Consider the following 54,913-nt stretch of genomic DNA (forward strand, 5'->3'; position numbering starts at 1 on the left):
CAACAAACGAAAGAGCAAAACTCTTCCTCGTCTTCAGGAAAACAGATTCGAATTTGAAGGAACACAACACCCGGAGGTGGAGAAGCGTCACCGGGCAGCTCTTCCGAGCTACCTGATGACCGACCCTGCATCCGAGGGAGGAACCGGCGGAGCGGAGCGTTTCAGCGTCCGGCCCGTCGGTGTGGGCGGCTTATATGGGCGCCGGCGAAGGCCGTCAAACCCCTTTTTTGACAAAACGGCGACTTTCCGTGCCCACCGCAAAACCGTTGCCCCGGGCGCCCTTCCGGCCGCCCGGGCTCGCCTCTCAGGTGTCCGCCCTGATGTTGGCGGACTGGATGACGGCCCCCCATTTGTCGATCTCGCGGGTCAGGAAGGTGCGCGCGGTCGCCGGGTCGGAACCGACCACGTCTGCCCCCTGCTCTTCGATCTTGGAGCGCACCTCCGGGTCCTGCATCACCTGCCGGATGGCGGCGGACATGCGCTCCTGGATCGCCTCCGGCGTGCCGGCGCGCCCCATCAGCATCCACCAGGTCGGCGCCTCGAAGTCGCCCACGCCCTGTTCCGCGAAGGACTTCGCCCCGGGAACGTGGCGCGACGCCGTGCGCGTGGTCACGCCCAGCGGGCGCAGGATGCCGTTCTTCATGTGCTGGCTGATGATGACCACGTTGGACATGAACAGCGGCACGTGCCCGGCCACGGCGTCGGACACGGCCGGCCCGCCGCCACGGTAGGGCACATGGGTCAGGCTGAAGCCGCCCTTCTGCTGCAGCAGGGTGGTCGCCACATGCGCGAGGCCGCCCACGCCGGAGGTCGCGTAGTTGATGCTGTCCGGCGCCTTCTTTGCCGCATCCACCACGTCCTGAAAGCTGCGATAGGGGGTGGACTGGTGCGCGACCAGCGCCAGGGGCCCCGTCGCGACCAGGGAGATCGGCACCAGCGCCTCGAGCGTCTTGTAGGGAAGGCGCATCACCGTCTGGTTCGTCGCCTCGGTGTCGTAGGCGAGCATCCAGGTGTAGCCGTCCGGCGCGGCGCGCGCCGCCTCGCCGCCGCCGATCGCGCCCGAGGCGCCGCCGCGGTTGTCGATGACGACGGGACGGCCCAGCACCTCGCCCAGCTTCGCCTGGAAGATGCGCGCCACCACATCGGTGGAGCCGCCGGGCGGCCAGGGAACGATCAGGCGGATCGGCCGCTCCGGCCAGGCGCCGGGCCCTGCCCCCTGGGCGCGCAGGAGGGAAGGCATGGCGAGGCCCGCGGCGGTGGCCGCGATCAGCCCGCGCCGGCCCATCTTCGGGCTCTGGGTCATGGTGTGCTCCTTGAACGTCCCTTGGGACAGCGTCTTCTCGCGCCGCCCTTGCTGGAACGGCTCCGTGCAGCTTCGACGCTGCCCCGGGCCGGCGCAACCCGTTCCGGGGCCGGGGGCACCCGGGGGAAGCTTCACACCGCCGCCATCACGCGTTGCGGTCAGGCCGCCCTGGCATTCACCCCGGGGCGGGAAAGGAAGCCGCGGCGGATGTGGTCGGCCAGCGCTTCGGCCGCGGCGCCGGGATGGCGGACCAGGGCGATCTCCAGCTCCGGCAGGTCGGGCATCCCCTCCTCCGGGCCGAGCAGGCGCAGCCCTGGGGGGAGCGCCATGGAAAGCCCGACCGTCACCCCCAGCCCGGCCAGCACCACCGCATGCGTCCCGGTCTGGGAGGCGGAGGAGTAGGCCATGCGCCAGGGCACCCCTGCCCGCTCCAGAGCGCGGGTGGCGGCGATCCGCCAGGTGCAGCCGGTGTGGCAAAGCACGAGCGGCAGGGGCCGCAGCAGGTGGGTCGGCCGCGCGGCCGGGCCCACCCAGCGCAGCGGCCCGCGCCAGAGGCTCTCCGCCGGCAATCCCGGCTCCTCGTTGCCACCGGAGAAGAGGGTGAGGTCGAGGTCCCCCTTGTCGAAGCAGCGAAGCAACTCGGTGGAGGGCAGGCAGACCACCTCCACCTCGGCGGCCGGGTGGGCCTCGGCGAAGCCGGCCAGGATCTCGGGCAGCCAGAGCAGCGCGTAGTCGTCCGGGGAACCCAGGCGGATTCGCCCGGTGATCTCCGGCATGCGGAAGTTGTTCACGATCTCATCGTGCATCGCGAGCAGCCGGCGTGCGCGGTCCAGCAGCCAGAGGCCGTGCGGGGTCGGACTCAGACCGCGCGGGCCGCGCAGCAGGAGCGGCTGGCCCAGCGCTTCCTCCAGCCGGCGCATCTGCATCGAGACGGCCGATTGCGTGCGCCCGACGCGAAGCGCCGCGCGGGTGACGCTGCCACCTTCGGCCACCAGCACGAAGGAGCGCAGCAGGTCGGGGTCGAGGCCAGGCGGGATGTTCATCATGGCGGCATCAGCATCGCTGATGCCGAACTTCAAAACAACTCGTTTCCCTTATGATACCCCCACGCCGATCTTTCTGCTCGCGACATTCATCAGGAGAGGATCCCACCATGTCCGGCCATGTCATCCACCGCGGCGCCTTTGCTGGGTCCGGCGCCAGGACAGGCGTCCCCGCCACCGGCGCTCCGGCTTCCCGCTGGCTGGCGATGTTGGCGCGCATGGCCCGCGCGATCGAGGAGCGCCGCATCCTCGGCTCCCTCGATGACCGGATGCTGTCCGATATCGGAATCAACCGGCTGGAGGCGGAGCGGGAGATGGCGCGGGCGCCCTGGGACATCGGATCGCGGGGCTGAGCGCGGCCCCGTACCCGAGGGTGCGGGGCCGGATCAGGTCCGGCCTTGCTCAGGCGAGGTTGAGGCGCCCCCGCTTCCTCCATCACCCCGCGGATGGCCTGCCGGCCGAGCGCGGCGGGGGCGAGCGGCCCGGTCTCGTCGCCGAGGACGGACAGATCCATGCCCGGGCTGCGCGCCAGCACCGCCGCGCGACGGGCGGGTGCGCCGTCGCCGCGGCAGGGCCAGACGAAGCCGGCATCCTGCGGCAGGGCATGGTGGTGCAGGCCACACGCTCCGGCGCCACCGCAACGGCGCAGCCGAGCAGCGCGCCTGCCTCCCCTCCCCCATCGTCATGCAGCGCCGCGAAACCCGTGCCGACCAGCGGCGCGGCCGGCGTACCGCTCGCCTCCATTCCCGGCAGGCCGGAACAGGCAGTGGCATAGGCGGATAAGGGAGGAAGGGCGACCAGTGCTGGTCACCGGATCATCGGGTCCATCCCTTCAGCGCCGGAATGTTCCGCAACGCAGGGGGCTGCATCCTCGGGATGCCGGCAGACGCACAATGATGCGCAAAGGAAGAGTGCGGCCCAAAAAGGAACATAGTATGAACGGCGATGCCCTCCGATTCGCCCCCCCGGCCACGGCTGATTCTTACCCCTGTCCCTTCCGCGGAGGGGGTTGATGGGCGAAATGAAGACCCCGTGCGAGGGGGCGATCCCAACAACGGAATGGGTGGCGGAACGGGCATGGACCGCCGTGCGGTCCTGGCCGCGCTCCGCGCCCGTGTCGCGCGGATCGAGCGCGCGGGCCTGGCGGAACGCGAGGAGCCGCCCGCCATTCCCCTTTGTCCGGAAATGGACCGGGAGATGCCCGGTGGCGGCCTGCCGCGCGCCGCGGTGCACGAAATCCTGTCCGACGGCGCTGGAGCGGCGGTGGGCTTCGCAGCCCTGCTGATGGCGCGTTCCGGAGGCACGGTGTTCTGGATCGCGCGTGACCCCGATCCCTGGCCGCCCGGGCTGATGCGCTTCGGCCTGCCGCCGTCGCGCCTGATCGTGGCGCAGCCCTCCAACCACGTGGACGCGCTCTGGGCCACGGAGGAGGCGCTGCGCTGCCGCGCCGTTTCGGCCGTGCTGCTGATGGAGGAGCGGCCCGACGCCACCGCCATGCGCCGGTTGCAACTTGCCGCCGAAACGGGTGGCGGCATCGGATTGCTGCTGCGCGAATCGGAGGCCGAGGAGGGTCCTGCCCTGGCCACCACCCGCTGGCGCGTCACGGGGCGCGCCGGCGGGGCGATGCACGACCTGGGCGACCCGCAATGGACGCTGGATCTGCTGCGCTGCCGCGCCGGCCGGCCCCGCACGTGGCACGTCACCTGGCGCGCCGGAATGGAAAGCCTGTCGGTGGACGAGGAAGCGCGCGAGGATGACGCGGCCCCGAGGCGCTCCCGCCGCCATTGAGCGCCCGTCTGCACCGGCCGACGGCATCGGAAGGATTCCCGCGGCGCCCCGGTCCACACCATGCCTTTCCAGGCGGGCGGGAACCGGAGGCGCCCGGACGATCAGGCGGCCCTGACCTCGCGCGTGAAGGTTTTCACCTCGGCGGTGAGGTGTTCGGACTGGGTCGAGAGGCTTGATGCGGCCGAAAGAACCTGCGCGGCGGCCGCGCCCGTGTCGCTCGCCGCCTGGCTCACCGAGGCGATGTTCTGGCCCACCAGATCGGTCGCCTGCGCCGTTTGCTGCACCGTCCGCGCGATCTCCTGGGTGGCGGCGCTCTGCTCCTCGACCGAGGCCGCGATCGCGACGGTGATCTCGCTGATCTCCTTCACGGTGCTCATGATCAGGTGGATCGCCTCCACCGCGCCGCGCGTGGCGCCCTGGATCTGGCCGACCTGCTGACCGATCTCCTCCGTCGCCTTGGCCGTTTCCGCAGCAAGCGACTTCACCTCGCTGGCCACCACGGCGAAGCCCTTGCCGGCCTCGCCGGCGCGCGCCGCCTCGATCGTGGCGTTCAGCGCGAGCAGGTTGGTCTGGCCGGCGATGTTGCTGATCAGGTTCACCACCTCGCCGATCCGGTTGGCGCCCTCGGACAGGTTCTGGACCGTGGCGTTCGTCTCGTTGGCGGTGTCCACCGCCCTGGTCGCGACCTGGCTGGCCTGGGCGACCTGCCGGCTGATCTCGATGATCGAGGAACTCAGCTCCTCGGCCGCGGCGGCGACGGTTTGACCCCCCCCGCTCGCCTGGGTCGCGGCCCCTGCCACTTCGGTCGCCTGCGACCGGGCGTGCTCCGCCGAGGTGCCCATGCTGCGGGCCGTGGCCTCGAGCTCGGTGGAAGCCGAGGAGAGCACGTTCACCATCTCGCCCACGCGCCCCTCAAAGCCTTTCACGAGTTCGGCGAGCTGGGTGGCACGCTTCTCCTTGACCGAGTGCTCAGCCTCCTGCGCGGCGGTGAGGTCGCGCGAGCGCTCAGCGTTAGCGCGGAACACCTCGAGGGCGCGGGCCATGTGGCCGATCTCGTCCACCCGGTCCTTGCCCTCGATGGCGACCGTGAGGTTGCCTTCCGCGATGTGGCGCATCAGCTCCGCCATGTGGAGGATGGGGCGGGACACGCTGCGAACCAGCCAGACGCCCATGACCAGGGCGCCAAGGACAGCCACCAGCGTCACCACGCCGCTTCCGATCATCGCCGCCGTGACCGCCTCCGAGGCCGCGGCCGCGTCGCTGCCGCTGCCATCCCGGTTGAAGGCCCTGAGCGCCTCGAAGGAGGAGGTGACGGCGCGGGCAAGTTCGTTGTTCTGACCGAAGCGGGTCCAGGCGGCGGCGGGCTGACCGGCGCGGGACAGCACCAGCACCGGATCCACCGCGGCGGAGAAGGCCCTCCAGTCCCGCTGCGCGGAATCGAGCAGGCGCTGCTCGGCGGGTCCCGTCACGAAGCCCGCGTAGTCGGCGAAGAACTTGTCCATCTCCCCGCGGAGATTGGTCAGGGTCTTGTCCACCTCCTGCTTGCCCGCTGCCTCGGAGACGAGGATGTGGCGCAGGACGAACTGACGGAAGACCTGCAACCGCTCCGACGACTGGCCGATCATGTCGACGCTGGGCAGCCAGTTCGCCGCGATGGCGGTCGAGTAATGGCCGATCACCGAGGCACGGTGGGCCGCGAAGCCCCCCATCCCCACGATGACGAGGGCACAGGCCGCCACAGCGCCTATGATTCGAGCTCTTAGGGTCATGCTTGCCACACTTTCTGTCTTGCAGGTTGCTCAATTCTGCACGACCAGCCTTGATGAAGAGTTGATGCCTCCCATTCCCTGTGAGCCGGCGGGGTTGTGCTCCGCCGGCCCGGGTTCCGCCCCTGGCTGCGGCTCAGGCCGCTTCCTGCGTTCCGATGACCTTATCAATGGTGATGGGCAATTCCCGGATGCGCTTGCCCGTCGCGTGGAACACGGCGTTGGCGATGGCCGCCGCCGTGCCGACGATGCCGATCTCGCCCAGGCCCTTCACGCCCAGCGGGCTGGTGAGCGTGTCGTGCTCCTCCACGAAGATCACCTCGATGTCGTGGATGTCGGCGTTCACGGGCACATGGTACTCGGTCAGATTGTGGTTCATGAAGCGGCCGAGCTTGTGGTCGGGCAGGGTTTCCTCGTGCAGGGCCATGCCGATGCCGAAGACCACGCCCCCTATGATCTGCGAGCGCGAGGTCTTGGGGTTGATGATCTTCCCCGCCGCCACCGCATCCACGATCCGGGTGATCCGCACCTGGCCCAGTTCCTCGTCCACCCGCACTTCCACGAACACGGCGGAGTGGGTGAAGGAGCCGTAGCGCATCTGGGTCAGCTTGCTCGGGCTGGCCGTTTCCTCCGCCTCGATCTTCTCCACGCCGGCCGCCCTGATGGCATCGGTGAGGGTGACGGAACGGGTCGGGTCGGAGGCGAGCGCGATCCGCTCGTCCTGGAATACCACCTGGCCGATATCGGCATTGGCCAGCGGCGAGCGGTCCATGCCGCGGGCGTGCTTGAACAGGGTTTCGCGCACCGTGTTGCAGGCCAGCTCCACCGCCGCGCCGGCCGAGGCCGCGGTCCAGGAGCCGCCTTCCACCGGGGACTTCGGAAGCGAGGAGTCGCCCAGCTTCGTCGTCACCTTCTCCATCGGCAGGCCGAAGGCATCGGCCGCGATCTGCGTCAGGATGGTGTAGGTGCCGGTGCCGATGTCGGCGGTGGCGCAGGCCACCTCCAGCCGCCCGTCGGGCGTCAGGGTCGCGCGGGCGGAGGTTTCGGTCATCTGCGCTTCCCAGGCGCCGGTGGCCATGCCCCAGCCGATCAGCTCGCGCCCTTCCTTCATGGAGCGGGGCTTCGGGTCGCGCTTCGACCATCCGAAGCGCTCGGCGCCGAGCTGGTAGGCGGCGCGCAGCTCCTTGCTGGTGTGCTGCTTGTTCGTGGATTCATCGATGTCGGCGTAGTTGCGCAGGCGAAGCTGCACGGGATCGATGCCCAGCTTGTGCGCCAGCTCGTCCATCGCCGATTCCATGGCGAAGAGCCCGGTCGGCGCTCCCGGCGCGCGCATGTCGGCGGGGGTGTAGAGGTCCGTCTTGGCCAGTTTGTGCGTCGTGGTGACGTTGTCGCAGTGGTACAGCATGGCCGACCAGTTGACCGTCGCCTCCTGGTAGTCCTCGAAGGTGGAGGTGTTGGCGATCAGGTCGTGGCGGATGGATTGCAGCGCGGCATCCTGGCTGGCCCCCAGCGCCACGCTCTGCAGCCCGTCTGGCCGGTAGCCCATGGTGAACATCTGGTCGCGCGTCAGCACCACGCGGACGGAGCGCTTCAGCTCCAGCGCCGCCATGACGGCCAGGAAAAGCTGGTACTGCGGGCGCAGGCCCGATCCGAAGGCACCGCCGATGAAGGGCGAGATCACGCGCACGTCGCTGGCGGGCAGGCCGAAGACGTTGGTGATATAGGACTGGCTGTTCTGCGCGCCCTGAATCTTGTCGTGGACGGTGATCTTCTCGTCACCGTCCCAGACCACGGTGGTCGCGTGCGGCTCCATCGGGTTGTGGTGCTCCACCGCGATCCGGTACTCGCCCTGCACCGTCACCGGGGAGGCGCCGAAGGCCGCCTCGGAATCGCCGCGCGGCTTGGGTGGGGGCGAGATGCCGTTGCGCTTCACCGGCGGCACATAGGCCTCGCCCTGCACGGCCGCGAGATCGGTCTCGTGCCGCTCCACCTCATAGGCCACGCGCACCAGGGATGCGGCATAGCGGGCGATCTCGAAGTCCTCGGCCACCACGAGCGCCACGGGCTGGCCGCTGTAGACGATGTGCTCGTCGTAGAGGGCGCGGAACGGCTTGCCGGGGGGTGCCACCTCGTCCTGGTAGGACTTGCTCCGGAACGCCGTGCGCGGGCGGTTCTCGTGGGTGAAGACCTGGATCACCCCGGGCACGGCGAGCGCGTCCTTCGTGTCGATGCTCTTGATGCGCCCCTTGGCGATGGCACCGGAAACAACATAGCCGTGCGCCAGGTCGGGCGCGGTGAACTCTGCGGCATAGGTCGCGCCGCCCGTTACCTTCAGGCGTCCGTCCACGCGGTTGCGGGGGGAACCGAAATGGGTCTCGTGCATGGTGCCGGGCCCTCCTACTGGATGCGCTTGTCGGTCTGGGACTGCGGCGTTCCCGCCGCGGCCTGGGAAAGGGCGCGGACGATGGCGCGGCGGGCGAGCTCGACCTTGAAGTCGTTCTCCCCGTGGCCCTTCGCGCCCTGGAGGATGCGCTCGGCCACCCTCTCGAAGGCGGCGCGGTCGGGCACCTTGCCCTTGAGCATCGCCTCCGCCTCCGGCACGCGCCAGGGCTTGTGGGCCACGCCGCCGAGCGCGATCCGCGCCTCGCCCACGGTGCCGCCGTCCATCTCCAGCGCCGCCGCCACTGACACCAGGGCAAAGGCGTAGGACAGGCGGTCGCGCAGCTTGAGGTAGGTGTAGTGGGTGGTGAAGCGTGGCTCCGGCAGATCGACGGCCGTGATCACCTCGTCGGCGCCGAGGTTGGTGTCGCGTTCCGGCGTGTCGCCGGGCAAGCGGTGGAACTCGGCGATGGGAATGCCGCGCTCGCCCCTGGGCCCGGAGACGCGCACCACCGCTTCCAGGGCCGCCATGGCCACCGCCATGTCGGAGGGGTGGGTGGCGATGCACTTGTCGGAGGTACCGAGAATCGCGTGGATGCGGTTCACGCCGTGCAGCGCGGGGCAGCCGCTGCCGGGCACGCGCTTGTTGCAGGGCGTGGAGGCGTCATAGAAATAATAGCAGCGCGTGCGCTGCATCAGGTTGCCGCCGGTTGTCGCGGCATTGCGGAGCTGCGCCGTGGCCCCGGCCAGGATGGTGGAGGAGAGCAGCGGATAGCGCTCCTGCACGCGGGGGTCGTAGGCGGCGGCGGTGTTGGTCACGAGCGCGCCGATGCGCAGCCCGCCGCCCTCCGTTTCCGTGATCTCCTTGAGGCCGGGCAGGCGGGAGACGTCCACCAGATGCGTGGGGCGCTCCACGTTGTACTTCATGAGATCGACGAGATTGGTGCCGCCGGCGAGGATTTTGGCGGCGGGGCTCGATCCCACCTCCCGGATGGCGTCGGCCACGCTGCCGGGGCGGGCATAGGAGAAGCGGTTCACTTCGCGGACTCCTTCGCCAGCACGTCGCCGATCGCGTCCACGATGTTGGTGTAGGCGCCGCAGCGACAGATATTCCCGCTCATCTGCTCCCGGATCTCCTCGGACGTGTGCGCGTGGCCTTCCTTCACCAAGCCAATCGCCGAGCAGATCTGGCCGGGGGTGCAGTAGCCGCACTGGAAGGCGTCGTGCTCGATGAAGGCCTCCTGCATCGGGTGCAGGGCGCCGTCCGGCCCGGCCAGGCCCTCGACCGTCGTGACCTCGCAGCCGTCGCGGCTCACCGCCAGCGCTAGGCAGGAGTTGATGCGCTGCCCGTCCACCAGCACGGTGCAGGAGCCGCACTGGCCGTGGTCACAGCCCTTCTTGGTGCCGTAGAGGTGCAGGTCCTCGCGCAGCAGGTCCAGCAGCGTGGTCCAGGGCCGAACATGAAGGTCTCGTCGCTCGCCGTTGATGGTCAGGGTGACCGGAACCTCGTCCGGCAGCCTGGTCGTGGAGCCGGCGTCCGGGGCGAAGCCCTGCCGGGTCGGAAGTTCGAGGTCGGCCATGTCGGTGTCCTGGAGAAAGGCTTGGGCACCAGAGGCGACCCGGTGGGTACCGGGCGAACGACGAAGAGCGTGGCGACCCGGTCCTGGCCGGTGCGCTGCGCGTCGGAGCCTCCGTTCCTTGGAGGGGGGAACGTGAGGACGGTTCGCGCAGTTGCGTCGGTCGCTCTTCACACAGGTGAAGCCCGCGGGCGGCGCGTCAGGCGGTGTGCCGCCCCAGATCGGCGCCGACGAAGGCCCCGGTGCGCTCGTAATGCTGGGCCAGCAGGGCGGAAGCGGCCGGGGCATCGCGGGCCAGGGTGGCGCGGGCGATGGCCGCGTGTTCGGCCGCCACGTCCCGGTCGGGATAGGCGACCGTGTTGGCCAACGCCCGGTAGCGCCCCGCCTCCTCCCGCAGCCGCTCGCAGAAGGCGACGAGAGGGGGCGCCCCGCAGGCGGCCAGCAGGGCCCGGTGGAACTGGCGGTGGGCAGCCTCCCATTCCGGGTTGGCGGTGAAGCGCCCGGGGTCCAGCGAGCGCGCCACGCGGTTCAGCCGGTGCTCGGCCAGCACCAGGGCGTCCTCCCATGCCGCGTCGCCCCGGCGGATGGCTTCCGAAAGCGCCGCGCATTCGGCCAGGACCCGGGCGCGGATCAGGCCGGCCAGCTGGCCCGGCGCGGCGGCGGCCACCCGGAAGCCGCGGTGTTCCAGCCGTTCCGCCAGGCCCTCGGCCGCCAGCTTCGACAGCGCCTCGCGCATCGGGGAGGCGCCGGCGCCATAGCTTTCCGCGAGGTCGCGCAGCTTCAGCTTCAGCCCGGGCGGCAGGCGGCCCGAGAGGATGTCCTCCCGCAGCCGCCGGTGGACGGCGGTGGCCAGGGTGGGGTCGCGGCCCGGGGGAAGCAGTTCGGCTTCGGACATGCCGCCCGCATATTCGTTAAACGGCAGCGCCCCGCAAGTCTGGCGACGATCCTGCTTGACGTGCGTGGAATTTCGACAAAATCTCCGCGCCATCCAAGGGAGGATACGCTGCGTGCGACTGATCGCGTTCGAGCATGAGGGCCGCCCGGCCCTGGCCGCCCGCCTGGGCGATGAGGTCGTGGCCCTGGCCGATGTTGTGCCCGGCCTGCCCGCCGATATCCTGCCCGCCTTCGCCGCGCTGAACCTGCCCGAGGGTGCCGCCGCCCTGGCCGCCAGGCTGGAGGGCGCGCCGCGCCGGCCTTTCAAGGGGCTGAAGCTGCTCCCCCCCATCCCGCGCCCGGGCAAGGTGATCTGCATCGGCCTGAACTACGCACTGCACGCGAAGGAGGGCGGCAACGCCATCCCCGATTACCCCGCGGTGTTCATGCGCGGCCCCACCTCGCTGGCGGCCCACGGACAGGCGCTGGTCCGCCCGAAGGTGTCGGACAAGTTCGACTTCGAGGCGGAGCTGGTGATCGTGATCGGCAAGACCGCCCGCCATCTGTCGGAGGCCGACGCCCTGTCCTGCGTGGCCGGCTACACCATCATGAACGAGGGCTCGGTGCGCGACTACCAGCGCAAGGGCGCCCAGTGGACCATGGGCAAGAACTTCGAGCAGACCGGCGGCATCGGGCCGGAAATCGTCACCCCCGACGAGATCCCCCAGGGCCCCAACGCGCTCCGCATCACCTCCCGCCTCAACGGCGAAACGATGCAGGACTCCAACACCTCCGACATGATCTTCTCCGTGCCCCGCATCCTCGCGATCCTGAGCGAGGCGATGACGCTGGAGCCCGGCGACGTGATCGCGACCGGCACGCCCAGCGGCGTCGGCTATGCCCGCAAGCCGCCGGTCTTCATGCGCCACGGCGACACCATGGAGGTCGAAATCGAGGGGATCGGCGTGCTCTCCAACCCCGTGCGGGACGAGGCCGCCTGATTTCATGGCAGGCCCGGCCGTCACCCTCACCTTCGACAACGGCCCGGAGCCGGAGGTGACGCCGGGCGTGCTGGACGTGCTGCGCCAGCGGGGGCTGCTGGCTACCTTCTTCGTGCTCGGCCACAAGCTGGCGGGCAACCGCGCGCTGGCCGAGCGCGCCCATGCCGAAGGCCACTGGATCGGCAACCACACCTGGAGCCACGCGCAGCCGCTGGGCCAATTGCCGGACGATCCCGCGACGGCGGAGGCCGAGATCGGCCGCACCCAGGCGCTGATCGGCGATCTCTCCCACCCCGACCGCCTGTTCCGCCCGGTGGGCGGCGGCGGCGTGCTGGGCCCGCACCTGCTGAGCGGCGCGGCGCTGGACCACCTGGCCCGCGAGCGCTTCACCTGCGTGACCTGGAGCGCCGTGCCCGGCGACTTCCGCGACCCCGGCGGCTGGCCGGAAACCGCGCTGGCCCAGTGCCGGGGGCCGGATCCGGTGCTGCTGGTGCTGCACGACCTGCCCAACGGCGCCATGCGCCAGCTCGACCGCTTCCTGGGCCGGCTGGCCGATGCCGAGGCGCGCTTCGTGCAGGACTTTCCGGAACGCTGCGTGCCGATGCGCCGCGGCGTGGCCCGGGCCACGATGGACGCCTACGTGACACGGGGAACCGCCTGATGACCATTTCCTCCCGCCGCGCCCTGCTGGGTGGCCTCGCGGCCCTCGGTGCCGCTCCCGCCCTCGCGCAGGCGCCCTGGCCGAACCGGCCGATCCGCCTGATCGTGCCCTTTGCCGCCGGCACCACCACCGACATCCTCGGGCGCATCCTGGCGGAGGCGCTGGGCAAGGAGGCCGGGCAGACCGTGGTGGTGGACAACCGCGCCGGCGCCGGGGGCAATGTGGGTGCCCAGGCCGTCGCGCGGGCGGCGGGGGATGGCTACACCCTGCTTCTGGGCACCAACGGCACGCATGGCATCAATGCCAGCCTTTTCGCCGACCAGGGCTTCGACCCCATCCGCGACTTCACGCCGATCGCGCCCTTTGTCACGACGCCGACGGTGCTGGGCGTCGCGCCCTCCCTCGGCGTGTCCTCGGTGACGGAGCTGGTCGCACTGGCCAAGCGCCGGCCGCTGACCTTCGCTTCGGCGGGGAACGGCACCACCGGGCATCTTTCCCAGGCGCTGCTGAACCTGCGCGCGGGGCTGGAAACCGAGCACGTTCCCTACCGGAACGCCGGCCAGGGGGTGACGGACCTCGTGGCGGGGCGGGTGGACGGGATGTTCTACCATCCCCTCGGCCTGAAGCCGCAGATCGACGCGGGGAACCTCCGCGCGCTCGCCGTCACCTCGGCCCGGCGGGTCACGATCCTGCCGGACGTGCCGACCATCCAGGAAGCGGGGCTGCGGGACTTCGTGGTGGAGGGCCGCTGGCACCTCTTCGGGCCTGCCGGCCTGCCGGCCGAGATCGTCGCGCGGCTGAACAAGGCCACCAATGCCCTGCTGGCGGATCCCGCGTCGCTCGCCAACCTCCGCACGCAGGGGGTGGAGCCGCTGGGCGGCACGCCGGAGGAGCTGGCGGCGATGACGCGGGACGAGATTGCGAAGTGGCGCCCGGTGGTTGCGGCTGCCAACATCAAGCCGGACTAGCCGGCGCCGCCGCGCGCCAGGGTTGAACACGCCGGGGAACCGCCGCCGAGACCGGCCCCGGGGAGGAGGATGACGAGATGGCCGACCTGGACCAGAACACCATCACCGACGCGGTGATCGAGCAGATGTCCACCACCGCCGACCCGCGGATGAAGACGGTGATGGAAAGCCTCGTCCGCCACCTGCACGACTTCGCCCGCGACGTGCGCCTGACGCCGGACGAGTGGCTGAAGGCCATCGGCTTCCTCACCCGCACCGGCCAGACCTGCACGCCCGCGCGGCAGGAGTTCATCCTGCTGTCGGACACGCTGGGGCTTTCGCGCCTGGTGAACCTGATGGACGACAAAGCCAACCGCATGGGCGACGCGACGGAGGCGAGCCTGCTCGGCCCCTTCTACCGCGAGGCCTCGCCGACCTTCGCCATGGGCGAGAGCATCGCCGTGCATGCCAAGGGCCCGGAGATGATCGTCTTCGGCCGGGTGCTGAACGAGAAGGGCGAGGGCGTGCCCGACGCGATCGTGGAGGTCTGGCAGACCGACGCCGACGGGTATTACGACCTGCAGGCCAGCGATCCCAGCCAGATGGACATGCGCGGCCAGTTCCGCACGGATGCCGAGGGGCGCTACGCCGTGCGCACCCTGTTCCCGCTCGGCTACTACATCCCGATGGACGGGCCGGTGGGCGCCATGGTCACGGCGCAGGCCCGCCACGGCTGCCGCCCCGCCCATATCCACATGCTGATCGGCGCCGAGGGCTACCGGGAACTGGTCACGGCACTCTATCTCGGCAACGATCAGTACATCGATTCGGATGTTGTCTTCGGCGTGTCGGAATCGCTGGTGGTGCGGCCGGAAACCGGGGTGGAGGGCTCGCCCGACCCCTCCGTGCCCAGCGTGCACTACGACTTCCACATCGCCCGCCGCGCCGCCCACGACAAGACCGGCCGCGTCGGCGCCGACCCGTCCAAGATCGCGGCGGAATAGCCGTTCAAACCGGCCACGGGCGCCAAGCCCGGGCCATGCAGGAGGTGAGGGTTCATGACGGGTATCAGCAGGCGGGACATGGGCCGCCTGGCTCTGGCGGCCGCCGCCGCCGTGCCGGCGACCGCGCGCGCGCAGACCGCGCCCTCGGGCCCGCCGATCCGCATCGGCTATTCCATGTCGCTCTCGGGCGGGCTGGCCCCGAACGGCCGCCCGGCCCTGACCGCGCACAAGATCTGGGCCGAGGACGTGAACGCGAAGGGCGGGCTGCTCGGCCGCCCCGTGGAGCTGGTGAACTACGACGACCAGAGCTCGGGCGCGCAGGTGCCGGGCATCTACACCAAGCTGATCGACGTCGATAAGGTCGATCTGGTCGTCTCCGGCTACGCCACCGCCATCATCGCCCCGGCCATGCCCGTGGTGATGCAGCGGAACATGTGCTTCGTGTCCCTGTTCGGCACGGGCGTGAACACCGACTTCAAGTACGACCGCTACTTCTCGGTGAACTGCACGGGCAGCCAGGTGAAGGAAACCTTCGCCAAGGGCTTCATGGACATCGCCATGTCGATGGACCCCAGGCCGCGCACCATCGCCCTGGTGAACCTCGACAGCGACTTCCACCAGCGCACCGCGGAGAGCGCGCGCTTTCTCGCGAAGGAGCGCGGCCTGCGCGTGGTGTATGACCGCGCCTACCCGCCGAGCACCGTGGATTTCGGGCCCATCATGCGGGCGGTGGCCGCGGCCCGGCCGGACATCGTCTTCGCCGGCTCCTACCCGCCCGACACCGCCGGCCTGCTGCGGGCCGCCAGCGAGCAGCGCGTGAACTTTCAGATGATGGGCGGCCCGATGATCGGTCCGCACGCCACCGCGCAGAAGCTCCAGCTCGGCCCCATCCTGAACAACCTGGTGGTGTGGGACGTCTACGCGCCCGAGCCCACGCTGCAGTTCCCGGGCACCAAGGAGCTGATCGACCGCTACCAGCCCATCGCCGCCCGCGAGAACACGGACGCGCTGGGCTATTACGTGCCGCCCATGGCCTATGCCCAGATGCAGGTGCTGGAACAGGCCGTGAGGCGCGTCGGCAAGATCGACCAGGCGGCGCTGGCGGCGGACATGCACGCGAACCAGTTCGACACGGTGATCGGCCCGCTGCGCTTCGACGCCATGGGCGAGTGGACGGAGGAGCGCAACCTCTACACCCAGTACCAGGGCGTGCAGGGCAACGGCATCGAGCAGTTCAAGCGCACGGGCACCCAGGTCGTGCTCTACCCGGCGCGCTACAAGTCGGGCGAGCTGCGCAAGCCCTTCACGGCGGGCGCCTGATGGACCCCGACCTCGTCCTGCTTCTCAACGGGATCGTCTCGGGCCTGCTGCTCGGCGGCCTCTACGCCGCGGCGGCGGCGGGCCTGTCCGTCTCCTTCGGGATGCTCGACGTGGTCAACATCGCCCATCCCGCCTTCATGGTGCTGGGCGCCATCCTCGTCGCCCTTCTCTGGGGGGCGACGGGGATCGACCCGCTGATCCTGTCCATCCTGCTGACCCCCGCCTTCTGGGCGCTGGGGGCGGCGCTCTACGTCGCCTACCACCACTTCTTCGAGCGGCGCGGCGACGAGGCGATCCAGGGCCTCGCGTTCTTCTTCGGCATCATGTTCATCATCGAGGTCGGGCTGGTGCTGACCGTCGGCCCCGACCAGCACTTCGCCGACGCCTCCTACGCCAACACCACCTGGCGCATGGGCGAGGTGGACCTGCCGCTGCGGATGCTGGTGCCGGCCCTGGTCGCGCTCTCGGCCATCGCCGGGCTCTCGGTGTTTCTCCGCCGCACCTTCATCGGCCGCGCCATCGCGGCGGTGGCGCAGGACCGGGAGGCGCTGCGGCTGCTGGCGATCAACCCCACCAGGATCAAGCGCCTGGCCTTCGGCATCTCCATCGCCTTCGCGGCGCTGGCGGGCGGGGCGCTGGTGGTGGTGCAGCCGGTGGATGCCTGGTCGGGCCACGTGTTCATCGGGCGGGTCTTCGCCATCGTGATCATGGGCGGGCTGTCGTCGCTGGGCGGCTGCGTGCTGGCGGCGCTCGCCTTCGGCGTGGTGGAAAACGTGACCGCCACCTTCTACGGCCCCTCCTGGTCGCCGGCCGTCGCCTTCGGCTGCCTGCTGCTGGTGCTGGCGATCCGTCCCCAGGGCCTGTTCGGGAGGGCGGCATGAGCGACACCACCCTTCCCGCCGTGAAGCTGGCGGCGCCGCGCCGCATGGGGCACGGCACCTTCTGGCTGGCCTCCGCCGCGGTGGCGCTGCTGGTGATCCTGGCGCTGCGCGGGATCGGCAGCGAGTACGCCTATTTCGCCGCGACCTTCGTGCTGCAATACGTGGTGCTGGCCACCGCCTGGAACATCCTGGGCGGCTACACCGGCTACGTGAACTTCGGCGCCGCCGCCTTCTTCGCCACCGGGGCCTATGCCACCGTCGCCTTCGGCAAGGCGCTCGGCCTCGGCCTGCTGCCCTGCATCGGCATGGCGGCGATCGTGGGCGGGGCGCTGGGCTTCGGCACGGGCGTGCTGACGCTGCGGCTGCGCGGCGCCTACTTCGCCATCGCCACCCTCTGCCTCTCGGTGGTGCTGGAAACCATCGTGGTGAACTGGTCCTATGTGGGCGGCTCGCGCGGGGCCTATGTGATGCGCCCGCGGGAGGTGCCCTGGCCCTTCGACACTTATTCCGGCTTCCTGTGCGCCGTGCTGGTGGTGCTGGCCGCCGCCTCCGTCGCCATCGCGCGCACCATCGAGAAGTCCCGCCTCGGCCTGGGGCTGGCCGCCCTGCGCGACGACGAGGCGGCGGCCGAGGCGGCGGGCGTGCCCACGCTGCGGCTGAAGCTGGTCGCGACCAGCATCAGCGGCGCGATGATGGCGGTGGCGGGCGCCCCCCTGCCCTATCTCGGCTCCTATATCGAACCCGCCTCCGCCTTTGGCCTGGCCTACGCGGTGAACGCCATCGCCATGCCGCTGATCGGCGGCACGTCGAGCTGGGCCGGGCCGCTGATCGGGGCGGTGCTGCTGTCCTCGCTCCAGCAGGCGGCCACCGTCACCATTTCCTCGGCCGGCAACCTGATGATCGTGGGCGTGGTGCTGGTGGTCTTCGTCTGCGCCGCGCCGCACGGGATCATCGGCCTGTTCCGGGGGCGCCGATGACGGAGATCGTCCTGCGGGCCGAGGGCGTGGGCAAGCGCTTCGGCGGCTTCACCGCCCTGTCGGGCATCGATCTGGAGGTGCGCGCGGGCGAGCGACTCGGGCTGATCGGCCCCAACGGCTCGGGCAAGAGCACCTTCACCAACTGCCTCGCGGGCGCCTTTCCCAGCCATGACGGCGGCTTCACCTTCAAGGGGCAGAAGCTGGCCGGGCTGAAGTCGCACGAGCGCGCGCGGCGCGGCCTGGCCCGCACCTTCCAGCTTCCCCGCCCCTTCCGCGGCCTCTCGGTCATCGACAACATCCGCGTGCCGCTCGCTTATGCCGGCCGCGATGCCGCGACGGACGAGCGGGCCATGGAGTGCCTCGAATCCGTGGAACTGGCCGCCAAAGCCAACCGGATGCCCAAGGAGCTGACCCAGGTGGAGCTGCGCCGGCTGGAGCTGGCCCGCGCCACGGCGCTCAAGCCCGAACTGCTGATCGCGGACGAGGCGATGGCCGGGCTTTCCAACACGGAGGTGGACCAGATCCTCGCTTTGCTGTTCCGCCTGAACGCGGGCGGCACCACCATCATCATGATCGAGCACGTCATGCGCGCCGTCACCGAATTCTCCCAGCGCCTCGCCGTGCTGGTGGCCGGCAGGAAGGTGGCGGATGGGGACCCGCGCGCCGTCCTCTCCATGCCCGAGGTCGAGGAGGCCTATCTTGGCCGCTAGCCTTCTGATCGAGGACGTGGACGCCAGCTACGGCGCCGTGCGCGCGCTCGACGGCGTGTCGCTGCGCGTGGACAGCGGGGAGACCGTGGCGCTTCTCGGCACCAACGGCAACGGCAAGACCACGCTGATGCGCTGCATCCTCGGGCTGCTGCGCCCCACGCGCGGGCGCATCAGCGCCACCATCGACGGCACCACGACCGATCTGGTCGGCCGCTCGCCCGAGGAGATCGTCGATCTCGGCATCGCCATCGTGCCGGAGGGGCGGCGCCTCTTCCCGCGTCTGTCGGTGGAGGAGAACCTCCTGCTCGGCGCCTATCGCCGCGCCGCCCGCCCTGCCATCCCGCGCCACCTGGAGTTCTGCTACGACGCCTTCCCCCGGCTGAAGGAGCGCCGCAGCCAGGCGGTCGGCAGCATGAGCGGCGGCGAGCAGCAGATGGTGGCGCTCGGCCGCGCGGTGATGTGCGCCCCCAAGATCCTGCTGGTCGATGAGCCCTCCGTGGGCCTCGCCCCCATCCTGGTCGCCCGCACCATCGAGAAGATCGCGGAGCTGAAGGAGAAGCTGGGCCTCACGGTGCTCATGGCCGAGCAGAACTTCCATCAGGCCATCCGCATCGCCGACCGCGGCTACGTGCTGGTGCACGGCCATGTGGAGTTCCAGGGGGACAGCCCCGCCGCGCTCGGCGACAGCGACCTCGTCCGCAAGTTCTATCTTGGTCTCTGAGAGGGGGCTCTGAGCATGGCTGCACTGGAGGGCTGGAAGCTCGGCTGGATTGGCGTCGGCCGCATGGGCACGCCGCTCTGCCAGCGGCTGATGGAGGCAGGGGCCGCGCTGTCGGTGACCGATACGGACCCCGCGCGGCTGGCGCCGATGGCGGCGGCCGGGGCGAAGCCCGCCGTGACTGCCGCGGCGCTGGCGGAGGAGGCGGACATCCTCCTCTCCATGGTGCCGAACGACCTTGCCCTGCTCTCGGTCGTCACCGGCCCGGGCGGCCTGGTGGAGACCATGCGGCCGGGGCAGGTGCTGATCGACCTCAGCACCGTCTCCCCCGCCGCCTCCGCCCGGGTGGCGGAATGCATGGCGGCGCGCGGGGCCGACTACCTGCGCTGCCCGGTTTCAGGCAGCACCAGCACGGCCGCCGCCGGCGCGCTGACCATCTTCGCCTCGGGCCCGGATGCCGCGCTCGACCGCTGCGCGCCGCTGCTCGGCGTGCTCGGCCGCGAGACGCTGCGCTGCGGCCCGGCCGAGGAGGCGCGCGCGGTGAAGCTGATGGTCAACATGGTCGTCGCCATGACGCCCGCCATCATCGGCGAGGCCCTGGCCTTCGGCGGGCGCCTCGGCCTCGACTGGCCGGCCATGGTGGACGCGCTGTCGCACAGCGTCGTCGCCTCGCCGCTCCTGGCCTACAAGGCGGAGATGCTGAAGAACCGCGATTGGACTCCGGCGGCCGACGTGGACCTCGTCGCCAAGGACCTCGACCTCGCGCTCGCGGTCGGCCAGAGGGAGGGCGCGCCCATGCCGCTCTCGGCCATGGCCCGCCAGTTCGCGGCGGCTTACCAGGCATCCGGCGAGGGCGGGCTCGACTTCTTCCGCGTCGCCACCTGGCCCGAGCGGCTGCTCGCGCCCAATCCCCGCTGAGGACACTCCCATGCAAGACGAGATCCGCGCGCTCGAGGCGCGCCGCTATGCCGCCATGCTGGCCGGCGACACGAAGGGCCTCGGCGCGCTGCTGTCGGACCGGCTGGTCTATGCCCATTCCAACGCGACCACGGACAGCAAGGACAGCTACCTCGCGACCCTGACCGACGGCAGCCTGAGATACCTCCAGATCGACTTCCAGACCGAGACGGTGCTGGAAGCCGGCCCCGCCGCCGCCGCCGCGCTCGGCCGCATGAGCGCCCGTGTCCACCGCTATGGCGGCGAGCGCGAGATCGCCGCCATGACCCTTGCCCTCTGGGCGAAGGAAGGCGATGCGTGGCGGCTCCTCGCCTACCAGCCCACATCGCTTCCCAAGGCCTAGACATGACCAAGACCCTTCTCCCCACCACCGTCGTCGGCAGCTACCCGCAGCCGGACTGGCTGGTGGACCGCGCGGTGCTGGCGCAGAACCTGGTGCCGCGCGTGCGGATGAAGGGCATGTGGCGCGTGGCCGAGGACGCGCTGGAAGGCGCGCAGGACGACGCCACGATCCTGGCCATCCGCGACATGGAGCGCGCCGGCATCGACATCGTGACCGACGGCGAGATCCGGCGCGAAAGCTACTCCAACCGCTTCGCCCTCGCGCTCGACGGCGTGGACCTGGACAACCCCGCCCGCACCATGGGCCGCGCGGGCAAGGAGACCATGGTGCCCCGCGTGGTCGGCCCCATCCGCCGCACGCGCCCGGTGGAGGTGCGCGACGTGGAGTTCCTGGTGGCCAACACCGACCGGCGCACCAAGATCACCCTGCCCGGCCCCTTCACCATGTCCCAGCAGGCCCATGACGAGCACTACCGGGACGAGGAGGCGATGGCGATGGACTACGCCGCCGCCGTGAACGCCGAGGCACGCGACCTCAAGGCCGCCGGCGTGGACGTGATCCAGATCGACGAGCCCTGGATGCAGGCCCGCCCCGAGGCCGCCGCCCGCTTCGGGGTGCGCGCACTCAACCGCGCGCTGGAGGGGATCGAGGGAGACACGGTGGTGCACCTCTGCTTCGGCTATGCCGCCGTGGTGAAGGACAAGCCCTCCGGCTACTCCTTCCTGCCGCAGCTCGCCGACTGCACGGCGGCCCAGATCTCGATCGAGGCCGCGCAGCCGAAGCTGGACCTTTCCGTGCTGGACGAGCTTTCGGGCAAGACCATCATGCTCGGCGTGATCGACCTGGGCAGCGCCGAGGTGGAAACGGCGGAGGTGGTGGCGGGGCGCATCCGCGCCGCGCTGAAGCGCCTGCCGGCGGAGCGCATGGTCGTCGCACCCGACTGCGGCATGAAGTACCTGCCCCGCGACCGGGCCTTCGGCAAGCTGCGCGCCATGGCCGAAGGCGCCGCCATGGTGCGGCGCGAGCTCGCGGGCTGAAACAGGGCCGAAGCGAACCAGGGCTTGCGGCCGGCCGGTTCGGTCGCAAACTCTTCCCCGGCCGTTCCGCCCCGATGGCGGAGGGGCGGGAGACCTGGGATGACGGACCTCCGCGCGCGCTTTGAGCAGTTGAGGCGGGATGCGCCGCGGCTCCGCATCCGCGATGCCGCCGCGGCCCTCGGCACCACCGAGGCCGCGCTGGTCGCCATCGGGGCGGAGGGACCGGCCACCCTTCTCCGGCGCGACTGGGCGGCGCTGGTCGGCGCCCTGCCACGGCTCGGCCGCATCATGGCCCTGACCCGCAACGAGCACGCGGTGCACGAGCGCCATGGCAGCTTCGCCAATGTTTCCGCCGGCCCCGGGCACATCCTGGTGCTGGGCCCGGAGATCGACCTGCGGCTGTTCCCGGGCGCCTGGGCCAATGCCTATGCGCTGGACGGCGAGCGCCCCTCCATCCAGGTCTTCGACAAGGACGGTGAGGCCGTCCACAAGGTCTTCGCCACCGGGCACACCAACCGCGATGCCTGGGCGAGCGTTCTCGCGGAGTTCGCGGTGGACGAGGCGCCGCCGCCGCCCGCCACGCCCAGCCCGCGCGCCGCACCCACCGAAGGGCTGGTGGATGCCAAGACGCTGCGCGAGGACTGGCTGGCGCTGCGCGACACGCACGACTTCATCACCCTGCTCCGCCGCCACAAGGCAACCCGGCGCCAGGCCTTCCGCCTGGTGGGGGACGACCTCGCGCGGCGGCTGGACACGCATGCGGGCTCGGCCGCGCTGCGCTTGGCGGCCTCGGGCGAGGTGCCCGTGATGGTGTTCGTGGGCAACCGCCACGCCATCCAGATCCATACGGGCCCGGTGCAGCGGCTGGTGGACATTCCCGGCTGGTTCAACGTACTGGACCCCGACTTCAACCTTCACCTGCGGGAGGGAGGCGTGGCGGAGGCCTGGCGCGTGGTGAAGCCGACGGCCGACGGACCGGTGACCAGCATCGAGTTGCTGGACGCCCATGGCGCACCCGTCACGCTGCTGTTCGGCGCACGCAAGCCCGGCCAGGCGGAACGCGAGGATTGGCGCGCGCTCGCCGCAGCCGTGGCGGAGCGGCCGATCGAGGCGGCCGCATAACGACGCCGGCTCATTTCGTATCGGTTTCGTTTCTTTTCGCTGGCCTTTATGCCATGCTCCGGGACATGACGGGGACAGCCAGAACGGCCGGAGCATCGGGGCCGCAGAAATGCCGGCGCGCCGCATGAAGGCACTCGGCATCCTGTTCGTCGTCCTGCTGATCGGCACGGCCGGCTTCACGGCCCTGCAGATCACCGGCGCACGGCATGCGGCGGGGGAGAGAGACCGCTGCGCCGAGGCGACGCCCGGCGCATGGCAGGCCTTCGAGGCTGGACCGGCGGGGCGGGCCGGTCTGCGGTTGGAGGAACTCGGCCCCGCCCAGCGGGCGGAAATGCCCGGGGCGACCCGTCCGGGCCTGGTCCTGTGCCGCGCCAAGGCGCGCTTCGGCAATGGCGCGCGGGATACAATGTGGTTTGCCCTGTTACCCACCGCGGACGACGGACGAGGGCGCTTCGTGGTCCACGCCGCACCCGGCGACCTCGGCCGGCGGAGCGTGCTGGCGGTGCGCTGATCCGCCTCCGGCGCAAGGCGGGTTAGGGGCGAGTCCTTGGGAAAGGCCAGGAGGCCCCGGCAATGCCGGTGCCTCCTGGAGATCACGCGATCAGCGGACGATCACGGCCGGGCTGGAGGGGGCCGGCGCCATCATCATCGGTGCCGGAGCCGGCGCGGGCGTGATGACGGTGGCGGAGGGCGGCGGATTCGCGGGCGCCGTGTTGAGCGTGCAGGCCGTCAGGGCCATGGACGCGGCCAGGGCCGCCAGCACAGGAAGCAGTCGCATTCTTGACCTCCGTTGAGGAATTCAACGGTTTGGTAACTTCGATCCGCGGGCTTCGTATCGATCGGCATTCGATGACAGGTCGGTGATCATTCCACAGTGCGGACCGGCGCTCAGCGTCTCCGCCGTGCCCCTACCAGGAGCGGACGCATGTCCGGGCTCAAGCCTCCAGCACCCGACCGGACTTCACGCACAGGGCCGCTTCCTCACTCCTCAAGCACCTGTCGCAGCACAGCCGCGGGCACCGCCACGCCCTGGGCCTGGCCTCGCGTGACGGCCACGGCCACACCCGCCACCGCCCATCCCCCGCCCCGCTGCCCCACCAGCAGCGGCGCGCCGCTCGCACCCCGCGTGCCCGCGCAGCCATGCACCAGCAAGGTTGTCCTCTCCCTGCGCCACAGGCCGAGCACCTGGCAGCCCGTATCGGCCATCAGCACCTCGGGCCGGTCCTGCTGGTAGCCACCGAGCAAAACGGGCGTGCCCGCCGCCGGGATGTCCCGGAGGAGCGGCAGCGGGGCACCGTGCCCCGGCGCCACGTCCAGGGTCAGCAGCGCCCAATCCGCTGATGCAGGCGAGCGCGAACCGGCGTCGAAGCCCGGGCCGGACACAAAGGACACCGCGCGCGCCATCCCCGTCCAGGCTCCTTGCCGGTAACCCAGGAGGAAGTGCACGGAGGCCGGCCTTACCCATCCGCCGGATCGCGGCGACACGAGGCAGTGCGCGGCGGTGAGCACCGTGCGCGGGGCGATCAGCGTGCCCGTGCAGCGGCCCCCGAGTTCGGTCTGCACCCGGCCCAGCGCGGACCAGGGCATGCTGGCGGAGTCCACGGGGCGCCGCGGGTCTACCGAGCCGATGCCGGGGAGTTCGGCACGCGGGATCACGGGCTCGCGGGCCGAGGCCGCGCTGACCGGCAGGGAAACAAGGAAGGCTGCGCGGAACCAGAGGGCCGCGCGCGCCGTCAGCCCACGCGTCGGACGCAAAGCTTCCGCTCCTTGCCGCAGGGACGATGAGGGAACGCAATACCCACGGAGGGGAATGGTGCCGGGTGCGAGAATCGAACTCGCGACCTATCGATTACGAATCGATTGCACTACCGCTGTGCTAACCCGGCCCTGTGCCGCGCGGCGGATCGCTCCGGCGCGACGCGGTGCGGCGCCTTCTAGCCGCACCCGCGCCGCGCGGCAACACCGCAGCGCGGGTTCGGCCAAAGACGGCGCTATCCGGCGGCCGTCACCGCGCCCTTCTCGGCCTTTGCCGACGCCGCGCCGGTCCATTCGATCCGGCCCGGCGTGCCGCAGGCCTCGCAGAGCGGCTCCCAGGCCGAATGGCCGGTCCCGCACGAAAGGCACTGCCAGCGCGGCTCCGGCGGGGCGGCGGCGGCGGCGCGCAGCCACTTGGCCTCGGCCGCGCGGCCGACGGCGCTGTCGCCCAGCTCCACCGCGTCCATGTCCACCATCGCCAGATAGGCGCGGCGGTCGGCGGTGCCGGAGGAAACCAACCCCTCCAGCTCCGCCCGCGCCCGGCCGGTCAGCCCGGCGGCCAGGGCCGTGCGGCCCAGCACCAGCCGGCTCTCGGGATGGGCGCGGTTGTCGTGCGTCAGCGCCTCGGCGGCCTTCACGCGGGCCAGCGCATCGGCCTCCTCGCCCAGGTAAGCGGCGGCGAGATCCGGGTGCGGCGCCACGGTCCAGGCGGTTTGCAGCGTGGTCTTGGCACGGCGCGGGCTGCCCTCCGCCGTCTGCCGGCGGGCCACCGCCAGGGCGGCCGGGGCGAAGCCGGGATCGGCCGAAAGGGCCTCCTTCTCCAGCGCGGCGGCCTTGGCGGGCTCGGGCTCCTGCAGGGCGGCGGAAAGCGCCAGCGCCGCACGGCGGTGCCCGCTGAGCTGGCCGGGGGGCGAGAGCGCCAGCGCCTCCCGCCAGTCCCGCGTGCGCAGCGCCAGCGCCGCGCGCTCCTCCTTGACCCAGGCGGCACCCGGCTGGGCGGCCTCGGCCTCGCGCGCCAGGCGCTGGGCGGCGGGCCAGTCCTCGCGCTGCATGGCGTCCCGCAGCAGGCCGCGCAGGCCCAGGAACTTGCCGTCATCGCGCGCCGCCAGGGCGCGGAAGGCCTCGTTGGCGGCGTCGTTGCGGCCGGCCATGCGCTCGGCCTCGGCGGTCAGCAGCAGGGTGTGCGGCGTGTCGCCCAGCAGCCCGCGGGCGCGGCGGATCTCCAGCCGGGCTTGGTCGGGCGTGCCGGCGGCCAGCGCCACCAGGGCGCGCGTCACGGCGGCGTCGCCGTCGCGCCGGTGCCGCTCGGCCCGGCGGGCGCGCAGCCGCGCCGGCCAGCCGCGGATCGACTTCCAGGCGGAAAGGATGCCGTGCAGCACCACGAAGCCCACCACCAGCACCAGCAGCCCCAGCCACACGGGGATGCCGATGAAGGTGCTGCCGACGCTGATCTCCACGGTTCCGCCCATCTGGCGGAGGAAGAGCGCCGCCCAGACCCCGACGGCGAGGAGGATCAGCAGCCAGATCGCGCGAAGCATCAGTTGCCCCCCGCGCCGAGGTCACGGACGGCCGCGCGCGCTTCCACAAGCTCCCGCGCCTGGCCGATCCAGCCGGCCATGGCGTTGCGCGATGGGTCGGGCAGCTTCTCCAGCCGCTCCACGGCACCGGTCAGGTCGCCCGCTTCCAGCGAGCGCCGCGCCCGCTCCAGCTCGCCCGAAACGGCGTCGCCGACCACCACCTGCTCGCCGCGGCGAACGGTCACGAGGCCCTGCAGGCGCGACAGCGCGGTATCGGCCACGGATTGCCCCTGCGGCTCGGCGGCCAGGCGGGCGGCGCGCGCGGCATCCTCGAAGGAAAGGCGCAGCGCCGATTCGGTGGGCGGCGCGGCGTCGCGGTAGCGGCTGAGCGCCACGGGCGGCGTGCCGGGCAGGCCCGACAGCGCTCGGCCGAGCGGGCGCCCGGCCTCCAGCGCGGCCTGGATCGTGCCGCGCGCCGCCAGCGCGCTCAGGCGCCGCTCGGCGGCCTCGGCCTGGGCCAGGCGCCCCTCGAACTGCTGCACGCGCTGGGCGAGCGCCGCCTCCTGCCGGCCCATGCGCTCGTTCACGCCGGCCTCGGCGGCGGAAAGCCGCTCGTCCAGGCTCTTCCCGGCCGCGTCCAGCCGCTGCGTCACGGCCTGGCCCGCGGCCTCCACGCGCTGCTTCAGGGCGGTGTCCAACGCCTCAAGCCGCGGCGCGAAGGCCTGCTCGGCCGCGGTCACGCGGGCGGCCAGGGCCTGCTCGGCGCCGGTGAGGCGGTTGGCGAGCGTCGCCTCGGCCTGGGCGATCCGTGCCTCCGTGCGGCGCGCGTCCTCCTGGGTGCGGGTGTCGAGCGCCGCGATGCGCGCCTCGGTACGCCGCGCCTCCTCCTGCGTGCGGGCGTCGAGGGCGCCGATGCGCTCCTCCAGCCGCTGGCGCGCCTCGTTGGCGGCGCTGCGGGCCGCCTCGGCGGCGGCGTTGGCGGCGGTCAGGCCGGCGCGGGCCTCCGGGTCCACCATCGGCTTCGCGCCCAGTTCGCGGACCGTGGTTTCGGCCGCGTCCAGGCGCCGCTCGGTCGCGGCGGCGCGCTCGGCCAGACCGGCGGCGGAGGGCCGGGTCTCCAACGCCGAGATCCGCTGGTCCACAGCGCTCATCCGCGCGGCATCGGCCTGCTGCTGGGCCACCGGCGAAGCCTGCTGCTCGCGCGGGCTGGAGAGAAGATAAGCCACGGCCCCCACCAGCACGATCAGCGCGGCGCCGATCGGCAGGATGGCCGGCTCGAAGCGCTTGGCGGGAGAAGCGGGAGGGCGCGGCAGGGGCGCGCTGGTGGCGGGCATCGTGGGGCGTGCCGCCGAAGGAGCGGGCGAGGCCGGGGACATGCCCGGGGACGCGGTGCCGGCGGACGAGGCTCCGGCAGGCGAGGTTCCGGCAGGCGAGGCCCCCGGTGGCATGCCCGCGGAGGCCGCGGCCGCGGAGGAAGCCGACGCGCCAGCCGTGCCCGTGGAGGAAGCGCCCCCATCGGGCGAGGCCATCTCCGCGGCCGTGCGCACGGGCTGCGCGGGCGCCGTCGCGTCCTTGCCGGCCGGATTGCTCGCGCCGCCGGTCTTGCCGCCCTTGCCGAGATTCTCCGACCCGGTCCGGCCCTTTGCGCCGGGCCCCCCGGCGGGGGTGCTGGGCTTGTCGCTCATGAGGTCGGGGTCATCCTTCTGGTCGGGCGTGGGAGGCCAGCGGGGGCGCGGGGCCGAGCAGCCCCAATAATGCGTCGTGATCCGGTCGCGATGCCACGTCCAGTCCCCCCCAGGAGAGACCTTCCGGAAGGGCATCCAGGGCACGCGCCACGCGGCCGCTCAACGCCACGGCGCGGATGGCGGTTGCCGCGCCGCACAAGCCGGCCTCCCGCAGCAGCGAAACCGCCGTGCTGGCGCTGCGGGGCGAAAGAAACAACGCCGCCCGCACCCGCCCGGCCGCCAGCGCCACGCGCGCCGGTCCGGGGAGGTCCCGGGCGTCGCAGGCGGCGTAGGCATCCCGCCGGATCACGTCGAAGCCGCGCGCCGCGAGGGCCTCGGCCAGATCGTCGCCGTAGCCGCGCCCGGCCGCCAGCAAAATCGGCCCCTCCCCCGGTGCCAGGCGGCTGCCGGCCAGCGCCGCGAGGGAATCCGCGTTGCCGGCCGCGGCCGAGACATCCGTGAACCCGGCGGCCCGCGCCGATTCGGCCGTGCCCTCCCCCACCGCCAGCAGGGGAAGGCCGGGCGGAGCGGCCGCGGCCAGGGAAGGCATGGCGGCCGTGCTGGTCACCAGCACGGCCCTCGCGCCCGGGGCAGGCCGCATGGGCAGGGGCGAGAGGTGCAGGGCCGGCGCGAGCACCGGCCACCAGCCCAGCGCGGCAACCCGCGCGGCCGTGGCGGCGGCACCGGGCTCCGGCCGCGTGATCAGGCAGCCGGGCGGGCCGGCGCCCGTTTCAGGCAAGGGCTTCAGCCAAAGATGTCCGCCGGGCTGTCCGCGCGCAGGCTGGCGCCCAGCTCTTCCCCGATGCGCTGGGCATCGGCGGCAGGCCCATGCAGGCTGCGCTTGAGCAGAAAGGTGCCGTCCGGCCGCGCGACCAGGCCGGTCAGGTGCAGCCGCCCGTCCGGCAGCAGGCGCGCGTGGCCGCCGATCGGCGTGCGGCAGGAGCCGTCCAGCGCCGCCAGGAGCCCCCGCTCGGCACGGGACACGGCGCGCGCCTCGCGGTCCTCGATCCCGCCCAGCAGCTCATGCAGCTCCGTGTCCTCGGCGCGCACGGTCACGCCGATGATGCCCTGCCCGGCCGCGGGCACCATGGCCTCCGGGTCCAGCACCACCATCCCCTCCGGCGAGAGATCCATGCGGCGCAGTCCCGCCAGCGCCAGCAGGGTCGCGCCGGCCTCGCCCTCGGCCAGCTTGCGCAGGCGGCTCTGGATGTTGCCGCGGATCATGCCGACCTTCAGGTCCGGGCGGACGTGCAGCACCTGCGCCTGGCGCCGCAGGCTGGCGGTGCCCAGCCGCGTGCCGGCCGGGATGCTGCCGATGGGGTCCGCGGGGTCCAGCGCCGCCATGCCCGGCCCCGGGATCAGCACGTCCCGGCTGTCCTCGCGCTTGAGGGTGCAGGCGAGCACCACCCCCGGCGGCATCTCGGTTTCCAGGTCCTTCAGGCTGTGCACCGCGAAGTCGATGCGGTGGTCCAGCAGCGCCTCGTGGATCTCCTTGGCGAAGAGCCCCTTGCCGCCGAGGTCGGCCAGGCGCCGGTCCTGGATGCGGTCGCCCGAGGTGTTGATCACGTGCTCCTCGAAGGCATTCGCCGCGCGGAGCACAGGGCAGAAATGCGTCACCATGCCCACGAAGCAGCGGGTCTGCCAAAGCGCGAGCGGCGATCCCCGCGTTCCCACGCGAAGGGGAAGGGATCGCACATGCGGCCGCACCCGCGGGGATTCCGGGGCCGGACCGCCCGAAGAGGCAGGGCGAGCGAGCGACATGCGGCCTCTTAGAGCAGATCGCGCGTGCCCGGAAACGGCCCTCGCACGATTCTGCCGCGCGTCGATGGACTTATCCGGCCCGGCGGATCCTCCCTGGGGCGAAAATGCTCTAGAAGCCGCCCCTCATTCGTGGGGGCATGGCGGATGGACCTTTCCGGTCCGGTCCTGGGCATCGAGAGCAGTTGCGACGAAACGGCGGCCGCCGTGCTGGCGCCCGACGGCACCATCCTGGCCGAGGCGGTGTTCAGCCAGACCGAGGACCACGCCCGCTTCGGCGGCGTGGTCCCCGAGCTGGCGGCGCGCGCCCACCTGTCCCACCTGCCGGGGCTGGTGGCCGGCGTGATGGAGCGCGCGGGCGTCGTGCCCCACGGTCTCGGCGGGGTGGCCGCCACCTCCGGGCCGGGCCTGATCGGCGGGCTGATCGTGGGCGCCAGCTTCGGCAAGGGCCTGGCGCTGGCCAATGCCTTGCCTTTCGTGGCGGTGAACCACCTGGAGGCCCATGCGCTGACCCCGCGCCTTCCCGGGTTGCTCCCGGGCGGCGCGGCCTTCCCCTACCTGCTGCTGCTGCTCTCGGGCGGGCATTGCCAGTGCGTGGCCGTGGAAGGGCTGGGCCGCTACCGGCGCCTCGGCACCACGCTGGACGACGCTGTGGGCGAGGCCTTCGACAAGGCCGCCAAGCTGCTGGGCCTACCCTGGCCGGGCGGTCCGCACCTGGAACGGCTGGCCGCCGGGGGCGATGCCGCCCGCGTGCCCCTGCCCCGGCCGCTGCTGGGGCGCGCCGGCTGCGACTTCTCCTTTTCCGGCCTCAAGACCGCAGTGGCGCAGGTGGTGGCCAGGGGCACGGCCGACCCCGCCGACATCGCGGCCGCCTTCCAGGCCTCCGTCGCCGCCGTGGTGGCGGACCGGGCACGGCACGCGCTGGCCATGGCGCCGGGGGCGACGGCCCTGGTGGTGTCCGGCGGGGTCGCGGCCAACGGCGGCGTCCGCGCGGCGCTGGCGGCGGTGGCGGCCCGCGCCGGCCTGCCCATGGTCGCGCCCCCGATCCGCCTCTGCACGGACAATGCCGTGATGGTGGCCTGGGCGGGGATCGAGCGACTGCGCGCCAGCCTCACGGACCCCTGGGACCACGCCCCCCGCCCGCGCTGGCCGCTCGACGAGATGGCGCCGCCCGCCGCGGCGCCCGCTCCATGAACTACCGGCACGCCTTTCACGCCGCGAACTTCGCGGACTGCATGAAGCACGCCCTGGTGCACGCCATCGTCGCGGCGCTGGCGCGCAAGGCCACGCCCTTCCGCGTGCTCGACACCCATGCCGGCATCGGCCTCTACGACCTGCAATCGGAGCAGGCCCGCCGCACCGGCGAGTGGCGTGACGGGATCGGCCGGCTGGAAACGGTGCGCGACGGTCCCCTGCTGCCCTGGCTCACCCTGGTGCGCGGCTTTCCCGCCGGCACCTACCCCGGCAGCCCCGCCCTGGTGCGCGCCATGCTGCGCCCCGCCGACCACCTCACCCTGTGCGAGCTGCACCCGGAGGATGCCGCCGCCCTCCGCGCGGCCTTCCGGGGCGATGCCCAGGTCTCCATCCACCGGCGCGACGCCTACGAGGCGATCGGCGCCCTCACCCCCTTTCCGGAGCGCCGCGGGCTGGTTCTGCTCGACCCTCCCTTCGAGGCCGAGGGCGAGTTCGACCGCCTGTCCGCCGCCATGGCCCGTCTGTCCGGGCGCTTCCGCCCGGCGGTGCAGGCGGCCTGGTACCCCATCAAGCACCGCACCCCGGTGCGGGCCTTCACCGACGCCGTGGCCGCCTCCGGCCTGCGGGACGTGCTGGCCTGCGAGCTGTGGCTGCGCGAGCCCACCGACCCCACCCGCCTGAACGGCTGCGGCCTCCTGGTGGTGAATCCGCCCTTTGGCTTCGCCGGAACCGCGCGGGCGCTCCTGGCCGCGCTTCACGCGCGGCTGAGCGACGGGGAACGCGGCGACGGCTGGGCGGTGACGGAGGTGGCGCCGGAATGAGCGGCCAGGACACTGCCCCGCGAAGCGCGCGGGAGGGCAGCCAGGAAGACAGCCGGGAAGGCGGCGGGCGAGGTGCCGGGGGAGGCGGCATGGCCAAGGTCGCCGTGATCGGCGCGGGGGCCTGGGGCACCGCGCTCGCGCTCCAGGCGCTCCGGGCCGGGGGCGAGGTGTCGCTCTGGGCGCGGGAACCCTCCCGCGCCCAGGCCATGCACGCCCTGCGCGAGAACGCGCGCCACCTGCCCGGCGCTCCCCTGCCCCACGCGCTGTCCGTGACGGCCGATGCGCGCGCCGCCCTGCAGGGTGCGGGGCTGGCTGTCCTGGCCGTGCCGACCCAGCACCTCGGCGCCGTGCTGGACCGCCTCGGCCCTTTGCCGCCCAGCCTGGTGGTGGCCAAGGGCGTGGAAAGCGGCACGCTGCGCTTTCCGCTGGAGATCCTGGCCCATGCGCGCCCGGACCTGCACGCCGCCGTCCTGTCCGGGCCCAACTTCGCCCATGAGGTGGCCCAGGGCCTGCCCGCCGCCGCCGTGCTGGCGGGCACGGACCCGGCGCTGCGAGAGGCGGCCGTGGACCGCCTCTCCTCCCCGACCTTCCGCGTCTATGCCGGCACGGACCCGCTGGGCGTGCAGGTGGCGGGCGCGGCGAAGAACGTGGCCGCCATCGCCGCCGGCGCCGTGATGGGCGCGGGGCTGGGCGAGAACGCCCGCGCCGCCCTGGTCACGCGCTGCCTGGCGGAGATCGCGCGGCTGGTGGTCGCCCTTGGCGGGCGGGCGGACACGGTGGCGGGGCTCTCGGGGCTGGGCGACCTGATGCTCACCTGCGCGGGGGCGGGCAGCCGGAACTTCTCCCTCGGCTTCGCGCTCGGGCGCGGCGAGGCGGCGGCCGAGGTTCTGGGCGGGCGGCAATCCGTCACGGAAGGCGTCGCCACCGCCCCCGCGCTTCTCGCCCGCGCGGCGCGGGCGGGGGTGGAGTTGCCGGTCTGCGCCGCGGTGGCCGCCGTGCTGGAGGGCACGCTCGCGGTGGGCGAGGCCGTGGACAGGCTCATGGGCCGTCCCGCGCGGTCGGAGTGAGCGGCGGGGCGCCGGCGGCCCCGCCCTTCCACCACCCCGTGACCACCCCGCCCAGCCAGGGCGAGGAAAACGGCCGCGAGGGCGCCAGCGCTTCCTCCAGCAGGGCATCGGGGGCGGCGGCGGCGGCGATCTCCAGCCCATCCGCCTCGGCCAGCGGGCCACCCTCCCCCACCCAGATGTCCGACTGCGCCGCCTCCGCGATGGCCTCCATGCGCAGGGGATCGCGGGCCGCGGCCAGGCAGAGGTCGCGCAGCCGGCCATAGGCCGCGCGCTCCCCATCCGTCAGCGCGATGCCGTTGGCGGAGGCAAGCCGCTCCAGCGCCGCCACGGCGTCGAAGGCGAGAAGGTGGTAGCGCAGCGCCATGGCGCCCCGCTTCGCCTCCTGCGGCAGCACGCCGCGCTCGTCCACCTGGGCAAGCTGGGCGCGCAGCCGGGCGATGCCCCAGTCGAGCTGCGCGCGGTCGCGGTTGGCGATGCCCGCCGCCGCCACGGCCAGCCCCGCCCAGGCGGCCTCGTGGTTGCGGATGTCGCTGATGATGGCGACGGACTTGCGGTCGTAATGCGGCCGCACCGCCTCGGCCACCGCGCCCAGCCAGCGCGCGGTGCGGCCCAGGCGGACGGCATCCAGCCCCGGCGCATCCCGGATCGCCAGGAAGGAGAGCGCGGCGCCGGACAGGACCATCTTCCGGTGGTAGCCGCCCTGCAGGTTGAAGGCGCCCAGCAGGGCATCGTTCTTGGCCCATTGGTCCAGCGCCTCCAGAGCGCAGGCCGCCGCCCCGGCCTCCCCGGCGCGGTGGCGGGCGACTGCGCGCTGCACCAGGGCCAGCCAGTCCCGCAGCGGCCGGGCCGCCTCCCCGTCGGCGCGCATGCGGGTGAGATCGGGGCGGGAGAAGGCGGGGTCCATGTAGAAGCCGGTGCTTTCCAGGTTCCGCACGGGGCTGGGCGGCGCCTCGCAGCGGCCCGGCTCGCCGGATGGGGCTGGCGCGGGAAGGAAGGGCCCTCCCAGGGGCGGCACCCCCTGCCGCGCGACCGCCGCGCCGGCCGGCACGGCGATGGGCGCGGCGCGGGCCGCCGCGCCGGCCGGGGCCGGGGGGCGCGCCGTGGGCCGCACCGCCCGGACCAGGGCGCGCGATGCGGCAGGCCGCGACCGGGCCGCTTGCGGCTTCCCGGCGGGCCGTTGTGCCTGGGCCATCGGGCGGGGTGCATGGACCCCCGGGCGCGGCGCGGGGCCACCACCCCGCGCCGCCTCGGCCAGGACGGGTCCGGCCCCGGGCCACCAGAGCATGCAGCACAGGATCAGCGCGACGCGACGGAGGAGCATCGGCCCACTCTGCACCGCGCGCCCGGCCCCGTCAGGCCCGGCGCCTCAACCCTCCGGGAACAAGGGCAGCGCGCCCTCGTCCTCGCGCCGGCGGCGCGCGCGGGTGGCCTCGGCGGCGCGGAGCCGCAGCAGCTCGTCCAGCATGCGGTCCATGGTCTGCCACATGGGCTCGTTCCCCTTGCGCTCCTTCGTCACCAGGGCATGGGCGGCCAGGGTCACGTTCAGCGTGCCGCGCGTGGTTTCCGGCCGCGGCATCCGCATCTGGACAAGGGCCTTCTCCACCTCCTCGAGAGGCGCGCCGATGGTTTCGGCGATAAAGGCGGGCTCGTGCCCGGCGCGGCGCAGGCGCCTGGCCTCGTCTCGCTGGCGGGGTTCGAGCGCGATGGCAGGGCGCAGCGCCACCGTGCGCCGCGACATCTCGCCCGAGCCGGAGCCCGGCGGCTTTCCTTTGAATGCCATACCAATACTAACGCCGGAAAGCCGCGGGCAATTCAACCCTCCCGCAGCGCCGCCCCGGCGGCGAGCGGCGCCAGCGGCAGGGCGCCGGCGAGGAAGGCGCCCAGCAGCAGCAGGAAAGGCCGCGGCTCCCCGCCCGCCGAGGCCGCCTCGATGGCGCCCGCCGCGAAGATCACCACGGGCACGGCCAGCGGCAGCACCAGCAGGGGCAGCAGCACGCCACCCCGGCGCGCACCCAGGGTCAGCGCCGCCCCCAGCGTGCCCAGCAGCGACAGCACCGCCGAGGCCAGGCCCAGCGCCAGCACCGCCACCCCCCAGGCCTCCACCGGCAGGGCCAGGAGGGCGCTGGAAACCGGCGCGGCCAGCAGCAGCGGCACGCCCGTCACCGCCCAGTGCGCCGCCGCCTTGGCCGCGGCCAGTCCCGCCGGCGGAAGGCCCGCGGTCAGCAGCAGGTCGAGCGAGCCGTCCTCGGCCTCGGCGGCGAAGAGGCGGTCCAGCGGCAGCAGGGCGGCCAGCAGCGCGGCCGTCACCAGCGCGCCCGGCGCCAGCCGCGCCAGGGCCTCGGGCGAGGGGCCGACGCCGAAGGGGAACAGCGCGCAGACGATCACGAAGAACAGCACCGCCGCGAGCGCCTCCGCCGGATGGCGCAGCGCCAGCCGCAGCTCGCGCAGGAAGACCGGGATCAGAGCGACACCTCCCGCGCGCCGGGCAGGGGCAGCGGCAGGTGGGTGGCCGCCAGCACGATGCCCCCCCGCCCCCGCTGCGCGGCCAGCAGCACCCCCAGGCGCGCGACGGAGGCGGCGTCGAGCCCGAGCGTCGGCTCGTCCAGCAGCCAGAGCGGCGCGTCGCCCAGCATCAGCCGCGCCAGGGCAAGCCGGCGCCGCTGGCCGGCGGAAAGCGTCCGGCAGGGCAGCCCGGCAAGGGCCGAGAGGCCGAGCGCGCCAAGCGCCTCGCCGGGATCGCCGCCCCGCAGCCGGGCCCAGAAGGAAAGGTCCTCCAGCGGCGTCAGGGCCGGCTTGATCGCATCCTGGTGGCCGAGATAGCGGGTGCGCGCCCCATGGGCGGCCGCATCCGCCGCCACCGGCTCCCCCTCCCAGGTCAGGCGTCCCGCGGCCGGCCGCAGCAGCCCCGCCAGCACCCGCAGCAGGGTCGATTTCCCGGCTCCGTTGGGGCCCAGAAGCAGCAGCGCCTCCCCCGGGGCGGCGCGCAGGGACAGGCCGGCGAAGACCACCCTGCCGCCGCGCCGGGCGGCCAGATCATCCGCCGCCAGCACCCCTGTCATTCCCCCTGGAAAACGGTCCCGCCCCTGGACCGGAAACCCTTGCCATGCTTCAAGCAGCGCCGAAATTCAAGCATACCCGGGGAGTTGCGAAGCATGAGCAAGATCGGCCAGGACACCCTCAAGACGCGGCGCACGCTGTCCGTCGACGGCAAGACCTACCATTACTTCTCCATCCCCGAGGCCGGCCGCGCGCTGGGCACTGACTTCACGCGGCTGCCGAACAGCCTGAAGGTGCTGCTGGAGAACGTGCTCCGCTTCGAGAACGGCGGCACCTACAAGGTCGACGACGCCAAGGCCATCGCCGGCTGGCTCGAGAAGGGCCAATCCGACCGCGAGGTTCCCTTCCGCCCCGCGCGCATCCTCATGCAGGACTTCACGGGCGTCCCCGCCGTGGTGGACCTCGCCGCGATGCGCGACGGCATGCTCAAGCTCGGCGGCGACCCGCAGAAGGTGAACCCGCTGGTCCCCGTGGACCTCGTGATCGACCACTCCGTCATGGTGGACGTGTCCGGCACCGCCGACGCGCTGAAGCGGAACGTCGACATCGAGTACGAGCGCAACGGCGAGCGCTACGAGTTCCTCCGCTGGGGCTCGGCCGCCTTCGACAACTTCCGCGTCGTTCCCCCCGGCACCGGCATCTGCCACCAGGTGAACCTCGAATACCTGGCCCAGGTGGTCTGGACCGCGACGGATGCGGGCGACGAGTACGCCTATCCCGACAGCTGCTACGGCACCGACAGCCACACGACGATGGTGAACGGCCTCGGCGTGCTCGGCTGGGGCGTGGGCGGCATCGAGGCGGAGGCCGCGATGCTCGGCCAAGCCATCGCCATGCTCATCCCCGACGTCATCGGCTTCAAGCTGGTCGGCAAGCTGAAGGAGGGCGTCACCGCCACCGACCTCGTGCTGACCGTCACGCAGATGCTCCGCAAGAAGGGCGTGGTCGGCAAGTTCGTGGAGTTCTACGGCCAGGGCCTGACGCACCTGCCCGTGGCCGACCGCGCGACCATCGGCAACATGGCTCCCGAATACGGCGCAACCTGCGGCTTCTTCCCGGTGGACGAGGCGACGCTTGGCTATCTCCGCCTTTCCGGCCGCGAGGAGCACCGCATCGCCCTCGTGAAGGCCTTCGCCCAGGCGCAGGGCATGTGGCGCGACGACAGCACGCCCGACCCCGTCTTCACCGACATGCTGGAGCTCGACCTTTCCACCGTCGTGCCGTCCATGGCCGGTCCGAAGCGCCCGCAGGACAGGGTGGTGCTGACCGACATCGCCGCTTCCTTTGTCCGCGACCTGCCCGCCCTTGCCGCCCCCGGCGCCCCGCCCGCCGATGCGCGCGTGCCGGTGGCCGGCGCGAACTACGACCTCGGCCACGGGGACGTGGTGATCGCCGCCATCACCTCCTGCACCAACACCTCCAACCCCTATGTGCTCGTGGCCGCCGGCCTCGTCGCGCAGAAGGCGCGGGCCAAGGGGCTCAAGCCCAAGCCCTGGGTCAAGACCTCGCTGGCCCCCGGCTCCCAGGTGGTCACCGACTACCTGAACGCCTCCGGCCTGCAGGCCGAGCTGGACGCGATGGGCTTCCAGACCGTCGGCTACGGCTGCACCACCTGCATCGGCAACTCCGGCCCGCTGGCGGACGCCATCGTGGACGCGGTGGAGGACAACAAGCTCGTGGTCGCCTCCGTGCTCTCCGGCAACCGCAACTTCGAGGGCCGCGTGCACCCCAACGTGCGCGCCAACTACCTCGCCTCCCCGCCGCTGGTGGTCGCCTACGCCCTGGCCGGCACGATCACCAAGGACATCACCACGGCGCCGCTCGGCACCGGCAGCGATGGCCAGCCCGTGTACCTGCGCGACATCTGGCCGGAGCAGGCGGAGATCAACGAGGTCGTCCACCGCGTCCTCACCCGCACCATGTTCCAGTCCCGCTACGCCGACGTCTTCAAGGGCGACGAGCACTGGCAGGGCATCCAGGTCGAGCTGGGCAGCGACACCTACCGCTGGAACTCGGGCTCCACCTACGTGCAGAACCCGCCCTACTTCGAGGACATCTCGCCCGAGCCGGCGGCCATCGCCTCCGTCCACGGCGCGCGCGTCCTGGCGGAGCTCGCGGACAGCATCACCACCGACCACATCTCGCCGGCCGGCTCCATCAAGAAGGCCTCGCCCGCCGGCGAGTACCTGCTGGAGCATCAGGTCCGGCAGGACGACTTCAACTCCTACGGCGCGCGCCGCGGGAACCACGAGGTCATGATGCGCGGCACCTTCGCCAACATCCGCATCAAGAACGAGCTGGTTCCGGGCATCGAGGGCGGGATCACCAAGCACCAGCCCTCGGGCGACGTGATGCCCATCTACACCGCGGCCATGCGCTACAAGGCCGAGGGCGTGCCGCTGGTGATCTTCGGCGGCAAGGAATACGGCACCGGCTCCTCCCGCGACTGGGCGGCCAAGGGCACCATGCTGCTGGGCGTGAAGGCGGTGATCGCCGAAAGCTTCGAGCGCATCCACCGCTCCAACCTGGTTGGGATGGGCGTGCTGCCGCTGGTGTTCAAGCCGGGCGAGGACCGCAAGAGCCTCGGCATCACCGGCGATGAGACGATCGACATCCTCGGCCTGGAGGATCTGAAGGCCCGGATGCTGCTCGACATCGTCATCCACCGCCCGGACGGCACGGAGACCCGCACCCAGGTCCAGTGCCGCGTCGATACGGCCGACGAGGTCGAGTACTACAAGCAGGGCGGCATCCTGCACTACGTGCTGCGCTCCATGGCGGGGGTGAAGGTCGCGGCCTGATCCGTCGCGCGTCGTGCGGCATGGAGGGGGCGCGGGCCGAAGGGTCCGCGCCCCTTTCCATGCCGTCTTTTCGTCTTCCCACCGGACCGGCCGCGCAACCCTGGTGCACGGCCCCGCGTTCGGCGGCGCGGGAACAGGGGATCAAGGCACTGGACGTTCGGCGCCCCACCAAGCGGGCCGTGTTGGTGATGAACGGGCGCGCGGGCACCCTGGCCGGACGGCCGGAGCTGCCGCGCCTGATTCTCGATGCCCTCCGCACCGCCGGCTTCGACCTGACGGTCATCGCCGAGGATGCCGCGCCCGACATGGGCGGCCGGGTGGAGGCCGCCATCGCCACCGATGCGCCGGTGATCATCGTGGGCGGCGGGGACGGCACCATCCGCTCCGTCGGTGCCCGCCTGGCCGAGAGCGGCCGGACCCTGGCCGTGCTGCCGCTGGGCACGCTGAACCTCCTAGCGCGCGACCTCGGCATGCCGCTGGATCCGGTGGAGGCGGCACTGGCCCTGGGCCGGTCCGAGCCGCGGGCGATCGACGTGGGGGAGGTGAACGGCGAGGCCTTCTTCTGCCAGTCCGTGATCGGCCTGCCCAACACCATCAACCGCTACCGCGAGCTGCACCGGCGGGAGAAGAGCTGGCGCTCCCTCCTGCGCGTCTTCGCGGCCGCCATCCGCACCTTGCTGCGCCAGCGGCCGCATCGGCTGATGATCAACGCCCCCGGCTGGCACAAGCCCTGGCGCATCTGGACCCGGGCATTGTCGGTCGTGAACAACGACTACGAGGAGGGCACGGGGCGCATGTTCCACCGCCCCTGCCTCGATGGCGGGGCGCTGCACCTTTATGTCAGCCGTCGCTTCTCGATCGGCTGGTCGGCCAAGATGCTGCTGTCCATGGCGCTGGGCATGTGGAAGCGCTCGCGCGAGATCGAGATCGTGTCGGGCCCCGCCTTCATCATCCGCTCGCGCCGCAAGAGCCTGCGGGTAATGAACGACGGGGAGGCCTTCATTCTCCGCACTCCCCTGCAATACGCCATCCGCCCGCGCGCGCTGACGGTGCTGGCGCCCCCTCCGGCGGCGGCCGGGTAGGCGCGCCGGGGTGAGGATCATCGACCACATCTCGGACCTGCATTTCAGCCGGATCGACCACCGCGCCTCCGACGCGCTGCTGGCCCGGCTGAACGCCGATCCCGCGCACCTCGTGGTTATCTCGGGCGACCTAACCATGCGCGCCCGCCCGCGCGAGTTCCGCGCCGCCCGCGCCTTCCTGGATGCCCTCACGGTGCCCTGGGTTGCCGTGCCGGGGAACCACGACATCACCGCCTATTACCTGTGGGAGCGGCTCCTCAACCCCTTCGGGCGCTGGGAGGCGATGATCTCCCCCGAAACGGAACCCGTCTACGAGGACGAGGAGATCCAGGTCCTCGGCCTCAACACCGTTTCGCGCGGAGGGCTGCACCTGAACTGGGAGAACGGGACCATCCCGCGCTCCGGCCTGCTGCGCCTGCTGCGGCGCCTGCGCCGCCTGCCGGAGGGGCCCTTCCGGATCGTGGTCGCCCACCACCCCTTCCTCGCCCCGCCCGAGCGGCCCGACACGCCCGTGGTGAAGCGCGGGGAGCGCGCGTTGCGCGACCTCGCTCAGGCCGGCGTGCGGCTGGTGCTCTCGGGGCACCTGCATGTGGGCTTCCACAACCTCCATGCCGTCACCGCCAAGGATGGCGACAGCCTGCTCGTGCTGCAGGCGGGATCGGCCACCTCCACCCGGTTGCGGGGGGAGCAGAACGCCTACAACCGCGTGGTGGTGGAGAACGGCCGCGCCCGCTGGACCGCGCATCACTGGGACGGCGCCGCCTGGTCCTGAGCGCCGCCGCCCGGGCACGCCCCGGGCTTCAGTCTCCCCGTCCCTCGATCCATCCCAGCGCCACCGGCACCGCCAGCGCGCAGAGCGCGGCCATGGCCAGGAAGGCGCCGGCGCCGAGGCCTGCGTAGAGCGCGCCCGCGGCCAGCATGGCCAGGGCCTGCGCCCCCGTGTTTCCGAGCGCCGCGTGCAGGCTCTGCGCCGACAGCGCCTCCCCGGGCGGCGCGCGGGCGGCGAGCCAGCGCATGGCGCCCATGTACTGCGCCCCGAAGGTGATGGCGTGCAGCGCCTGCAAGGGCACCAGCGCCCAGAGTTCGGTGGTGGCCGCCAGCGCGCACCAGCGCAGGACCCCCACGCCGGCCGCCAGCAGCATCAGCGCCCGCGGGGAAAGCCGCCCCAGCAGCGGACGCGCCCAGAAGAAGAGCAGGACCTCGGCCAGAACCCCCTCGGCCCACAGCAGGCCGATCGTGTCCGGCGAATGCCCCGCCCGCGCCCAGTGGATGGAGGCGAAGCCGTAATAGGCGGCGTGGCTGCCCTGGATCAGGCCCGTGATCAGCACCAGCCGCGCGAAGCCGGGCCGGCGCAGCAGGTGCAGCGGAAAGACCTTCCGGAACCCGCCGCGCTGGGCGCCGGAAGGCGGCGCCGGCACCGCCGCCCGCGGCAGCGCCCAGGCCGCCAGTGCCGCGGCGGCATAGGACCCGGCCAGCAGCCAGGGCACCGCCGCATAGCCCGCCCAGCCCGCCAGCCATCCTGCCCCCACCGCCCCCAGCACGAAGGCGGCCGAGCCCGCCGAGCGCACCCGCCCGTAATCCGCCCCCGCCCGCCGCGTGGCCGCCAGCGTCATCGCCTCCCCCAGGGGGCTGAGCGGCGCCATGGCGGCGGCGAACAGAAGCTGCACCAGCAGCACCGCCCAGAACCCCTCCGCCGGCAGGAACAGCGGCGCGGCGAGGGCGGCCACGGCCGCGCAGGGCATCAGGAGCCGCCGCCCGTCGCCCAGGCGGTCGGCCAGGCGCCCCATGGCGGGGCTGACGGTGAACCGGATCAGCGAGCCCGCGAAGAGCACCTGCGCCACCGCCTCAGGCCCCAGGCCCTTGCCGGCCAGGAAGGGCGGCAGGAAGGGCATGGCCACGCCGACCCCGAGAAAGCTGGTGGCGAGCAGCAGCGCCAGCCGCGCCAGGGGCTCCCCTGGCCGGGTTCCGGGCGGGACCTGGTCCGGCACATCCACCGCGATCGCGGTGGGGAGCGGCGCGCCAGGCGGGGCGCCCGTCATCGCCCCCGGAACGCCGCAACCGGCGGCCTCGGCTGTGGCATGGTGTGCTGTGTTCGGCGCGTTCATGGGGCCGTCGCACCCTCCCCCCAACCTCGGCGCTTGCCAAGGCCGTCACGCGGGGCCACACGTCCGGGCCAATGAGCCCGTCCTCAGACCGCCAGATGTTCCCCTCCCGCGTGAAGGCCGTCCTCGGCCCCACGAACACCGGGAAGACCCACTTGGCCATCACCCGCCTGCTGGCCCATTCCAGCGGCATCATCGGCTTCCCGCTGCGCCTTCTGGCGCGCGAGAACTACGACCGCATGGTGGCCGCCAAGGGCGAGAAGCACGTCGCCCTCATCACGGGGGAGGAGAAGATCGTCCCCCCCGGGGCGAAGTGGTTCGCCTGCACGGTGGAGGCCATGCCGCTGGACCGGCAGGCCGAGTTCGTGGCGGTGGACGAGATCCAGCTCTGCGCCGACGCCGATCGCGGGCACATCTTCACCGATCGCCTGCTGAACGCCCGCGGCCTGGTGGAAACCATGTTCCTGGGCGCCGAGACCATCCGGCCCCTTCTCCAGCGCCTGGTGCCGCAGGCCGAGATCGAGAGCCGCCCGCGGCTGTCCCAGCTCAGCTATGCCGGCCCGGCCAAGCTCACCCGCCTGCCGTCCCGCTCGGCCGTGGTCGCCTTCTCCGCCGGGGAGGTCTACGCCATCGCGGAGGCCATCCGGCGCCGGCGCGGCGGTTGCGCGGTGGTGATGGGCCGCCTCAGCCCCCGCACCCGAAACGCCCAGGTGGCCCTCTACCAGAACCGGGAGGTGGACTTCCTGGTGGCGACCGATGCCATCGGGATGGGCCTGAACATGGACGTGGACCATGTGGCCTTCGGCAACCTGCAGAAGTTCGACGGGCACCGCCCCCGCCTCCTGAACCCGCAGGAGGCCGCGCAGATCGCCGGCCGTGCCGGGCGGGGCATGCGCGACGGCACCTTCGGTGTCACCGGCGACTGCCCGCCGCTGTCGGACGAGATGGTCTACAAGATCGAGGGCCACCACTTCGAGCCGCTGACCACGCTGGCCTGGCGCAACAGCGACCTCGACCTGGCCAGCATCGACGGGCTGCTGAACAGCCTGGCGCAGCCGCCCCCCTTCCAGGGCCTGGCGCGCGGCAACGACGCCACCGACCACATCACCCTCGAGGCCCTTTCGCGCGAGCAGGACATCCGCCGTCTGGCGGATTCCCGCGCCCGCGTCCGCCTGCTGTGGGAGGCCTGCCAGATCCCGGACTTCCGCAAGCTGGCGGACGAGAGCCACACCCGCTTCTGCGCCCGCGTCTTCGGGCATCTGGCGCAGGAGGGGACTCTCCCGGCAGACTGGGCCGCCTCGCAGATCAACTATCTCGACAACACCGAGGGCGACCTCGATACGCTGATGGCCCGGCTCTCGGGCATCCGCACCTGGACCTATGTCGCCGCTCGCGCCGACTGGCTGAAGGACGCAACCGCCATGCAGGAGGCCGCCCGCGCCGCCGAGGACCATGTTTCCGACGCGCTGCACGAACGCCTGACCGCCCGCTTCGTGGACCGCCGCGCGGCCCACCTCATCCGCAAGCTCGACGAGGGGGAGGAGGACCTTCTTTCCGCCGTGGCGCGCAACGGGGACGTGGTGGTGGAAGGCCATCCCGTCGGGCAGGTGAAGGGCTTCGTCTTCGAGACCTCGGCCGATGCCGAGGACGAGGAGGAGCGCAAGGTGATGCTTCGCGCCGCCCGCCGGGCCCTGCGCGAGGAGATGCCGCGCCGCGTCGGCGCCCTGGAGACCGCGCCGGACGACGCCTTCGCGCTGACGAAGTTCCAGCGCATCACCTGGAAGGCCGAAGGCGCCGACGAGCCCGCGGAGGTCGCCAAGCTCAAGCCCGGCACCTCCCCCGAGAAGCCGGTGATCGAGCCCATCGACTCCGAGTTCATCGACAGCGCCCAGCGCGACCGCATCCGCGCCAAGCTCGCCACCTGGTTCGACGCCCTGGTGGCCCGCGACTTCGCGCCTCTGATCGAGGCCGAGGCCAAGGCCGCCGAGGACGCGGAGCTGCGCGGCCACCTGTTCCGGCTGCGCGAGTATCTCGGCCTGCTGCCCGGCGGCACGGAGCGCGAGATCACCCCGGAGCTGCGCGGCAAGCTCAAGGCCATCGGCGTCCGCGCCGGCCGCTTCGCCCTGTACATCCCGGAGATGCTCAAGCCCCGCCCGATGGCGCTGCGGGCGCAGCTCTGGGCGCTGAAGGCCAATTCGGCAGTGCCCTCCCTGCCCGGCGGTGGCCTGGTCTCCATCGTGCCGCCGCGCGACTGGCCCCGCGGCTTCGCGGCCACGATGGGCTGGGTCCAGGCCGGTCCCGCCCTGGTGCGCCTTGATGTCGCCGAGCGCATCGCGGGCGAACTCGGGCATCTCACCCGCCGCGCCCCCGCCGCCCTTCCCATGGACGTCGCCAGCCGCCTCGGCGCCAAGGCCGACAGCCTGCCGGCCGTGCTGAACGCCCTGGGCTTCCGCCTCGTGGCGCCCGAGCCGCTGGAGGAGGGCGCCCATGGCCCGCCCGCGCCCCAGCTCGTGGCCGCCCGCCGCGAGGACGCCCATCGCCAGCGCGGCCCGCGCCGCGAGGGCCAGGGAGCCGACCGGAGTGCCGAGGGCCAACCCCGGGACGGCCAGGACCGCCGCGGCCGTGGCCGCGACCGCCCGCGCCGCGACGCTGCCCCCGCCCAGGCCGCGCCCACCGACGGCACCCCGACGCCCGAAGGCGCCGAGGCCGCCCCGGCCGAAGGTGCGGCCGAGGGCGCTCCGCCCGCCGCCCGGGAGGGCCGCCCGCCGCGTCGCGAGCGCCCCGACAACCGGGGAGACAATCGGGGGAACAACCGGCACGGCAACCGCCCCGGCGAGCGCGAGGCGCAGGCGGCCGGCGAGCCGGGCCGCGCGCCCGGTGATCGCGGCCGGCCGGATCGTGGCCCACGCCCGGGCGGTGATGGTCCCCCCCGTGGCCCACGCCCGGAAGGCCAGCGCTTCGACGGCCCCCGCGGCGGCGATCGCGGCCCGCGCCACGACCGGCGCGATGACGGCCCGCCCCAGCCCCGCACGGTGTTCGAGCCGCGCCGGGACAAGGCCGCCGATCCGGACAGCCCCTTCGCCGTGCTCGCGCGGCTGAAGCTCGGAAAGACCTGACCGGCGGACGATGGCGGAGGCAGAGGACCGCGACTGGCAGCGCCTGGACAAGTGGCTCTGGTGCGCGCGCCTGTCCAAGACGCGCGCCGCCTGCGCCGCCTTCGTGGAGCGCGGCGGCGTCCGCCTGAACCGCCAGCCCGTGGACAAGCCGCATGCCCGTCTCCGCCCCGGGGACGTGCTGACCCTGGCTGTGGGCGGGGCGGAGCGCGGCGTGGTGAAGGTCTGGCGGGTGCAGGCCCTGGCGGAGCGCCGGGGGCCGCCGGCCGAGGCGCGGACGCTTTACGAGGAGATCGGCACGGGGTGAGCCCCGTTGCCGCCGGGTTGCCACCGGGCAAGACCCAGGCCTGTCGAAAGGGCGGGTTGCATGGCGCGGCCACCCGGTCCATGTGCGGCGGGTCGGGGCCGCCCGCATTCACGCGGGCCGTATGAGGGGCTGACTGTGACCTACGTCGTCACCGAGAACTGCATCAAGTGCAAGTACATGGACTGCGTCGAGGTGTGTCCGGTGGACTGCTTCTACGTCGGCGGCAACATGCTGGTGATCCATCCCGACGAGTGCATCGACTGCGGCGTCTGCGAGCCCGAATGCCCGGCCGAGGCGATCCTGCCGGACAGCGACGACCGCGCCACCGAATGGGTCGAGCTGAACCGCACCTATTCCGCCCAGTGGCCCAACATCTCCCGCAAGGGCGAGCCGCCGCCGGATGCCAAGGAGTGGGACGGCAAGCCGAACAAGGCTCCTCTGTTCGACGCCTCCCCCGGCGAGGGCTGAGGCGCGGGCCGGAGGCAAGGGCCCGCCCCCTCCGGGCGCCGAGGGATGCGGGAACGGCTAAACCCGTGCCTGCCCGCGGCGTTGCCCCCTGATGCCCGAGCCCCGCGTGACCGACCCGGCGTTTTGTGTTACGTCTCCATACGGAACACAGGCGCCTCGCCCGGCCGTCCGGGCCGGGCGTGAAGATCGTTGCGAAGCGCAGCCTCCTTTCCAGTCCGGGATGTTCCGGCCGGGTTCCTTCCTCAAGCCAGGGGAAGGAGTCCACCCGCGCGTCGCTCGACGGAAAAACCGGGGCGGGGGCGCAGGGGTGGTGGCCTCCCTTATGGGAAGCCGGTGCCGGCTCCCGGCTGGAGCGGAGGTGGCGACGTCGATCCGGCGCAGGCCGGTGACGCCAGAGAGATTGCGGAGAGCATGATGAAGGCACCCGCCGGGAGCAAGTCCCCGAGCAACGCGCCCCCGCCCGAGGCCGAAGCGGCCAAGGCCAAGTCCGCCGCCCCCGCCCGGAAGACCGAGGCCGCGGCGCCGGAGGAAAAGCCGGCCGCCGGTTCCGGCGCGCCATCGCCGGCGCCCCGGCCCGCCAAGGCCGCTGCCGCGCGCACCGATGTCGCGGCCAAGACCGAGTCCACGGCGAAGGCGAAGGCCCGCCCCCCCGAGGGCGACGACGCCGAGGACCAGACGGCGCGGGAGCCCGATGGAATGGCCGAGGCCCAGGCTCCTGCCCCCACCGCGTCCGCCGCCACGCCGGAGCCGGTGATCCAGGCGCCGATGCGCCCGGCGCCCCCGCCCAAGCCGCTTGGCAATGCCGGGAAGGATTTCCGCGCGGGCGACTTCGTCGTCTATCCGACCCACGGCGTCGGCCAGGTGCAGGGGATCGAGGACGTGCCGATCGCGGGCCAGACCCTCAAGGTGATCACGGTCACCTTCGAGGAGAACCGGATGACGCTGAAGGTTCCCATGGCCAAGGCCGCCTCCTCCGGCCTGCGCAAGCTGGCCTCGGAGAAGGTGATGGGCGAGGCGATGGAGACGTTGCAGGGCCGCGCCCGGATCAAGCGCACCATGTGGTCCCGCCGCGCGCAGGAATACGAGCAGAAGATCAACTCCGGCGACCCCATCGCCATCGCGGAGGTGGTGCGCGACCTGCACCGCAACGCCGGCCAGCCCGACCAGTCCTTCTCCGAGCGCCAGATCTACGAGCTGGCGCTGGAGCGGCTGGCGGCGGAGGTCGGTGCCCTGGACCGCACGGACAAGGCGGCGGCCACCCAGAAGCTGCTGGACCACCTCAAGACCGTGGAGAAGGAGAAGTAGCCGCCGCGGCTTCTCCGGAACGCGCCCACGAAAAAACCCCGGGGATCGCTCCCCGGGGTTTCTTGGTGTTCGGCCGCTCCGATCAGTCGGACGAGTTGCGCACGCCCATGAACTGCAGCAGCAGCTGGAACAGGTTCACGAAGTTCAGGTACAGGCCCAGCGCGTCCATCACGGAACGCTTGCCCGCCTCGTCGGAACCCTCGGCGTAGCTGTACTCGACATAGTCGCTCTTGATCCGCTGCGTGTCATAGGCGGTGAGGCCCGTGAACACGACCACGCCGATCACGCTGATCGCGAACTGCAGCGCGGAGCTGCCGACGAAGGCGTTGACCAGGCCGGCGATGAGGATGCCGATCAGGCCCATCATCAGGAACCCGCCCATCCGCGTCAGGTCGGCCTTCGTGGTGTAGCCGTAGAGGCTGACGGCCGCGAACATGCCGGCGGTGACGAAGAAGGTGCTGGCGACGGAGGCGCCGACATAGACGATGAAGATGTTCGCCATGCTGGCGCCCATCGCGACGCAGAAGGCCCAGAACAGTGCCTGGGTCGTTCCCTTCGACAGCCTGTTGATGCCGAAGGAGAGCACCATCACGAAGGCCAGCGGCGCGAAGATGGCGACGAAGCCGAGGATCGTCGGCTGGGTCGCCAGCCCACGGGGGGTGCGCACCACGTTGAAGAACAGCTCGGCCAAGCCGGTGTTCGCGATCACGTAGGCCGTAATCGCCGTCAGCGCGAGGCCGGACGCCATCCAGTTGTAGACGCGCAGCATATAGGCGCGCAGCCCGGCATCGATCGTGGCGGCATCGGTGGCGGCGCGACCCAGCGGCTGGTTCCAGGCGGACGGACCGCCCTGGAAACGGTTGTCGGGACCGAAGGCCATGGGTTTCAGAACTCCTTCCGGAACGGGCACCCGCCCATTCCTGCGTAGACGATATATGGACTTCCTGTAATGCGGATCAAGCGGCAATCCGCGTGTAAGCCCGATGAAAGCTTCCGCCCGGTGGCCGGAGAACCTGCATGGGCAGGCGAGCACGGGATGCCGAAAGCCGCAACGGAGCCACCCGGAGCAATCCTGACAAATCTCGTCAAGTGAGACGTCGGACGATCCCTATAATGCCGGCACCGGAAACGCTGGCTGGCGGCGGGACGGCCCCATTCACCCCGTTCCGCCCGACCTCCGGAGATCCCATGACGAAGTCCGACCATGCCTGTTCAGGATGCAAGCAGAGCCGGCTGGATTTCGACTTCGTGATGGCATTCCAGCCCATCGTGGACCTGCAGGAGCAACGGATCGACGGTCATGAGGCGCTGGTACGCGGACCGGCGGGCGAAGGAGCCGGCACGGTCATCGCGCAGGTCACCGAAGGTAATCTTTATGCCTTCGACCAGGCCTGCCGGGTGCGGGCGATCGAGTCGGCTGCTCGGCTGGGGCTCGACGGCAACCTCAGCATCAATTTCCTGCCAAACGCCGTGTATGACGCCAAGGCCTGCATCCGCATGACCCTGGCCGCCGCGGCACGGAGCGGCTTTCCGCTGAACCGCCTGATCTTCGAGTTCACGGAGAACGAGCAGATGGCGGAGGAGGACCACCTGCGGTCCATCATGAACGAGTACCGCCGGCACGGCTTCCGCGTCGCGCTCGACGACTTCGGGACGGGCTACTCAGGCCTCTCGCGGCTCGCCAATCTTCGCCCCGACATCATCAAGCTCGACCGCGCGCTGGTGCAGAACTGCGACCAGGACGGTGTCCGGCTCGCCATCGTGGGCAGCATGGTCCGCCTGGCGGCCGAGATCGGCATCAAGGTCGTCGCCGAAGGAATCGAGCGGCCCGGCGAGATGGAGGCACTCCGCTTCGTGGGCGTCCGCTACATGCAGGGCTTCCATTTCGCCCGCCCTGCGCTCGGGCACGTCACCTCGGCGGGCTCGATCCCATGGCCCGAACCCGCACTCGCCTGATCCAGGCCGGCGGCACGGCGGGGTGCCGCCGCGCCGCCCCCTACTCGTTCCGCAGCAGCGGCGCCGCCTTGGCCCGCAGCGCGAGGGCCGTTCCCGCATACCCCATCGCGAGCGTGAGCCCGACGCAGAGCAGGATGGTGACCGCCAGCGTGCCCGGCAGGAAGGTCCAGTCGGTCCGCATCACGAAATGCGTCACCCCCCAGGAGGCGAGCGTGCCCACCCCGGCCGCGACCACTCCGGCCACGAGCCCCAGCAGGCCGAACTCCACCAGCCAGGCGGTGCGGATCTGCGACCGCGTCGCGCCGAGAGTCTTGAGCACCACCGCGTCCCGGATCCGGCGCCTCTGCCCGGCCGCCACCGCCCCGGCCAGCACCAGCAGGCCTGATACGAGGGTGAGCGCGGCCGTGGAGGAGAGCGCCGTTCCCAGGCGCCGCAGCAGCGCGCCGAGGGCATCCAGCGCATCCCGCACCCGGATGCCCGTGACATTGGGCAGGGCGTCCGTCACCGCCCGCAAGAGCGCCGCATCCCGGGCGGGATCGCCGCGAACGGTGGCGATATGGGTGTGCGGCGCGGCCTCCAGCAGCCCGGGCGAAGCGACCAGGGCGAAGTTCAGCCCGAGCCCGCGCCACTCGATGTCGCGCGTGGAGACCACGCGCAGGTCGATGTCGCGCCCCAGCACGTTCACGGTGATGGTCGACCCCAGCCCGGCGTTCCAGCCGCGCGCCAGGTTGTCGTCCAGCGAAACCAGCGGTTCCCCCCGGTAGTCGGGCGCCCACCACTGGCCCTGCACCAGCCGCGTTCCCTCCGGTGGTGCGGCGGCATAGGTCAGCCCGCGGTCGCCGCGCAGCGCCCAGCGGGTCTCCTCGGTTGCCTGCACCTGCTCGGCCGGCACGCCGTTCACCCGGACGATCCGCGCGCGAAGGGATGGCACGCGCCGCACCTCCGTCACCCCCGGCACGGCACGGGCCACGCGGTCGAACTCGCCTGCCTGATCGGACTGGATGTCGATGAAGTAGAAGGACGGCGCGGCGTCCGGCAGGCTCTCGCTGATCTGTTGGCGCAGGTTCCCCTGGATCAGCGCGATGGCCGCCAGCGTGCTGAGGCCGATGCCCAGCGAAACCAGCATCAATGCGGTCGGTGCCCCCGGCCGGTGCAGGTTGGCCAGCCCCAGGCGCAGCGAGGGCCGGCGCCGCACGGGAATACGCCGCGCGAGGGCCTGGAGCCCCGAGGCGGCCAGCCGGAACAGCCCGAGCGTGCCGAGCGCGGCCAGGCAGAACCACAGCGCGAAGAGCGGGCGCTCCGCCGTTCCCACCACAAGCCCGATCAGCGCCGCCACCACCAGGGCATTGGCCACAACCAACCCGATCCGCGGGCGCCGCGCCTCCGGCAGCAGGTTGTCGCGGAACAGGGCGGCGCCGGGGATGTCGCGCGCCCGGCCGAGCGGCCAAAGCGCGAAGGCGAGGGCCGTCAGCAACCCATAGATGGCGGCCAGCCCGAGCGGCACCGGGTAGAAGCCCAGGCGCGGCGGCACCGGCAGCGCGCCCGCGAGGGCCATGGCCCCCGCCCAGGTCAGCGCATAGCCCGCCAGCAGGCCGATCACCACGCCGAGCATCGCCAGGGCCAGCACCTGGATCAGGTAGGTCGCGAAGATCGCGCCCGCCGGCGCCCCCAGGCAGCGCAGGGTCGCGATGGTGCGCGCCCGCTGCTCCAGCCAGGAGCGCACGCCCGTGGCGACGCCGATTCCCCCCACCAGCAGCGCCGTCAGCCCCGCCAGCACCAGGAAGGAGGCGGCCTGGTCCAGGAAGCGCGTGACGCCCGGCTGCCCCTGCGAGGAATCCCGCACCCGCCAGCCGCCGTCCGCGAAGGGCTGGGCGCGCAACTGGTCGGCGAAGGCCCTCCCCTCCGTACCCGGCGGCAGGGCCGTGCGCATCTCATAGGTGACGAGGCTGCCCGGCTGCACCAGCCCCGCGGCTTCCAGCGCCGGAAGCGGGATGATCGCGCGCGGGCCGAGCACGGCCGCGCCCGCGGCCTTGTCGGGCTCCGACACGATGGCGCCGCGATAGGTGAAGCGCGCATCGCCGATCCGCACGACCGAGCCCGGCGAAAGCGCCAGCCGCTCCGCCACCAACGGGTCCAGCACCACCGGCGGCAGGCCGTTCGCCCCCTCGCCCAGGGGGCCAGCCGGGTCGAGCAGGAGTTCGCCGTAGAGCGGGTAAGCCCCGTCCACCGCCTTCAGCTCCACCAGCGTCCGCTCGCCCGAGGGCGCGACGGCCATGGAGCGCGTGGACACAAGCTGGGCCACCCGCCCGCCCCGCGCCTCCGCCCAGGCGCGGGCCTCGGGCGGGAACGGGCGGGAGTTGGCGGCCAGCACATCCCCGCCCAGAAGCCGGGCTCCGTCCGCTTCCAGCCCGGCCTGCACGGCGGCCCGCAGCGTTCCCACCGCCGCGATCGCCGCCACGCCCAGGGCGAGGCAGGCCAGCACGATCCGCAGCCCCCGCACGCCCCCGCGCAGCTCGCGCCGCGCGAGGCGCCAGCCCATGGTCCAGTTCTTCACGCGGACATCCTCACGCGCGGCCGGTGTCGGAGACGATCCGCCCGTCCTCCACCCGCACCTGCCGCTCGCAGCGCGCCGCGAGCGCGGGGTCGTGGGTGATCAGGACCAGGGTGGTGGTGAAGCGCTCCCGCATGCCGAACAGCAGGTCCATCACCTTGTCGCCCGTGGCGCGGTCCAGGTTGCCGGTGGGCTCGTCGGCCAGCAGCAGGGCGGGCTCGGCCACGAAGGCGCGGGCCAGCGCCACGCGCTGCTGCTCCCCGCCCGAGAGCTGGCCGGGGTAGTGCGTCATGCGGTGCGCGAGGCCGACCGACTTCAATGCCGCCTCGGCCCGGTCGAAGGCATCGGGACGCCCCGCGAATTCCAGGGGGATGGCGACGTTCTCCAGCGCGCTCATCGTGGGCACCAGATGGAAGGCCTGGAACACGATGCCCAGGGAATCCCGCCGGAAGCGCGCCAGCTCGTCCTCGTCCAGCGCCGCCAGGTCCTCGCCCGCCACGCGCAGGGTGCCGCCGCTCGGACGCTCCAGCCCGGCCAGCAGCATCATCAGCGACGTCTTGCCCGAGCCGGAGGGGCCCACCACCCCCACGGCCTCCCCGGGGGCGACGGAAAGATCGACACCGCGGAGGATGTTGACCTCACCCCCCGCCCCCACCACCCTGAAGGTGAGAGAGCGTGCGTCGATCAAGGGCGCACCGGCCGTCACCTTCGTGGCGGCCGGGGTCTGGGTCAGGGAATCCGGCATGGCAGCGAGATTGGGGCGCCGGGGTCTCATGGGTAGGGGCAGCGCGGGTTTCGTTCTGTGCCTGTCAGGATTGTGCATTCCCGGCGCCGCCGTGGCACAGGCACCGCGCCCGCTCCGCCTGCTCATGCTGGGCGACAGCATCACCGCCGCCTATGGCCTGTCCCGCCCGGAGGGGCTGCCCGCGAGGCTGGAGGCCACGCTGCGCGCCAGGGGCCACGCCGCCACGGTGATCGACGCCGGCGTTTCCGGCGACACCACGGCCGGCGGCCGCTCCCGGCTGGAATGGTCGCTGGCCGAGAAGCCCGACGCCGTGATCGTGGCGCTGGGCGGCAATGACGGGCTGCGCGGCATCGAGCCCCGCACCAGCCAGGCCAACCTCCGCGCCATCCTGGAGATGCTGAAGAACCGCGGCATCCCGGCGATGCTGGCCGGCATGCTCGCGCCTCCCAACCTCGGCGCCGATTACGGCCGGGAGTTCGCGGGCGTGTTCCAGACGCTCGCGCGCGAGAACCCGGAGGTCGTCTCCTACCCCTTCCTGCTCGAGGGCGTGGCCGGCGATCCCGCGCTGAACCAGCCCGACGGCATCCACCCCAATCCCCGGGGCGTTGACGAGATGGTCCGCCGGATGGTGCCGGCCGTCGAGATGCTTCTGCAGAAGGTGAGGCCCGCCTAGTCCGCCATGGTTCGTCTCTTTGTCGCGCTCGCCCTGCCGGAGACGCTGCGCACGCAACTCTCGATGCTGGCCGGCGGCATCCAGGGCGCCCGCTGGGTGCCCCCCGGGAACTACCACCTGACGCTGCGCTTCATCGGGGAGGTGGAGAACTGGCGCGCCGACGAGGTGGACGAGGCGCTTTCGGCCATCCGCTGCAAGCCCTTCGAGCTGTCGCTCCGCGGTGTCGGCACCTTCGAGAAGGCCGGGAAGATCCAGGCGCTGTGGATCGGCGTCGAGAAGAACGACGGCCTGACCCACCTGCAATCCAAGATCGAGACCGCGCTCCAGCGCGTCGGCCTGGACCCCGAGCGCCGCCGCTTCGCCCCGCACGTGACCCTGGCCCGCACCGACCGTGCCCCGCCCGACAAGCTGGTGGCCTGGGTGCAGGCCCACAACCTGTTCCGCGCGCCCCCGGAGACCATGGAGCACTTCACCCTCTTCTCCTCGCGCCTGGGCAAGGAAAGCCCGGTCTACGTGCCGGAGGTGGAGTACGAGCTTGCCTGATGCGGCCGCCATGCCGATCTGGGGCCGGCATGGCAGCCCCCAAGATCGTCATCCTGACCGGCGCCGGGATCTCCCGCGAATCCGGCCTCCACACCTTCCGTGACCCCGACGGCCTCTGGGCCCGCCACCGGATCGAGGAGGTGGCGACGCCCGAGGCCTTCGCCCGGAACCCGGCTCTGGTGCAGGGCTTCTACAACGCCCGCCGCGCCGCGCTGCGCGACCCCGCCATCCAGCCCAACGCCGCGCACGAGGCCCTGGCCGAGCTGGACTGGCGCTGGCCCGGGGACCTGATGCTGGTCACCCAGAACGTGGACGACCTGCACGGCCGCGCCGGCTCGCGCCGCCTGGTCCATATGCACGGCGAGCTCGCCAAGGCCCGGTGCCTGCGCTGCGGCGCCGTCGGCCCCTGGGAAGGCGATCTTTCGCCCGAAACCCCCTGCTCCGCCTGCGCCGCCAGCGGCGGCATGCGCCCCCATGTCGTCTGGTTCGGCGAGATGCCGCTGGAGATGGAGCGGATCGAGGCCGCGCTGGACCAGTGCGACCTGTTCGTCTCGATCGGCACCAGCGGCGCGGTTTATCCCGCCGCCGGCTTTGTCCGCGAGGTCCGCCACCGCGCCGACACGCTGGAGCTCAACCTGGAGCCGAGCGAGGGCAGCCACCTGTTCGACGAGGCGCGCCACGGCCCGGCCACCGGGCTCGTGCCCGCCTTCGTGCGGGAGGTGCTGAGCCGATGGGGCTGACCCATCTGCCGGCCCCCATGCCGATCCCCCCGCCCGGGCCGGCGCGCGACCCCGGCCTGCCGCCGGGCGCCACCATGGCGGAAGCCGCCGCGGCCGCCAGCGCCTGCACCTTCTGCGCCCTCCACCTGCCGCTCGGGCCGCGCCCCATCCACCAGTTGCACGAGCAGGCCCGCATCCTCGTCACCAGCCAGGCGCCCGGCACCAAGGCCCACCTGTCCGGCATTCCCTTCGAGGACGCCTCGGGCGAGCGCCTGCGCGACTGGCTCGGCCTGGAGCGCGACCGCTTCTACGACCCCACCAAGCTGGCCATCCTGCCCATGGGCCTCTGCTACCCCGGCCGCCTGCCGCGCGGCGGAGACTGCCCGCCCCGGCCGGAATGCGCCCCCCTCTGGCACCCGCGCATCCTGCCGCGCTTCACCAACCTCCGGCTCCGCCTGCTGGTCGGCGCCTATGCCGTGCGCTTCGTGCTGGGGCCCAGGATGGCGCTGTCCGAGCGCGTGGCGCGCTACGCCGAGAGCCTGCCAACGCACTTCCCCCTGCCCCACCCATCCTGGCGCACGCTGGTCTGGGCGAAGAAGAACCCCTGGTTCGACGCGGAGGTGATCCCCGCCCTCAGGCAGGAGGTGGAGCGGGCGCTCGCGGACTGACACGCGCCCTTCCGCCCGCGCCCGGCCGGGCCGATGCTGCGGCGGTTCCTGGATGCACCGCGCATGTCCCTTTCCGGCCTTCTCGTCTTCGCCGCGACCTATCTCATGGCCACCGCCACGCCGGGACCGGGCATCGCGGCGCTGGTGGCGCGCGTGCTGGCCCGGGGCACGGCGGGGGCGCCCTGGTTCATCGCGGGCTTCGTGGCGGGGGACCTGCTCTGGTTCACGATCGCGGCCGCCGGGCTCTCCATCCTGGCGCAGAGCTTCACCCCCGTGTTCACGGCGGTCCGCTATGCCGGCGCGGCCTATCTTCTGTTTCTGGCCTGGAAGCTCTGGACGGCGCCCGCCGCGGCCACGGCGCTTTCGCGCACCGCCAGGGCCGAGGGCGGCGGACGGCTCTTCCTCGCGGGCCTGTCCGTCACGGTCGGCAACCCCAAGGTGATCATGTTCTTTCTCGCCCTGCTGCCCACGGTGGTGCGGCTGGAAACCCTTTCCTTGCAGGGCTTCCTGGAGATCGCGGCCGTCAGCATCGCCATTCTCTCGGCGGTGCTGACGGCCTATGTCCTGGCGGCCTCCCGTG

General features: G+C 72.4%; 54 protein-coding genes and 1 tRNA gene (1 of these 55 cut by a window edge). 33 read left to right on the top strand and 22 right to left on the bottom strand.

Features of this window, described 5'->3' with window-relative positions; genetic code table 11:
* Window positions 1-304 precede the first annotated feature (304 nt).
* Together ACFFIC_RS14220 and ACFFIC_RS14225 are read right to left on the bottom strand one after the other, a co-directional pair.
* Complete coding sequence (locus ACFFIC_RS14220; RefSeq protein ID WP_377051403.1) at window positions 305-1,303, bottom strand: tripartite tricarboxylate transporter substrate-binding protein; 999 nt, start codon at window positions 1,301-1,303, stop codon at window positions 305-307.
* 158 nt (window positions 1,304-1,461) lie between these two features.
* Window positions 1,462-2,382 (bottom strand): LysR substrate-binding domain-containing protein, encoded by a 921-nt coding sequence (locus ACFFIC_RS14225; RefSeq protein WP_377051405.1) that lies wholly within the window; start codon window positions 2,380-2,382, stop codon window positions 1,462-1,464.
* A gap of 74 nt (window positions 2,383-2,456) precedes the next feature.
* Between ACFFIC_RS14225 and ACFFIC_RS14230 the strand changes: the two genes are divergently transcribed.
* The 3 genes from ACFFIC_RS14230 (at window position 2,457) to ACFFIC_RS14240 (ending at window position 4,134) form a co-directional block, all read left to right on the top strand.
* Window positions 2,457-2,699 (top strand): DUF1127 domain-containing protein, encoded by a 243-nt coding sequence (locus ACFFIC_RS14230; RefSeq protein WP_377051407.1) that lies wholly within the window; start codon window positions 2,457-2,459, stop codon window positions 2,697-2,699.
* Window positions 2,700-2,758: 59 nt separating this feature from the next.
* Window positions 2,759-3,121, top strand: a complete 363-nt coding sequence (locus ACFFIC_RS14235) for a hypothetical protein (RefSeq protein WP_377051409.1) — start codon at window positions 2,759-2,761, stop codon at window positions 3,119-3,121.
* Window positions 3,122-3,423: 302 nt separating this feature from the next.
* Entirely contained in the window at window positions 3,424-4,134 is a 711-nt protein-coding gene (locus ACFFIC_RS14240; protein ID WP_377051411.1) for an ImuA family protein, read from the top strand.
* Between the two features lie 101 nt (window positions 4,135-4,235).
* On the opposite strand, the gene ACFFIC_RS14245 is transcribed toward ACFFIC_RS14240, so the two are convergent.
* The 5 genes from ACFFIC_RS14245 to ACFFIC_RS14265 form a co-directional block, all read right to left on the bottom strand.
* Window positions 4,236-5,903 carry a methyl-accepting chemotaxis protein gene (locus ACFFIC_RS14245; RefSeq protein WP_377051413.1) on the bottom strand — a complete coding sequence of 556 codons (1,668 nt, stop codon included), beginning with the start codon at window positions 5,901-5,903 and terminating at the stop codon, window positions 4,236-4,238.
* Between the two features lie 133 nt (window positions 5,904-6,036).
* Window positions 6,037-8,283 carry a xanthine dehydrogenase family protein molybdopterin-binding subunit gene (locus ACFFIC_RS14250; RefSeq protein WP_377051415.1) on the bottom strand — a complete coding sequence of 749 codons (2,247 nt, stop codon included), beginning with the start codon at window positions 8,281-8,283 and terminating at the stop codon, window positions 6,037-6,039.
* Window positions 8,284-8,297: 14 nt separating this feature from the next.
* On the bottom strand, window positions 8,298-9,317 hold the full coding sequence (locus tag ACFFIC_RS14255) for an FAD binding domain-containing protein (RefSeq protein ID WP_377051417.1): 1,020 nt from the start codon (window positions 9,315-9,317) through the stop codon (window positions 8,298-8,300).
* Entirely contained in the window at window positions 9,314-9,859 is a 546-nt protein-coding gene (locus ACFFIC_RS14260; RefSeq protein ID WP_377051419.1) for a (2Fe-2S)-binding protein, read from the bottom strand. The genes ACFFIC_RS14255 and ACFFIC_RS14260 overlap by 4 nt, the downstream gene beginning before the upstream one ends.
* 196 nt (window positions 9,860-10,055) lie before the next feature.
* Window positions 10,056-10,751, bottom strand: coding sequence for a GntR family transcriptional regulator (locus ACFFIC_RS14265; protein WP_377051421.1), 696 nt, complete (start codon window positions 10,749-10,751; stop codon window positions 10,056-10,058).
* 112 nt (window positions 10,752-10,863) lie between these two features.
* Between ACFFIC_RS14265 and ACFFIC_RS14270 the strand changes: the two genes are divergently transcribed.
* From ACFFIC_RS14270 to ACFFIC_RS14335, 14 genes are all read left to right on the top strand, one after another.
* On the top strand, window positions 10,864-11,730 hold the full coding sequence (locus ACFFIC_RS14270) for a fumarylacetoacetate hydrolase family protein (RefSeq protein WP_377051423.1): 867 nt from the start codon (window positions 10,864-10,866) through the stop codon (window positions 11,728-11,730).
* Window positions 11,731-11,734: 4 nt separating this feature from the next.
* Complete coding sequence (locus tag ACFFIC_RS14275; protein WP_377051425.1) at window positions 11,735-12,391, top strand: polysaccharide deacetylase family protein; 657 nt, start codon at window positions 11,735-11,737, stop codon at window positions 12,389-12,391.
* Entirely contained in the window at window positions 12,391-13,359 is a 969-nt protein-coding gene (locus tag ACFFIC_RS14280; RefSeq protein ID WP_377051427.1) for a Bug family tripartite tricarboxylate transporter substrate binding protein, read from the top strand. The genes ACFFIC_RS14275 and ACFFIC_RS14280 overlap by 1 nt, the downstream gene beginning before the upstream one ends.
* Window positions 13,360-13,436: 77 nt before the next feature.
* Complete coding sequence (locus ACFFIC_RS14285; RefSeq protein WP_377051429.1) at window positions 13,437-14,342, top strand: dioxygenase family protein; 906 nt, start codon at window positions 13,437-13,439, stop codon at window positions 14,340-14,342.
* Window positions 14,343-14,396: 54 nt separating this feature from the next.
* Entirely contained in the window at window positions 14,397-15,662 is a 1,266-nt protein-coding gene (locus ACFFIC_RS14290) for an amino acid ABC transporter substrate-binding protein (protein ID WP_377051431.1), read from the top strand.
* Complete coding sequence (locus ACFFIC_RS14295) at window positions 15,662-16,543, top strand: branched-chain amino acid ABC transporter permease (RefSeq protein WP_377051433.1); 882 nt, start codon at window positions 15,662-15,664, stop codon at window positions 16,541-16,543. Before ACFFIC_RS14290 ends, ACFFIC_RS14295 begins: the two co-directional genes overlap by 1 nt.
* A complete protein-coding gene (locus ACFFIC_RS14300) occupies window positions 16,540-17,520 on the top strand; it encodes a branched-chain amino acid ABC transporter permease (protein WP_377051435.1) in 981 nt (326 codons plus the stop codon). The genes ACFFIC_RS14295 and ACFFIC_RS14300 overlap by 4 nt, the downstream gene beginning before the upstream one ends.
* The gene (locus ACFFIC_RS14305; RefSeq protein WP_377051437.1) at window positions 17,517-18,230 is read left to right on the top strand and encodes an ABC transporter ATP-binding protein; all 714 of its coding nucleotides are present in this window, start codon (window positions 17,517-17,519) and stop codon (window positions 18,228-18,230) included. The genes ACFFIC_RS14300 and ACFFIC_RS14305 overlap by 4 nt, the downstream gene beginning before the upstream one ends.
* On the top strand, window positions 18,220-18,951 hold the full coding sequence (locus tag ACFFIC_RS14310) for an ABC transporter ATP-binding protein (protein ID WP_377051439.1): 732 nt from the start codon (window positions 18,220-18,222) through the stop codon (window positions 18,949-18,951). Before ACFFIC_RS14305 ends, ACFFIC_RS14310 begins: the two co-directional genes overlap by 11 nt.
* 15 nt (window positions 18,952-18,966) lie before the next feature.
* Entirely contained in the window at window positions 18,967-19,866 is a 900-nt protein-coding gene (locus ACFFIC_RS14315; protein ID WP_377051441.1) for an NAD(P)-dependent oxidoreductase, read from the top strand.
* A 10-nt stretch (window positions 19,867-19,876) separates the two neighbouring features.
* The gene (locus tag ACFFIC_RS14320) at window positions 19,877-20,248 is read left to right on the top strand and encodes a nuclear transport factor 2 family protein (protein WP_377051443.1); all 372 of its coding nucleotides are present in this window, start codon (window positions 19,877-19,879) and stop codon (window positions 20,246-20,248) included.
* 2 nt (window positions 20,249-20,250) lie between these two features.
* The gene (locus ACFFIC_RS14325) at window positions 20,251-21,285 is read left to right on the top strand and encodes a 5-methyltetrahydropteroyltriglutamate--homocysteine methyltransferase (protein WP_377051445.1); all 1,035 of its coding nucleotides are present in this window, start codon (window positions 20,251-20,253) and stop codon (window positions 21,283-21,285) included.
* Between the two features lie 99 nt (window positions 21,286-21,384).
* Complete coding sequence (locus tag ACFFIC_RS14330) at window positions 21,385-22,407, top strand: hemin-degrading factor (protein ID WP_377051447.1); 1,023 nt, start codon at window positions 21,385-21,387, stop codon at window positions 22,405-22,407.
* Window positions 22,408-22,531: 124 nt separating this feature from the next.
* Window positions 22,532-22,918 (top strand): hypothetical protein, encoded by a 387-nt coding sequence (locus ACFFIC_RS14335; RefSeq protein ID WP_377051449.1) that lies wholly within the window; start codon window positions 22,532-22,534, stop codon window positions 22,916-22,918.
* 90 nt (window positions 22,919-23,008) lie between these two features.
* Here the strand turns inward: ACFFIC_RS14335 and ACFFIC_RS14340 are convergent, their stop codons facing one another.
* From ACFFIC_RS14340 to hemC, 7 genes are all read right to left on the bottom strand, one after another.
* Window positions 23,009-23,185 (bottom strand): hypothetical protein, encoded by a 177-nt coding sequence (locus tag ACFFIC_RS14340; protein WP_377051451.1) that lies wholly within the window; start codon window positions 23,183-23,185, stop codon window positions 23,009-23,011.
* 203 nt (window positions 23,186-23,388) lie between these two features.
* Entirely contained in the window at window positions 23,389-24,162 is a 774-nt protein-coding gene (locus ACFFIC_RS14345; protein ID WP_377051453.1) for a trypsin-like serine peptidase, read from the bottom strand.
* A 56-nt stretch (window positions 24,163-24,218) separates the two neighbouring features.
* Window positions 24,219-24,293, bottom strand: a tRNA-Thr gene (locus tag ACFFIC_RS14350).
* A 105-nt stretch (window positions 24,294-24,398) separates the two neighbouring features.
* Entirely contained in the window at window positions 24,399-25,700 is a 1,302-nt protein-coding gene (locus ACFFIC_RS14355; protein ID WP_377051455.1) for a heme biosynthesis HemY N-terminal domain-containing protein, read from the bottom strand.
* Complete coding sequence (locus tag ACFFIC_RS14360; protein ID WP_377051457.1) at window positions 25,700-27,364, bottom strand: COG4223 family protein; 1,665 nt, start codon at window positions 27,362-27,364, stop codon at window positions 25,700-25,702. Before ACFFIC_RS14360 ends, ACFFIC_RS14355 begins: the two co-directional genes overlap by 1 nt.
* Before the next feature lie 10 nt (window positions 27,365-27,374).
* The gene (locus ACFFIC_RS14365; RefSeq protein ID WP_377051459.1) at window positions 27,375-28,142 is read right to left on the bottom strand and encodes a uroporphyrinogen-III synthase; all 768 of its coding nucleotides are present in this window, start codon (window positions 28,140-28,142) and stop codon (window positions 27,375-27,377) included.
* Between the two features lie 5 nt (window positions 28,143-28,147).
* Window positions 28,148-29,164: a hydroxymethylbilane synthase gene (hemC, locus tag ACFFIC_RS14370; protein WP_377051461.1), complete on the bottom strand. Its 1,017-nt coding sequence runs from the start codon at window positions 29,162-29,164 to the stop codon at window positions 28,148-28,150.
* Between the two features lie 144 nt (window positions 29,165-29,308).
* On the opposite strand from hemC, the gene tsaD reads away from it, so the two are divergent.
* The 3 genes from tsaD (at window position 29,309) to ACFFIC_RS14385 (ending at window position 32,243) form a co-directional block, all read left to right on the top strand.
* Window positions 29,309-30,355: a tRNA (adenosine(37)-N6)-threonylcarbamoyltransferase complex transferase subunit TsaD gene (gene tsaD, locus ACFFIC_RS14375; protein WP_377051463.1), complete on the top strand. Its 1,047-nt coding sequence runs from the start codon at window positions 29,309-29,311 to the stop codon at window positions 30,353-30,355.
* On the top strand, window positions 30,352-31,176 hold the full coding sequence (locus ACFFIC_RS14380; protein ID WP_377051465.1) for a 23S rRNA (adenine(2030)-N(6))-methyltransferase RlmJ: 825 nt from the start codon (window positions 30,352-30,354) through the stop codon (window positions 31,174-31,176). The genes tsaD and ACFFIC_RS14380 overlap by 4 nt, the downstream gene beginning before the upstream one ends.
* Window positions 31,177-31,265: 89 nt before the next feature.
* A complete protein-coding gene (locus ACFFIC_RS14385; RefSeq protein ID WP_377051555.1) occupies window positions 31,266-32,243 on the top strand; it encodes an NAD(P)H-dependent glycerol-3-phosphate dehydrogenase in 978 nt (325 codons plus the stop codon).
* Here ACFFIC_RS14385 and ACFFIC_RS14390 read toward each other — a convergent pair.
* The 4 genes from ACFFIC_RS14390 to ccmA are packed head-to-tail and all read right to left on the bottom strand — an operon-like array spanning window position 32,215 to window position 35,302.
* Entirely contained in the window at window positions 32,215-33,564 is a 1,350-nt protein-coding gene (locus tag ACFFIC_RS14390; RefSeq protein ID WP_377051467.1) for an alginate lyase family protein, read from the bottom strand. The two genes, ACFFIC_RS14385 and ACFFIC_RS14390, sit on opposite strands and share 29 nt — an antisense overlap.
* Window positions 33,565-33,609: 45 nt before the next feature.
* Window positions 33,610-34,023, bottom strand: coding sequence for a hypothetical protein (locus ACFFIC_RS14395; protein WP_377051469.1), 414 nt, complete (start codon window positions 34,021-34,023; stop codon window positions 33,610-33,612).
* A gap of 32 nt (window positions 34,024-34,055) precedes the next feature.
* A complete protein-coding gene (gene ccmB / locus ACFFIC_RS14400) occupies window positions 34,056-34,706 on the bottom strand; it encodes a heme exporter protein CcmB (RefSeq protein WP_377051557.1) in 651 nt (216 codons plus the stop codon).
* Window positions 34,703-35,302 (bottom strand): heme ABC exporter ATP-binding protein CcmA, encoded by a 600-nt coding sequence (gene ccmA, locus ACFFIC_RS14405; RefSeq protein ID WP_377051471.1) that lies wholly within the window; start codon window positions 35,300-35,302, stop codon window positions 34,703-34,705. The genes ccmB and ccmA overlap by 4 nt, the downstream gene beginning before the upstream one ends.
* Window positions 35,303-35,395: 93 nt before the next feature.
* On the opposite strand from ccmA, the gene acnA reads away from it, so the two are divergent.
* From acnA to ACFFIC_RS14420, 3 genes are all read left to right on the top strand, one after another.
* Window positions 35,396-38,101, top strand: coding sequence for an aconitate hydratase AcnA (acnA, locus tag ACFFIC_RS14410; RefSeq protein ID WP_377051473.1), 2,706 nt, complete (start codon window positions 35,396-35,398; stop codon window positions 38,099-38,101).
* 185 nt (window positions 38,102-38,286) lie between these two features.
* Window positions 38,287-39,183: a diacylglycerol/lipid kinase family protein gene (locus tag ACFFIC_RS14415; RefSeq protein ID WP_377051559.1), complete on the top strand. Its 897-nt coding sequence runs from the start codon at window positions 38,287-38,289 to the stop codon at window positions 39,181-39,183.
* A 10-nt stretch (window positions 39,184-39,193) separates the two neighbouring features.
* A complete protein-coding gene (locus ACFFIC_RS14420) occupies window positions 39,194-39,955 on the top strand; it encodes a metallophosphoesterase family protein (protein ID WP_377051475.1) in 762 nt (253 codons plus the stop codon).
* Window positions 39,956-39,983: 28 nt separating this feature from the next.
* Here ACFFIC_RS14420 and ACFFIC_RS14425 read toward each other — a convergent pair whose 3' ends face one another.
* Window positions 39,984-41,288 (bottom strand): MFS transporter, encoded by a 1,305-nt coding sequence (locus ACFFIC_RS14425; protein ID WP_377051477.1) that lies wholly within the window; start codon window positions 41,286-41,288, stop codon window positions 39,984-39,986.
* Between the two features lie 95 nt (window positions 41,289-41,383).
* Here ACFFIC_RS14425 and ACFFIC_RS14430 point away from each other — a divergent pair, with 95 nt between their 5' ends.
* From ACFFIC_RS14430 to ACFFIC_RS14445, 4 genes are all read left to right on the top strand, one after another.
* Window positions 41,384-44,401 (top strand): helicase-related protein, encoded by a 3,018-nt coding sequence (locus tag ACFFIC_RS14430; RefSeq protein WP_377051479.1) that lies wholly within the window; start codon window positions 41,384-41,386, stop codon window positions 44,399-44,401.
* 10 nt (window positions 44,402-44,411) lie between these two features.
* A complete protein-coding gene (locus ACFFIC_RS14435; protein WP_377051481.1) occupies window positions 44,412-44,705 on the top strand; it encodes an RNA-binding S4 domain-containing protein in 294 nt (97 codons plus the stop codon).
* A gap of 135 nt (window positions 44,706-44,840) precedes the next feature.
* On the top strand, window positions 44,841-45,173 hold the full coding sequence (gene fdxA / locus ACFFIC_RS14440; protein ID WP_377051483.1) for a ferredoxin FdxA: 333 nt from the start codon (window positions 44,841-44,843) through the stop codon (window positions 45,171-45,173).
* A 411-nt stretch (window positions 45,174-45,584) separates the two neighbouring features.
* On the top strand, window positions 45,585-46,478 hold the full coding sequence (locus ACFFIC_RS14445; protein ID WP_377051485.1) for a CarD family transcriptional regulator: 894 nt from the start codon (window positions 45,585-45,587) through the stop codon (window positions 46,476-46,478).
* An 82-nt stretch (window positions 46,479-46,560) separates the two neighbouring features.
* Here the strand turns inward: ACFFIC_RS14445 and ACFFIC_RS14450 are convergent, their stop codons facing one another.
* Window positions 46,561-47,358, bottom strand: a complete 798-nt coding sequence (locus ACFFIC_RS14450) for a Bax inhibitor-1/YccA family protein (RefSeq protein ID WP_377051487.1) — start codon at window positions 47,356-47,358, stop codon at window positions 46,561-46,563.
* Window positions 47,359-47,666: 308 nt separating this feature from the next.
* Here ACFFIC_RS14450 and ACFFIC_RS14455 point away from each other — a divergent pair, with 308 nt between their 5' ends.
* Window positions 47,667-48,434 (top strand): EAL domain-containing protein, encoded by a 768-nt coding sequence (locus ACFFIC_RS14455; RefSeq protein ID WP_377051489.1) that lies wholly within the window; start codon window positions 47,667-47,669, stop codon window positions 48,432-48,434.
* A 40-nt stretch (window positions 48,435-48,474) separates the two neighbouring features.
* Here the strand turns inward: ACFFIC_RS14455 and ACFFIC_RS14460 are convergent, their stop codons facing one another.
* A complete protein-coding gene (locus ACFFIC_RS14460) occupies window positions 48,475-50,988 on the bottom strand; it encodes an ABC transporter permease (RefSeq protein WP_377051491.1) in 2,514 nt (837 codons plus the stop codon).
* A gap of 10 nt (window positions 50,989-50,998) precedes the next feature.
* Complete coding sequence (locus ACFFIC_RS14465; RefSeq protein ID WP_377051493.1) at window positions 50,999-51,730, bottom strand: ABC transporter ATP-binding protein; 732 nt, start codon at window positions 51,728-51,730, stop codon at window positions 50,999-51,001.
* A 91-nt stretch (window positions 51,731-51,821) separates the two neighbouring features.
* Between ACFFIC_RS14465 and ACFFIC_RS14470 the strand changes: the two genes are divergently transcribed.
* From ACFFIC_RS14470 to ACFFIC_RS14490, 5 genes are all read left to right on the top strand, one after another.
* Window positions 51,822-52,403 (top strand): arylesterase, encoded by a 582-nt coding sequence (locus ACFFIC_RS14470; RefSeq protein WP_377051495.1) that lies wholly within the window; start codon window positions 51,822-51,824, stop codon window positions 52,401-52,403.
* A gap of 6 nt (window positions 52,404-52,409) precedes the next feature.
* Entirely contained in the window at window positions 52,410-52,946 is a 537-nt protein-coding gene (gene thpR, locus ACFFIC_RS14475; RefSeq protein WP_377051497.1) for an RNA 2',3'-cyclic phosphodiesterase, read from the top strand.
* Between the two features lie 29 nt (window positions 52,947-52,975).
* Window positions 52,976-53,686, top strand: a complete 711-nt coding sequence (gene cobB, locus ACFFIC_RS14480; protein ID WP_377051499.1) for a Sir2 family NAD+-dependent deacetylase — start codon at window positions 52,976-52,978, stop codon at window positions 53,684-53,686.
* 74 nt (window positions 53,687-53,760) lie between these two features.
* The gene (locus ACFFIC_RS14485) at window positions 53,761-54,333 is read left to right on the top strand and encodes a uracil-DNA glycosylase family protein (protein WP_377051561.1); all 573 of its coding nucleotides are present in this window, start codon (window positions 53,761-53,763) and stop codon (window positions 54,331-54,333) included.
* 63 nt (window positions 54,334-54,396) lie between these two features.
* Window positions 54,397-54,913: the 5' portion of a LysE family translocator gene (locus ACFFIC_RS14490; protein WP_377051501.1), read on the top strand. The gene runs 98 nt beyond the window's last position; the window shows 517 of its 615 coding nt (coding positions 1-517); its start codon is at window positions 54,397-54,399; its stop codon lies beyond the right edge, outside the window.

Source organism: Muricoccus vinaceus (genome assembly GCF_042433125.1).
Lineage (GTDB): Bacteria > Pseudomonadota > Alphaproteobacteria > Acetobacterales > Acetobacteraceae > Roseomonas > Roseomonas vinacea.

Bases quoted from the DNA above. Each gene is read 5' to 3' on its own strand.
- ACFFIC_RS14380 (WP_377051465.1), top strand. From the start codon at position 30,352: ATGAACTACCGGCACGCCTTTCACGCCGCGAACTTCGCGGACTGCATG.
- ACFFIC_RS14325 (WP_377051445.1), top strand. From the start codon at position 20,251: ATGACCAAGACCCTTCTCCCCACCACCGTCGTCGGCAGCTACCCGCAG.
- ACFFIC_RS14305 (WP_377051437.1), top strand. From the start codon at position 17,517: ATGACGGAGATCGTCCTGCGGGCCGAGGGCGTGGGCAAGCGCTTCGGC.
- ACFFIC_RS14280 (WP_377051427.1), top strand. From the start codon at position 12,391: ATGACCATTTCCTCCCGCCGCGCCCTGCTGGGTGGCCTCGCGGCCCTC.
- ACFFIC_RS14425 (WP_377051477.1), bottom strand. From the start codon at position 41,288: ATGAACGCGCCGAACACAGCACACCATGCCACAGCCGAGGCCGCCGGT.
- ACFFIC_RS14465 (WP_377051493.1), bottom strand. From the start codon at position 51,730: ATGCCGGATTCCCTGACCCAGACCCCGGCCGCCACGAAGGTGACGGCC.
- hemC (WP_377051461.1), bottom strand. From the start codon at position 29,164: ATGTCGCTCGCTCGCCCTGCCTCTTCGGGCGGTCCGGCCCCGGAATCC.
- ACFFIC_RS14450 (WP_377051487.1), bottom strand. From the start codon at position 47,358: ATGGCCTTCGGTCCCGACAACCGTTTCCAGGGCGGTCCGTCCGCCTGG.
- ACFFIC_RS14320 (WP_377051443.1), top strand. From the start codon at position 19,877: ATGCAAGACGAGATCCGCGCGCTCGAGGCGCGCCGCTATGCCGCCATG.
- ACFFIC_RS14385 (WP_377051555.1), top strand. From the start codon at position 31,266: ATGGCCAAGGTCGCCGTGATCGGCGCGGGGGCCTGGGGCACCGCGCTC.
- ACFFIC_RS14295 (WP_377051433.1), top strand. From the start codon at position 15,662: ATGGACCCCGACCTCGTCCTGCTTCTCAACGGGATCGTCTCGGGCCTG.
- ACFFIC_RS14340 (WP_377051451.1), bottom strand. From the start codon at position 23,185: ATGCGACTGCTTCCTGTGCTGGCGGCCCTGGCCGCGTCCATGGCCCTG.
- ACFFIC_RS14330 (WP_377051447.1), top strand. From the start codon at position 21,385: ATGACGGACCTCCGCGCGCGCTTTGAGCAGTTGAGGCGGGATGCGCCG.
- ACFFIC_RS14300 (WP_377051435.1), top strand. From the start codon at position 16,540: ATGAGCGACACCACCCTTCCCGCCGTGAAGCTGGCGGCGCCGCGCCGC.
- ACFFIC_RS14275 (WP_377051425.1), top strand. From the start codon at position 11,735: ATGGCAGGCCCGGCCGTCACCCTCACCTTCGACAACGGCCCGGAGCCG.
- ACFFIC_RS14250 (WP_377051415.1), bottom strand. From the start codon at position 8,283: ATGCACGAGACCCATTTCGGTTCCCCCCGCAACCGCGTGGACGGACGC.
- ACFFIC_RS14315 (WP_377051441.1), top strand. From the start codon at position 18,967: ATGGCTGCACTGGAGGGCTGGAAGCTCGGCTGGATTGGCGTCGGCCGC.
- ACFFIC_RS14430 (WP_377051479.1), top strand. From the start codon at position 41,384: ATGTTCCCCTCCCGCGTGAAGGCCGTCCTCGGCCCCACGAACACCGGG.
- ACFFIC_RS14355 (WP_377051455.1), bottom strand. From the start codon at position 25,700: ATGCTTCGCGCGATCTGGCTGCTGATCCTCCTCGCCGTCGGGGTCTGG.
- ACFFIC_RS14455 (WP_377051489.1), top strand. From the start codon at position 47,667: ATGACGAAGTCCGACCATGCCTGTTCAGGATGCAAGCAGAGCCGGCTG.
- ccmA (WP_377051471.1), bottom strand. From the start codon at position 35,302: ATGACAGGGGTGCTGGCGGCGGATGATCTGGCCGCCCGGCGCGGCGGC.
- ACFFIC_RS14230 (WP_377051407.1), top strand. From the start codon at position 2,457: ATGTCCGGCCATGTCATCCACCGCGGCGCCTTTGCTGGGTCCGGCGCC.
- ACFFIC_RS14390 (WP_377051467.1), bottom strand. From the start codon at position 33,564: ATGCTCCTCCGTCGCGTCGCGCTGATCCTGTGCTGCATGCTCTGGTGG.
- tsaD (WP_377051463.1), top strand. From the start codon at position 29,309: ATGGACCTTTCCGGTCCGGTCCTGGGCATCGAGAGCAGTTGCGACGAA.
- ACFFIC_RS14285 (WP_377051429.1), top strand. From the start codon at position 13,437: ATGGCCGACCTGGACCAGAACACCATCACCGACGCGGTGATCGAGCAG.
- ACFFIC_RS14335 (WP_377051449.1), top strand. From the start codon at position 22,532: ATGAAGGCACTCGGCATCCTGTTCGTCGTCCTGCTGATCGGCACGGCC.
- ACFFIC_RS14240 (WP_377051411.1), top strand. From the start codon at position 3,424: ATGGACCGCCGTGCGGTCCTGGCCGCGCTCCGCGCCCGTGTCGCGCGG.
- ACFFIC_RS14360 (WP_377051457.1), bottom strand. From the start codon at position 27,364: ATGAGCGACAAGCCCAGCACCCCCGCCGGGGGGCCCGGCGCAAAGGGC.
- acnA (WP_377051473.1), top strand. From the start codon at position 35,396: ATGAGCAAGATCGGCCAGGACACCCTCAAGACGCGGCGCACGCTGTCC.
- ACFFIC_RS14260 (WP_377051419.1), bottom strand. From the start codon at position 9,859: ATGGCCGACCTCGAACTTCCGACCCGGCAGGGCTTCGCCCCGGACGCC.
- ACFFIC_RS14395 (WP_377051469.1), bottom strand. From the start codon at position 34,023: ATGGCATTCAAAGGAAAGCCGCCGGGCTCCGGCTCGGGCGAGATGTCG.
- thpR (WP_377051497.1), top strand. From the start codon at position 52,410: ATGGTTCGTCTCTTTGTCGCGCTCGCCCTGCCGGAGACGCTGCGCACG.
- ACFFIC_RS14290 (WP_377051431.1), top strand. From the start codon at position 14,397: ATGACGGGTATCAGCAGGCGGGACATGGGCCGCCTGGCTCTGGCGGCC.
- ACFFIC_RS14245 (WP_377051413.1), bottom strand. From the start codon at position 5,903: ATGACCCTAAGAGCTCGAATCATAGGCGCTGTGGCGGCCTGTGCCCTC.
- ACFFIC_RS14445 (WP_377051485.1), top strand. From the start codon at position 45,585: ATGATGAAGGCACCCGCCGGGAGCAAGTCCCCGAGCAACGCGCCCCCG.
- ACFFIC_RS14220 (WP_377051403.1), bottom strand. From the start codon at position 1,303: ATGACCCAGAGCCCGAAGATGGGCCGGCGCGGGCTGATCGCGGCCACC.
- ACFFIC_RS14265 (WP_377051421.1), bottom strand. From the start codon at position 10,751: ATGTCCGAAGCCGAACTGCTTCCCCCGGGCCGCGACCCCACCCTGGCC.
- ACFFIC_RS14485 (WP_377051561.1), top strand. From the start codon at position 53,761: ATGGCGGAAGCCGCCGCGGCCGCCAGCGCCTGCACCTTCTGCGCCCTC.
- ACFFIC_RS14435 (WP_377051481.1), top strand. From the start codon at position 44,412: ATGGCGGAGGCAGAGGACCGCGACTGGCAGCGCCTGGACAAGTGGCTC.
- cobB (WP_377051499.1), top strand. From the start codon at position 52,976: ATGGCAGCCCCCAAGATCGTCATCCTGACCGGCGCCGGGATCTCCCGC.